The organism is Myxococcus sp. MxC21-1 (assembly GCF_032612255.1).
GTDB classification, from domain to species: Bacteria; Myxococcota; Myxococcia; order Myxococcales; family Myxococcaceae; genus Myxococcus; species Myxococcus virescens.
In genome coordinates this window covers 1940577-1997021 of the sequence record NZ_CP123278.1, presented here as the reverse complement: position 1 = coordinate 1997021, position 56445 = coordinate 1940577, and the positions used below count along the sequence as shown (strand labels likewise).

General features: G+C 67.9%; 53 protein-coding genes and 2 pseudogenes (1 of these 55 cut by a window edge). 23 read left to right on the top strand and 32 right to left on the bottom strand.

Features of this window, described 5'->3' with window-relative positions:
* The first annotated feature begins 590 nt into the window (after positions 1 to 590).
* From QEG98_RS09435 to QEG98_RS09420, 4 genes are all read left to right on the top strand, one after another.
* Positions 591 to 1097 (top strand): hypothetical protein, encoded by a 507-nt coding sequence (locus tag QEG98_RS09435; protein ID WP_316566484.1) that lies wholly within the window; start codon positions 591 to 593, stop codon positions 1095 to 1097.
* The gene (locus QEG98_RS09430; RefSeq protein WP_316566483.1) at positions 1094 to 1441 is read left to right on the top strand and encodes a GNAT family N-acetyltransferase; all 348 of its coding nucleotides are present in this window, start codon (positions 1094 to 1096) and stop codon (positions 1439 to 1441) included. The genes QEG98_RS09435 and QEG98_RS09430 overlap by 4 nt, the downstream gene beginning before the upstream one ends.
* A gap of 283 nt (positions 1442 to 1724) precedes the next feature.
* Positions 1725 to 2141 (top strand): DUF1801 domain-containing protein, encoded by a 417-nt coding sequence (locus tag QEG98_RS09425; RefSeq protein WP_316566482.1) that lies wholly within the window; start codon positions 1725 to 1727, stop codon positions 2139 to 2141.
* A gap of 102 nt (positions 2142 to 2243) precedes the next feature.
* Positions 2244 to 2831, top strand: coding sequence for a DUF1801 domain-containing protein (locus tag QEG98_RS09420; protein ID WP_316567855.1), 588 nt, complete (start codon positions 2244 to 2246; stop codon positions 2829 to 2831).
* 59 nt (positions 2832 to 2890) lie between these two features.
* Here the strand turns inward: QEG98_RS09420 and QEG98_RS09415 are convergent, their stop codons facing one another.
* A complete protein-coding gene (locus QEG98_RS09415) occupies positions 2891 to 3796 on the bottom strand; it encodes a LysR family transcriptional regulator (RefSeq protein ID WP_316566481.1) in 906 nt (301 codons plus the stop codon).
* Between the two features lie 76 nt (positions 3797 to 3872).
* Between QEG98_RS09415 and QEG98_RS09410 the strand changes: the two genes are divergently transcribed.
* Positions 3873 to 6116, top strand: coding sequence for a S9 family peptidase (locus QEG98_RS09410; RefSeq protein WP_316566480.1), 2244 nt, complete (start codon positions 3873 to 3875; stop codon positions 6114 to 6116).
* A 7-nt stretch (positions 6117 to 6123) separates the two neighbouring features.
* On the opposite strand, the gene QEG98_RS09405 is transcribed toward QEG98_RS09410, so the two are convergent.
* Entirely contained in the window at positions 6124 to 6921 is a 798-nt protein-coding gene (locus QEG98_RS09405; RefSeq protein ID WP_316566479.1) for an alpha/beta hydrolase, read from the bottom strand.
* A 112-nt stretch (positions 6922 to 7033) separates the two neighbouring features.
* On the opposite strand from QEG98_RS09405, the gene QEG98_RS09400 reads away from it, so the two are divergent.
* Together QEG98_RS09400 and QEG98_RS09395 are read left to right on the top strand one after the other, a co-directional pair.
* Complete coding sequence (locus QEG98_RS09400) at positions 7034 to 7708, top strand: response regulator transcription factor (RefSeq protein WP_316566478.1); 675 nt, start codon at positions 7034 to 7036, stop codon at positions 7706 to 7708.
* A 28-nt stretch (positions 7709 to 7736) separates the two neighbouring features.
* Complete coding sequence (locus tag QEG98_RS09395; RefSeq protein ID WP_316566477.1) at positions 7737 to 8903, top strand: HAMP domain-containing sensor histidine kinase; 1167 nt, start codon at positions 7737 to 7739, stop codon at positions 8901 to 8903.
* A 96-nt stretch (positions 8904 to 8999) separates the two neighbouring features.
* On the opposite strand, the gene QEG98_RS09390 is transcribed toward QEG98_RS09395, so the two are convergent.
* A complete protein-coding gene (locus QEG98_RS09390) occupies positions 9000 to 10022 on the bottom strand; it encodes a deoxyhypusine synthase family protein (RefSeq protein WP_316566476.1) in 1023 nt (340 codons plus the stop codon).
* Positions 10023 to 10445: 423 nt separating this feature from the next.
* Positions 10446 to 10715: a TetR/AcrR family transcriptional regulator gene (locus QEG98_RS41775; RefSeq protein ID WP_410477990.1), complete on the bottom strand. Its 270-nt coding sequence runs from the start codon at positions 10713 to 10715 to the stop codon at positions 10446 to 10448.
* Positions 10716 to 10887: 172 nt separating this feature from the next.
* Here QEG98_RS41775 and QEG98_RS09380 point away from each other — a divergent pair, with 172 nt between their 5' ends.
* The 5 genes from QEG98_RS09380 to QEG98_RS09360 all read left to right on the top strand — a co-directional run bounded on the left by QEG98_RS09380 (position 10888) and on the right by QEG98_RS09360 (position 18988).
* The gene (locus QEG98_RS09380; protein WP_316566475.1) at positions 10888 to 12783 is read left to right on the top strand and encodes an FAD-binding oxidoreductase; all 1896 of its coding nucleotides are present in this window, start codon (positions 10888 to 10890) and stop codon (positions 12781 to 12783) included.
* Positions 12783 to 15389 (top strand): SDR family oxidoreductase, encoded by a 2607-nt coding sequence (locus QEG98_RS09375; protein WP_316566474.1) that lies wholly within the window; start codon positions 12783 to 12785, stop codon positions 15387 to 15389. Before QEG98_RS09380 ends, QEG98_RS09375 begins: the two co-directional genes overlap by 1 nt.
* Entirely contained in the window at positions 15386 to 16351 is a 966-nt protein-coding gene (locus QEG98_RS09370; RefSeq protein ID WP_316566473.1) for an NAD-dependent epimerase/dehydratase family protein, read from the top strand. Before QEG98_RS09375 ends, QEG98_RS09370 begins: the two co-directional genes overlap by 4 nt.
* Before the next feature lie 113 nt (positions 16352 to 16464).
* Positions 16465 to 18006: a gliding motility protein gene (locus tag QEG98_RS09365; RefSeq protein WP_316566472.1), complete on the top strand. Its 1542-nt coding sequence runs from the start codon at positions 16465 to 16467 to the stop codon at positions 18004 to 18006.
* Between the two features lie 220 nt (positions 18007 to 18226).
* Positions 18227 to 18988 carry a hypothetical protein gene (locus QEG98_RS09360; RefSeq protein ID WP_316566471.1) on the top strand — a complete coding sequence of 254 codons (762 nt, stop codon included), beginning with the start codon at positions 18227 to 18229 and terminating at the stop codon, positions 18986 to 18988.
* Positions 18989 to 19176: 188 nt separating this feature from the next.
* On the opposite strand, the gene QEG98_RS09355 is transcribed toward QEG98_RS09360, so the two are convergent.
* Positions 19177 to 20550: a carotenoid oxygenase family protein gene (locus tag QEG98_RS09355; protein WP_316566470.1), complete on the bottom strand. Its 1374-nt coding sequence runs from the start codon at positions 20548 to 20550 to the stop codon at positions 19177 to 19179.
* 99 nt (positions 20551 to 20649) lie between these two features.
* Between QEG98_RS09355 and QEG98_RS09350 the strand changes: the two genes are divergently transcribed.
* Positions 20650 to 21303 carry a TetR/AcrR family transcriptional regulator gene (locus QEG98_RS09350; protein WP_316566469.1) on the top strand — a complete coding sequence of 218 codons (654 nt, stop codon included), beginning with the start codon at positions 20650 to 20652 and terminating at the stop codon, positions 21301 to 21303.
* A 149-nt stretch (positions 21304 to 21452) separates the two neighbouring features.
* Here the strand turns inward: QEG98_RS09350 and QEG98_RS09345 are convergent, their stop codons facing one another.
* Entirely contained in the window at positions 21453 to 21938 is a 486-nt protein-coding gene (locus tag QEG98_RS09345; protein ID WP_316566468.1) for a PQQ-binding-like beta-propeller repeat protein, read from the bottom strand.
* Positions 21939 to 22365: 427 nt separating this feature from the next.
* Between QEG98_RS09345 and QEG98_RS09340 the strand changes: the two genes are divergently transcribed.
* A complete protein-coding gene (locus tag QEG98_RS09340; protein ID WP_316566467.1) occupies positions 22366 to 24444 on the top strand; it encodes a sodium-translocating pyrophosphatase in 2079 nt (692 codons plus the stop codon).
* 394 nt (positions 24445 to 24838) lie between these two features.
* Positions 24839 to 25045, top strand: coding sequence for a hypothetical protein (locus QEG98_RS09335; protein ID WP_090494560.1), 207 nt, complete (start codon positions 24839 to 24841; stop codon positions 25043 to 25045).
* A 151-nt stretch (positions 25046 to 25196) separates the two neighbouring features.
* Here the strand turns inward: QEG98_RS09335 and QEG98_RS09330 are convergent, their stop codons facing one another.
* From QEG98_RS09330 to QEG98_RS09320, 3 genes are read right to left on the bottom strand one after another with little or no spacing between them, the layout of a single operon-like run.
* A complete protein-coding gene (locus QEG98_RS09330) occupies positions 25197 to 28811 on the bottom strand; it encodes an Ig-like domain-containing protein (protein ID WP_316566466.1) in 3615 nt (1204 codons plus the stop codon).
* 14 nt (positions 28812 to 28825) lie between these two features.
* Positions 28826 to 29167, bottom strand: coding sequence for a helix-turn-helix domain-containing protein (locus tag QEG98_RS09325; protein WP_316566465.1), 342 nt, complete (start codon positions 29165 to 29167; stop codon positions 28826 to 28828).
* A 38-nt stretch (positions 29168 to 29205) separates the two neighbouring features.
* A complete protein-coding gene (locus QEG98_RS09320; RefSeq protein ID WP_316566464.1) occupies positions 29206 to 29856 on the bottom strand; it encodes a DJ-1/PfpI family protein in 651 nt (216 codons plus the stop codon).
* A 74-nt stretch (positions 29857 to 29930) separates the two neighbouring features.
* Between QEG98_RS09320 and QEG98_RS09315 the strand changes: the two genes are divergently transcribed.
* Complete coding sequence (locus tag QEG98_RS09315) at positions 29931 to 30776, top strand: dienelactone hydrolase family protein (RefSeq protein ID WP_316566463.1); 846 nt, start codon at positions 29931 to 29933, stop codon at positions 30774 to 30776.
* 237 nt (positions 30777 to 31013) lie between these two features.
* Here the strand turns inward: QEG98_RS09315 and QEG98_RS09310 are convergent, their stop codons facing one another.
* The 8 genes and pseudogenes from QEG98_RS09310 to QEG98_RS09275 all read right to left on the bottom strand — a co-directional run bounded on the left by QEG98_RS09310 (position 31014) and on the right by QEG98_RS09275 (position 38084).
* Positions 31014 to 31718: a hypothetical protein gene (locus QEG98_RS09310; protein WP_316566462.1), complete on the bottom strand. Its 705-nt coding sequence runs from the start codon at positions 31716 to 31718 to the stop codon at positions 31014 to 31016.
* A 113-nt stretch (positions 31719 to 31831) separates the two neighbouring features.
* Positions 31832 to 33328: a DHA2 family efflux MFS transporter permease subunit gene (locus QEG98_RS09305; protein ID WP_316566461.1), complete on the bottom strand. Its 1497-nt coding sequence runs from the start codon at positions 33326 to 33328 to the stop codon at positions 31832 to 31834.
* Positions 33329 to 33456: 128 nt separating this feature from the next.
* Positions 33457 to 33795 carry a hypothetical protein gene (locus QEG98_RS09300; RefSeq protein WP_316566460.1) on the bottom strand — a complete coding sequence of 113 codons (339 nt, stop codon included), beginning with the start codon at positions 33793 to 33795 and terminating at the stop codon, positions 33457 to 33459.
* Between the two features lie 83 nt (positions 33796 to 33878).
* Entirely contained in the window at positions 33879 to 34790 is a 912-nt protein-coding gene (locus tag QEG98_RS09295; RefSeq protein ID WP_316566459.1) for a type II CAAX endopeptidase family protein, read from the bottom strand.
* A 66-nt stretch (positions 34791 to 34856) separates the two neighbouring features.
* Complete coding sequence (locus QEG98_RS09290) at positions 34857 to 35420, bottom strand: RNA polymerase sigma factor (protein ID WP_316566458.1); 564 nt, start codon at positions 35418 to 35420, stop codon at positions 34857 to 34859.
* Positions 35417 to 35926: a hypothetical protein gene (locus QEG98_RS09285; RefSeq protein ID WP_316566457.1), complete on the bottom strand. Its 510-nt coding sequence runs from the start codon at positions 35924 to 35926 to the stop codon at positions 35417 to 35419. Before QEG98_RS09285 ends, QEG98_RS09290 begins: the two co-directional genes overlap by 4 nt.
* Positions 35927 to 36038: 112 nt before the next feature.
* A pseudogene (locus QEG98_RS09280) lies at positions 36039 to 37445 on the bottom strand (IS3 family transposase).
* A 270-nt stretch (positions 37446 to 37715) separates the two neighbouring features.
* Positions 37716 to 38084, bottom strand: coding sequence for a type II toxin-antitoxin system PemK/MazF family toxin (locus QEG98_RS09275; protein ID WP_316566456.1), 369 nt, complete (start codon positions 38082 to 38084; stop codon positions 37716 to 37718).
* 236 nt (positions 38085 to 38320) lie between these two features.
* Here QEG98_RS09275 and QEG98_RS09270 point away from each other — a divergent pair, with 236 nt between their 5' ends.
* A complete protein-coding gene (locus QEG98_RS09270) occupies positions 38321 to 40786 on the top strand; it encodes a WD40 repeat domain-containing protein (protein ID WP_316566455.1) in 2466 nt (821 codons plus the stop codon).
* A gap of 69 nt (positions 40787 to 40855) precedes the next feature.
* Here the strand turns inward: QEG98_RS09270 and QEG98_RS09265 are convergent, their stop codons facing one another.
* Complete coding sequence (locus tag QEG98_RS09265; protein ID WP_316566454.1) at positions 40856 to 41164, bottom strand: hypothetical protein; 309 nt, start codon at positions 41162 to 41164, stop codon at positions 40856 to 40858.
* Between the two features lie 50 nt (positions 41165 to 41214).
* Positions 41215 to 41529, bottom strand: a complete 315-nt coding sequence (locus QEG98_RS09260) for a hypothetical protein (RefSeq protein ID WP_316566453.1) — start codon at positions 41527 to 41529, stop codon at positions 41215 to 41217.
* 335 nt (positions 41530 to 41864) lie between these two features.
* Here QEG98_RS09260 and QEG98_RS09255 point away from each other — a divergent pair.
* Positions 41865 to 42044 (top strand): annotated as a pseudogene (locus tag QEG98_RS09255) (hypothetical protein); the annotation flags it as partial.
* Here QEG98_RS09255 and QEG98_RS09250 read toward each other — a convergent pair.
* Positions 41978 to 42238 (bottom strand): hypothetical protein, encoded by a 261-nt coding sequence (locus QEG98_RS09250; protein WP_316566452.1) that lies wholly within the window; start codon positions 42236 to 42238, stop codon positions 41978 to 41980. The pseudogene QEG98_RS09255 and the gene QEG98_RS09250 overlap by 67 nt on opposite strands.
* A 20-nt stretch (positions 42239 to 42258) precedes the next feature.
* On the opposite strand from QEG98_RS09250, the gene QEG98_RS09245 reads away from it, so the two are divergent.
* Complete coding sequence (locus QEG98_RS09245) at positions 42259 to 43008, top strand: TetR/AcrR family transcriptional regulator (protein WP_316566451.1); 750 nt, start codon at positions 42259 to 42261, stop codon at positions 43006 to 43008.
* A complete protein-coding gene (locus tag QEG98_RS09240; RefSeq protein ID WP_316566450.1) occupies positions 43005 to 44027 on the top strand; it encodes an acyl-CoA desaturase in 1023 nt (340 codons plus the stop codon). The genes QEG98_RS09245 and QEG98_RS09240 overlap by 4 nt, the downstream gene beginning before the upstream one ends.
* Here QEG98_RS09240 and QEG98_RS09235 read toward each other — a convergent pair.
* Positions 43939 to 44328 (bottom strand): DUF1801 domain-containing protein, encoded by a 390-nt coding sequence (locus tag QEG98_RS09235; protein WP_316566449.1) that lies wholly within the window; start codon positions 44326 to 44328, stop codon positions 43939 to 43941. The two genes, QEG98_RS09240 and QEG98_RS09235, sit on opposite strands and share 89 nt — an antisense overlap.
* A gap of 165 nt (positions 44329 to 44493) precedes the next feature.
* On the opposite strand from QEG98_RS09235, the gene QEG98_RS09230 reads away from it, so the two are divergent.
* Entirely contained in the window at positions 44494 to 45522 is a 1029-nt protein-coding gene (locus tag QEG98_RS09230) for a hypothetical protein (RefSeq protein WP_316566448.1), read from the top strand.
* A 78-nt stretch (positions 45523 to 45600) separates the two neighbouring features.
* On the opposite strand, the gene QEG98_RS09225 is transcribed toward QEG98_RS09230, so the two are convergent.
* Together QEG98_RS09225 and QEG98_RS09220 are read right to left on the bottom strand one after the other, a co-directional pair.
* The gene (locus QEG98_RS09225; RefSeq protein WP_316566447.1) at positions 45601 to 46734 is read right to left on the bottom strand and encodes a trypsin-like serine protease; all 1134 of its coding nucleotides are present in this window, start codon (positions 46732 to 46734) and stop codon (positions 45601 to 45603) included.
* Between the two features lie 307 nt (positions 46735 to 47041).
* On the bottom strand, positions 47042 to 48613 hold the full coding sequence (locus tag QEG98_RS09220; protein ID WP_316566446.1) for a carboxylesterase/lipase family protein: 1572 nt from the start codon (positions 48611 to 48613) through the stop codon (positions 47042 to 47044).
* Between the two features lie 350 nt (positions 48614 to 48963).
* Here QEG98_RS09220 and QEG98_RS09215 point away from each other — a divergent pair, with 350 nt between their 5' ends.
* The gene (locus QEG98_RS09215) at positions 48964 to 49689 is read left to right on the top strand and encodes a DUF2652 domain-containing protein (protein WP_090484120.1); all 726 of its coding nucleotides are present in this window, start codon (positions 48964 to 48966) and stop codon (positions 49687 to 49689) included.
* A gap of 49 nt (positions 49690 to 49738) precedes the next feature.
* On the opposite strand, the gene QEG98_RS09210 is transcribed toward QEG98_RS09215, so the two are convergent.
* On the bottom strand, positions 49739 to 50272 hold the full coding sequence (locus QEG98_RS09210) for a DinB family protein (RefSeq protein ID WP_316566445.1): 534 nt from the start codon (positions 50270 to 50272) through the stop codon (positions 49739 to 49741).
* 77 nt (positions 50273 to 50349) lie between these two features.
* On the opposite strand from QEG98_RS09210, the gene QEG98_RS09205 reads away from it, so the two are divergent.
* Positions 50350 to 50883: an O-acetyl-ADP-ribose deacetylase gene (locus tag QEG98_RS09205; RefSeq protein WP_316566444.1), complete on the top strand. Its 534-nt coding sequence runs from the start codon at positions 50350 to 50352 to the stop codon at positions 50881 to 50883.
* Here the strand turns inward: QEG98_RS09205 and QEG98_RS09200 are convergent.
* From QEG98_RS09200 to QEG98_RS09165, 8 genes are all read right to left on the bottom strand, one after another.
* A complete protein-coding gene (locus QEG98_RS09200; RefSeq protein ID WP_316566443.1) occupies positions 50853 to 51557 on the bottom strand; it encodes a lysoplasmalogenase in 705 nt (234 codons plus the stop codon). The two genes, QEG98_RS09205 and QEG98_RS09200, sit on opposite strands and share 31 nt — an antisense overlap.
* A gap of 36 nt (positions 51558 to 51593) precedes the next feature.
* A complete protein-coding gene (locus QEG98_RS09195; protein ID WP_316566442.1) occupies positions 51594 to 52058 on the bottom strand; it encodes a hypothetical protein in 465 nt (154 codons plus the stop codon).
* 95 nt (positions 52059 to 52153) lie between these two features.
* Complete coding sequence (locus QEG98_RS09190; RefSeq protein WP_316566441.1) at positions 52154 to 53110, bottom strand: alpha/beta hydrolase; 957 nt, start codon at positions 53108 to 53110, stop codon at positions 52154 to 52156.
* 156 nt (positions 53111 to 53266) lie between these two features.
* The gene (locus QEG98_RS09185) at positions 53267 to 53398 is read right to left on the bottom strand and encodes a hypothetical protein (protein WP_316566440.1); all 132 of its coding nucleotides are present in this window, start codon (positions 53396 to 53398) and stop codon (positions 53267 to 53269) included.
* Positions 53395 to 53811, bottom strand: coding sequence for a hypothetical protein (locus QEG98_RS09180; protein WP_316566439.1), 417 nt, complete (start codon positions 53809 to 53811; stop codon positions 53395 to 53397). Before QEG98_RS09180 ends, QEG98_RS09185 begins: the two co-directional genes overlap by 4 nt.
* A gap of 53 nt (positions 53812 to 53864) precedes the next feature.
* The gene (locus QEG98_RS09175; RefSeq protein ID WP_316566438.1) at positions 53865 to 54824 is read right to left on the bottom strand and encodes a hypothetical protein; all 960 of its coding nucleotides are present in this window, start codon (positions 54822 to 54824) and stop codon (positions 53865 to 53867) included.
* Positions 54825 to 55151: 327 nt separating this feature from the next.
* Entirely contained in the window at positions 55152 to 55694 is a 543-nt protein-coding gene (locus QEG98_RS09170) for a hypothetical protein (protein WP_316566437.1), read from the bottom strand.
* Positions 55670 to 56445, bottom strand: the 3' portion of a protein-coding gene (locus tag QEG98_RS09165; RefSeq protein WP_316566436.1) for an ArnT family glycosyltransferase. 778 nt of this gene lie beyond the right edge of the window; 776 of the gene's 1554 nt are visible here — the last part of the coding sequence; its start codon lies beyond the right edge, outside the window — the gene reads right to left on this strand; it ends in the stop codon at positions 55670 to 55672. Before QEG98_RS09165 ends, QEG98_RS09170 begins: the two co-directional genes overlap by 25 nt.

Genomic DNA, 56445 nt, shown 5'->3' with positions numbered 1-56445 from the left:
GCGATTACCGCGACAGACTCCTAGCGCATCGTGAAGATCGTGCCGCCACATGACTCGGCCGCTGACGCGGTCGATTGCGGCGACATAGCCCTGCACAGTCGTGATCAGCAAGGGGTCGTTCATCGCGGTGTTGTAACGCGGCAAGCGATTCGACGTCCATGCGTCCGCCACGAAGTGAAGGAATGGATTCGGCGTCATGTGCGCTCGCGAGGTGGGCTACCAGACCCGCCAGGAATGTCATCGGCGCGCAGGCTCTAAACACACAGAAAGCGATCCAGTGCTCGGGGGTGGGGCTCAGTCGATTCGGACCAGCACGCCATCCCCGTGCTCCGCGGCGGTGGGGTGAATGCCGGGCACTACGACCTGCGTCTCCATCCCCAGGAGCGGAACCTCTCCCTACCGCCCTTCTCCGAACGGAAGCACGGGCTCGACGTACGGTGGCGCGACGTGCGGTCGCCGTCACAGGTGCGCCAAGGGCAATGCGCACCATTGGATCAACCCATCCACGAGTGCGAATCACGCCCTGTCTGGTGTATTGAGTAGAGATGTTCTGCCTCCGCCCCTATCGCGATGTGGCCGACCTCAACACCATGGCTCGCCTCGTGGCACAGGCCTGGGCGGAGCGAGGTCCCCACGTGGAGTGCGCGGTGGGAGACCTGACCTGGCGCCTGCTGCGCAATGCACAGGTACGGCCGCGGGAGGACATCACCCTGTGGGAACACGCGCCGGGCCAACTCGCTGGCTTTGCGTGGGCCTACGGCAACGGCGATGTGGACCTGCTCGTCCACCCGCTCGTGCACGCTGACGCCTTCGCGGAGGATGTGCTTCCCTGGGTTCGCGCACGCCACGAGCACACCCCGCAGCCGGCCACCGTGTGGGCGCTGGAGAGCAACGGTCCGCTGCTCGCGGCGCTTCAGCGGCGCGGCTGGCGGCGCACCACGGGCGGGTGCTACCTGCACCTCGCACTGCCGCTACACGCGCTGCCGTCTCCGCCGCCTTCGCTGCCCGCGGGCTACCGGGTGCGCGCGGTGCGGGGCCCCGAGGAGGCAGCCGCGCGAGCCTCGTACACCGGCGCGGCTTCGGCTCCGAGCGGGTGACAACGGAGGTGTACGCGCGGCTCATGGAGGCACCGGGCTACCAGCCTGCGTTGGACCTCGTCGCCGAGGCGCCCGACGGAAGCCTCGCGGCCTGCGCGCTGGGCTGGCTCGACGAGGCGAACGCGGTGGGCGAATTCGAACCGGTGGCGTGCGCCCCAGAGCACAGGCGACGCGGGCTGGTGCGCGCGCTCCTACACGAAGGGCTCCGGCGCATGCACATGCTGGGCGCCAGGCGGGCCATCGTGTACGCCTTCGCGGACAACCCGGCCTCCCCCGCCCTCTATCAGTCCGTCGGCTTCACCGTGGTGGACCGCAACCTCGGCCACACCCTGGCGTCCCCATGAACGCCCGTCTCACTCGCACTTGCGGCGAGGGCCGGGCCAGCAATGAGGACGAATGACGCCTGTTCACGACCGGCGAGCCTTCGGGAACAGCGGGCTGTACCCGTTCGTGCTGCCGTCCACCGCCAAGGGGCGCGACGCGCCAACTGAAACTGGCGGTCAGCCGCGACTGCACCAGGAGTGCGGAGGCCGACACCGGATGCCCCCTTGTTTCCTACACCCCACCAGGGTGCTATCGGACGCAGGAAACGTGGGCGACACGGCCTCTCCACGGGAAGGCAGGTAGATGAAGAATCAAACCAAGACAGCTGGCGAGTCGGCATCGGAACTCATCAACGAAAGGATTGCCGAACTGGGTGACTGGCGAGGCGATACGCTCGCGCGGGTGCGTGCCCTCATCAAGGAGGCCGTCCCGGAGGTCGTGGAGGAGTGGAAGTGGCGGGGAACGCCGGTCTGGTCCCACGACGGGGGCATCTGTACGGGTGAGGCGTACAAGAAGGCCGTGAAGCTGACCTTCTTCAAGGGCGCTTCGTTGGAAGATCCCGCCGGACTCTTCAACTCGAGCCTCGACGGGAACGTCAGGCGCGCCATCGACATTCACGAAGGTGAGGCGCTGGACGCGAAGGCGTTCAAGGCGCTCATCCGCGCGGCCGCCGCGCTCAATACGGCTAGCGGAAAGAAGCCCACGAAGCGCTCGAAGTGAAGGTTGACCTCCGCGGCGCGGGTCGCTCAACTCCTCTTCGAGAAGACGTTGAGACGCCCCGCCCTCGGCGGTCCCAATCACCGCCCATCTGGAGTGAACGCCATGGCCGTCAAGTCGTCCAAGGTCGCGAAGAAGGCCACCGCCAGGCCGAGCACGGCGAAGGCTGCCACACCGAGCAAGGCAGCCGCCAAGTCAGCGGCCCCCAAGCCCAAGAAGGCCACGGCGAAGAAATCGGCGGCAACGCCCAAGGCCACCGCGGCCAGACGCAAGCGCCCCGCTGCGGCCACCAAGCCGGTCCTCCTCTCTGGCGGCAATCCGCAGATTGCGAAGGGCTACGGCGACGCCCCCATCCGGGCCTACATCGAGGCCATGCCGGGCTGGAAACGCGACGTCGGGCACCGCCTCGACGCGCTCATCGAGCGCACCATCCCGGGCGTGAGCAAGGCGGTCAAATGGAACTCGCCGATGTACGGCGTCGAGGGCCAGGGATGGCTCCTCGGCATCCACTGCTTCACGAAGTACATCAAGGTGGCCTTCTTCCGCGGCACCTCGCTGCGCCCCATCCCACCCGGTGCTTCCAAGAGCCAGGACACGCGCTACCTCGATATCCGCGAGGACGAGCCGCTCGACGAGGCCCAGTTCGCCGCCTGGGTGAAACAGGCCAGCCAATTGCCTGGCGAACGGATGTAGGGCGTGCCCTCCGCGCATGACGTGCGCCTCGTGCCACGGCCTCGTGGCGCGAGTGCCGCTCAGTCAGAAGCACTCCTACCAGAGCGGGAGACGGCTTCATGCGCGAGGACGCGGAAGTGCTGCGCCGCGGGCGCGGGCCGCGCGCCAGGAAAGGCCACCACCAGCTCCGCGTATCCGGGAGCGCCGCTCAGGGGGCGGAACACCACCCCTTTGGGACACAGCGCCTGGGAGGACGCGGGAGCGATGGTCAGCCCCAGGCCCGCTTCCACCATGCCAACGACGGACGGCCACGAGCTGGCTTCCTGGAGGATGTTCGGAGAGAAACCCGCGCCCAGGCACATGCTCGTCACCAGGTCGTGCAGGCCCGGCGCGGAGTGACGCGGAAAGAGCACGAAAGGCTCGTTCGCCAATGAGGACAGCGCGACGACCTGTTGACGGGCTCGCGGGTGTCGAGCTGGCAGGGCGAGCACGAAGCGCTCCCGGAGCAGCCGCTCGACGGTGAGTCCTTCGTGACGGAAGGGCGCCCGGATGATGGCGATGTCCAGCTCCCCCGAGGCGAGCGCGGCGCCGACATCCAGCGTCTCGCTGTCGTCCAACTCCAGCTTCACCTTCGGAAACCGCGTGCGGAAGCGCAGCACGATGTCCGGCAGCACGCCGAAGGCAGACGACGCGGCGAAGCCGACACGCAACGTGCCCGTCTCTCCACTCGCTGCCTGCTGCACCGAATGGATGACATCCGCGCGCCGGACCAGCAACGCGCGCGCATCCTCCAGCAAGCGGCTCCCGGCGGCGGTGAGGGCCACCCGGCGGCTCGTGCGCGTGAGCAGCTCGACTCCCAGCTCGGACTCCAGCCGGCGAATCTGCTGGCTGAAAGGCGGCTGGGCCATGCCGATGCGCGCGGCGGCGCGTCCGAAGTGCAGCTCCTCCGCCACGGCGACGAAGAGCTGGAGCTGACGGAATTCCATATCGAGACGATATCCATCTCAATGCGCATCAAAAGATATATTGGTCGTGAAGGATGCGGCTTCCTACCATCGGCGCATGCGATTCCCCTTCGTTCCCCTCGGCCTGATGCTCACAGCGCTGACGGGAGCCCCCGTCCTGGCACTGGATGACGCTCCCCTCCCCCTCGCCCCCTCCGGAGCCACGCCGGATGCGCAGACCCAGGCGAAGCTGGACCTGGCGGACCGGTTCGTCCGCCGGGCGGAACTCCTGCGGGACAGCCTGGTCCCCCCCAGGTGGCTGCGTGAGGGCGACCGGTTGGTCTTCTGGTCCCGTGAGGGCAAGGACGGCGGGACGTGGGTGCTGGCGCACGCGAAGACGGGGGAGCTGAAGCCACTCCTGTCCGGTGAGCAACTGAGGCAGCAGCTCTCGACGCTGCTGGGCAAGCCCATCACCGCGCCCCGCTTCTTCGACGTCGCGCTCGCGCCCGATGAGCAGGGCATCGTGTTCCGCCTGGAGGGGAAGACCTTTGGCCTGGGCCTGTCAGGTGGCCACGTCACCTTGCTGTCGCCGGAGGACCGGGCCGCGCTGACGCTGTCGCCTCAGCACTTCCTCGCGCCGAAAGGCGGCGCGCTCGCCGTGCAACGCCAGGGCGGCTTCGCGGTGCTGAACGCGGAAGGAGCCACCGTGGTCGAGCGCACGGGAGAAGCGAACCTCGACTGGCGGATTCCGGAGCGTCCCTGGTCACCGGATGGCCGCTTCCTGGTGGTGTGGCGGGATGACCTCCGCGGCGTTCACCAGGTGCCCGTCGTGGACTACTCCTCCGCGCTGGAGAAGGTGACGACGGTGCCCTACACGAAGTCCGGGACGCCACTGCCGCGCGCGGAGCTCCATGTCGTGGAAGTGGCGACGGGCCGCGTGACGCGCATTCCGCCCGTCGAGGGCGAGACGTATGACTGGTTCGCCGGCTGGAATCCCGAGGGCACCGAGGCGCTGTGTCTCCACCTCTCGCGTGACGCCAAGCGGCTGGACCTGACCGTCGTGGAACCCGCGTCGGGCCAGCGTCGGCACGTGCTGCGCGAGGAGCGCCCGGAGACCTTCGTCACCGGCCTGGACTTCGCGGTGGGCGGCTGGGCGAAACAGGTGACTGCGCTGCCAGGAGGACGCGGCTACCTCTGGATGTCCGAGCGTGATGGCTGGCGTCACGTGTATGCGTATGACCGCTCGGGGAAGCGCGTGCGGCAGCTCACGCGAGGCGCCTTTCCCGTGCACGAAGTGGTGGGAGTCGCCCCCACGGGAGATGCCCTCTACGTGCTGGCCTCCGCCGACAGCGGCGCGCCATACGAGCACCTCTTCTACCGGGGAAGCCTGAAGGGAGGCGCGTTGAAGCGGCTGTCCCAGTGCTCGGGGATGCACCGCATCACGCCGTCCCCCTCGGGCCAGTACTACGTGGACACATGGTCCTCGCGGACACAGCCCCGGCTGAGGGAGCTGGTGTCCATGGAGAGTGGCAAGCGCGTGCGACTCACCACGTCGGACGCGAGTGAGTTCGAGTCGCTCGGCGACACGCGGCCGGAGGCGCTGCTCGTCAAGGCGGCCGACGGCGTCACGCCCCTGCACGGCGTGCTCTACAAGCCACGCGACTTCGACGCCTCGAAGCGCTACCCCGTGCTCGCCGCCATCTACGCGGGTCCGTTCACCACCGTTGTCCCCTGGACCTTCCTGGGGACTTCGGATTCGCTGACCGCCAGCGGCCTGGCGCAGCTGGGCTTCATCGTGGTGTTGCTGGACCCCCGGGGTGGCCCCGGACGGAGCAAGTCCTTCCAGGACGCGAACTACAGCCGCGTGGGCCAGACGGAGATTCCCGACTACGTCGCGGGGCTGAAGCAGGCCGCGTCCACGCGCCCATGGATGGACCTGGAGCGGGTCGGCATCCACGGCGGTTCGTGGGGCGGCTATTTCACGCTGCGCGGCATGCTGACGGCGCCGGACTTCTTCAAGGCGGGCTACGCCGGAGCCCCCGGAGCGCTGGAGGAAGAGGCCATCATCAACGAGCCCTATCTCAACCTCCCAAGCGTCAATCCCCAGGGGTACGCGGCGGGCGACAACCTCGCTATTGCAGACAGGCTGAAGGGCCACCTGAAGCTGATGCACGGCACGAGCGACGTGAATGCCACGCTCTCCGTGACGATGCGGATGGCGGACGCGCTCATCCGCGCGGGCAAGCGCTTCGAATTGCTCATCATGCCCGGCCAGCCGCACTCCCCTCGGGGTGCCGCCAGCCGCTACTACCGGGACGATGTGGGGCTGTTCTTCCTCCGGACCCTGGGCGGTCCACGGTAAGGGCGCCTCATGGGCCCTTGCGGGCAGGCGCTCGGCGGTCCGCATGGAGCCAGCGGCGCACCTCCTCCAGATACTCCCGTGGGAGGACATGCCCGCTGTCGAAGGTCTTGTGTGTCTTGCGACGAGACGGAGCGGCATCGAACAGGGCGCGGCTGTCCGCGACAGGCGCGAAGTCATCCTTGTTCGCCGTCAGCAGCAGCCATACCTGGTGAACGCTCGCCATGTGGCGCGAGGGGGCAACCTCCTCCATCGACGGGTCGATGTGGGGTGGAACCATCGTGACCAGGTGGGTGATGCGGGGCTCACGCGCCGCCAGCAGGATTCCCACCTGGGCTCCCATGCTGTACCCGGCGACGAGCACCCGAGGCGGCTGGCCTTTCGCGAGCACGGTGGTCAGCAGCGCGTGGGCATCGCGGACGGTGTCGGCAATCATCGCCACGTACCCTGAGGGGTCCCCTTGATGGGCCCGCTTGGCGAGCGCTCCCGGCCTGGCCTCGGGCGTCGCCCGCTCTCCGTGCCGGCGTGCATCGAGGAGATAGACGCGGTAGCCGGACCGCAGCAGTTCGTCCTTCAGCACACCGCCGTGGGTTGGCCCCTCATTCGACAACCAGTCCTCCTTGCGGCGCGTCAGGCCGTGCAGGAGGACGGCGATGGGAGGATTCGCGGCGGCGACCTCCGGCTCCAGCACCCGCGTGGGGATGCGTTCTCCATCCGCGCCGCGAACGTCCAGCGACGTTTCCAGGGCGGCGGCACGGGCCACAGAAGCGGATAGAAGCAGCAGGCACAGCGACAGCAAGCGGGTCATCGCGGTTCTCCCAGAGGTCAGAAGCCCGGTCACCTTGCCGCCCTCCGCGTCAGCCACGCGTCAACACCCGGTTGACCTCCGGTTGACGTGGCGGCTGATAACCTGCCCACCCATGCGAGTGCTCGTCGTCGAAGACAACCTGGACCTCCAGGCCAACGTCGAGAGGTTTCTGGGGAAGGACTTCCAGCTCGACTTCGCCGCCACCGGGCCCCAGGGGCTCACGCTCTCGCTGAGCCAGGAATACGACGTCATCGTCCTGGACCTGATGCTGCCGGGAATGAGTGGCATCGAGCTGTGTCAACGCTACCGGCAGCTCGCGCCCCGGCTGGTGCCCATCCTCATGCTGACCGCTCGGGACACACTCGATGACAAGGAAGAAGGCTTCCGCGCGGGCGCGGATGACTACCTCGTCAAGCCGTTCTCCTTGAGGGAGCTGCGGCTGCGGCTCGAAGCCCTGGCGCGGCGCCCCGTGCCTCCGAGCGGACGACGGCTGACGGTGGGGCCACTGACGCTGGAGCCAGACACGGGCCAGGCACGGCGAGGCGTGCGCACCGTCCACCTCAATAAGACCGAGACACTCCTCCTGAGGCTGCTGATGGAGGCCGCGCCCGAGCCCGTCTCGACGGCCACGCTGGCCCACCACCTCTGGGGGGACGATGCGCCGGAATCCAGTGCCTTGCGCACCCACGTCTATGCCCTGCGCGGAGCACTCGCCGAGCTGGGGATGAGCGACTGCATCACCACGCTCCGCAACAAGGGATACCGCCTGGATGCGCGCGAGGACTAGGTCGGTCCGAGGTCTCCTCCTGGGCGCCATGGGCATGTCCGCGGCGCTCGCGCTCGTCCTGATGGGGACGTTCTTCACGCTCTTCAGCTACGACCTCGAAGACGCCATCTTCGCTCGGTTCGTCGCCACCGCGGCGGACGGACGCAGGGAGGACACGGGGGCCATCCCACTGGGAATGACGGCCTATGTCGGCCACGAAAGACTTCCGTCCTGGCTCGGAGACGCGCTCCCCCTGGACACACCTCGCGGCGAATACGAAGTCTTCGCCCAGGGCCGTGGGCACTTCCATGTCGCGGTGCGACCGGATGCGTCGGCTGGCACGACGCGCTACATGGTCTTGGACACGACGGCGCTGACGAGCACCACCCGCCACCTGCGCCAGACGTCCGGACTGCTGCTGGCAAGTGCGCTGCTGGCCCTGCTGGGCGCCGCCGGGCTCTCCCTTGTCGTCGCACGGAGGCTCAGCCGTCCGCTGGAACAGCTCGTCGCACGCGTCCAGTCGGATACTCCGGCGCGGGAAGAGGACGTCGGGGTCACCGAGGTGCGGGCCCTGGCCGAAGCCCTGCGTGTCCGGGATGCCCGAATCCAGGAACTGCTGGAGCGGGAGCGCGCCTTCAACCGGGACGCGAGCCATGAACTGCGTACGCCCCTCGCCGTGGCGCAGGGCGCGGTGGAGATACTGGAGTTGGACCCACCCGCGGACACGGAGACCTTCGGCCGTCTGCGGCAGGCCGTTCACCACATGGGCCTGCTGACGGAGGGCATCCTCTGGCTGGCCCGGTCAGGCCACTCCGACGAATCGTGCGGACTGGTGAGCATCACCCGCGAAATGGTCGCGCTGTACGGCAACCACCGCCCTCACGGCGACGTGGCGCTCGTCATCGAGGCGAAAGAGGAGGTCCTCGCGCCGCTTCCTGGGTCCGTGGCGCGAGTGATGCTGGGCAACCTCATCAAGAACGCGCTCGCCTATACGCACCAGGGGAGCATCGTCATCCACATCGAGCCAGAGGGCTGGAGCATCTCCGACACAGGCGTGGGCTTCGGCCGGGTCGCGCCCGGGCACACGGGCTTCGGTATCGGCCTGTCGCTCGTGGAGCGGCTGGCGCGCCGGTTCAACTGCGACGTGGCCTTCAGCGCCGTGGAGCCACACGGGACGAGGGTGCGGCTCACCTGGCCATCCGCGGAGTCCGGCTGACTGGGGGACCGCGACGCACGGCATCCCGTGCGTCGTGGCAGCGTCACGCCATTCCCACGAGCGGAGCGGCGCGAGCCGCCCCGCCTGCTGCGACGGCTAGCCCTGGTGCTTCGCGATGAGCGCGTTCGCCGCTTCCGGGTTGCTCTTGCACTCGAGCAGGGCGCTGAGAATCAGCGGCGCGACAATGGTGGCATCCGACTCGATGACGAACATCGGCGTCGTCTCGGTCAGCTTGTCCCAGGTGATCTTCTCATTGGGCGTCGCGCCCGAGTACGAGCCGTAGGACGTCGTCGAGTCGCTGATCTGGCAGAAGTAGGCCCACGGCTTCACCGGCTTCTGCAGGTCGTACTTGATCGACGGAACGACGCAGATGGGGAAGTCACCGGCGATGCCGCCGCCAATCTGGAAGAAGCCGACACCCCGGCCCTCGGACATTTCCTCGTAGCGGTCGTAGAAGTCGGCCATGTACTCAATGCCAGACTTGACGATGCTCGCGTTGCACTCGCCCGTCTTCACGTAGGACGCGAAGATGTTGCCGAACGTCGAGTCCTCATAGCCAGGGACGACGATGGGCAGACGGTGCCGCGCCGCCTCGAGCAGCCAGCAGGCCTCCGGGTCACCCTCATATGCGGAGGGGTCGAGCGCCTGGATGAACGCGTAGAAGTACTCGTGCCAGAAGCGGCGCTCGCCCTTCTCGGTCGCGCCCTTCCACATCGGGACGGCAATCTTCTCCACCGCGCGGAACGCCTCGTCCTCGGGGATGCTCGTATCGGTGACCCGGCGCATCCGCTGCTCGAGGATTCGCGTGTCGTCCTGCTTGGTGAAGTAGCGGTACTCGGGGAAGTCCTTGTACCCCGTGTGCGCGACGAGCCGGAAGAGCGACTCCTCGATGTTGGCACCCGTCACCGACAGACCGTGAATCAGCCCCGCCCGGATGGCCGGTGCGAGCGTGATGCCGAGCTGCGCCGACGACATCGCGCCCGCGACGCTCCAGAACATCCGGCCACCGTTCGACACATGCTCCCAGTAGGACAGGAGCGCATCGCGCGTCGCGCGCGCGTTGAAGTTCTTGTAGTTCGTGAGGATGAACTTGAGAACGGGAAGTTCGGACGAGGACATGTGAGCCTCCAGCAACAACGTGGTGAATGCTCGAGAGGCACACGCCTGACGGAGCCACTCGAGGACACCCTACGGTCGCAACGAGATGTCGCGGCCGCCATCGGAGCGTCAAGTGGCTCCGGGCTAGCTAGCACAGGAGGACCGCGACCCGCCACCGCGTTCCACGCCTCCCCGGCTGCTCCCCAACAGAGCCGCCCACCTCAGATGCGCTGAACCACCCGCAGCGCGAAGCGCACGAAACGTGCGTCCAGTGGCTCATTGAGCATGAGGCGCTGCCACACCAGGCCGGAGAGCACGTTGACCACGAGCTCCCGGTCGGCGGGCCGGCGGTCGGCGAGGCATGCCCGGAGCTCGTCCCCCGCGGGCGCACCAGTTGGGCGATGAGCCGCCGGTGGAGGTCCTCGTCGAATTGCGCCTCCGCCATCAGCGCTCGCAGCACGGGCGCCGCCTCCGCGGCCCCCGGCAGAACTCCACCAGCGTCGAGGACAGGGAAGGCTTGCGCCGGCTCATGCGGGGCGCCTGACTCACCCACTCGGAGAACGCGTCGAGCACCAGCGCGCCCTTGCCCGGCCACCAACGGTAGATGGTCTGCTTCCCGGCCCCCGCGCGCTCCGCCACGTCAGCGGTCGTCACCGCCGCATAGCCCTTCTCCAGCACCAGCTCCTGCGCCGCCTTGAGAATGGCCAGGCGCACTCTTTCGTCCCTGGGTCGTCCCGTCCGCATGACTCGCCTTTACGAGACTTCGGGTCTCGGAAACAAGCCACTTACGAGACTGGCGGTTCCGAAATCGCGTAACGCAGTGCGCACCTGCGTAACCCGCGCGCGTTGACGGGGAAGAGGGCCCTGTGTACGACTGCGAGTGACCATGGCTAAACAATCAGGTTTGCTGCGCCGTCTTGGGAATGTGGCGCTGAATGAGGTGAGCGAGCGCTTCGGCAGCCCGTCACCCACGCCTTCCTCCGGAGACACGCGCTTCACGCCGCCGACGCCTGCCGCGTCGAAGGACGAAGAATCACTCGAAGGCTGGGGCTTCGCCGACACGCGTTTCGTGGTGAAGCCCGACGGGAGCACCGTCCTCACGGGCACCCGCTACAACATCAGCAATGTCGCGCTGCCAGACTTGATGCCGTGGTTCGCCGGCAAGCTGGCCTCGCCGCTGGGGTACGACAATCGCAACGAGCCGCACTACCCGCCCGAGATTCCCGCGGCGAAGAAGAACGACAAGCTCGTAGCAGCGCTGCGCGAGTTCCTGAAGGAAGAGCAGCTCACCGACGACCCCAAGCAGCGCCTGCGCCGTGGCCATGGCCACACCGGCGGTGAAATCTGGGCCATCCGCTACGGGAAGCTGGACCGGGTGCCCGACCTCGTCGTCTTCCCGCGCGGCCACGATGAGGTGGTGCGACTGGTGGAGGTCGCCACCCAGCACGGCGCCTGTGTCATCCCCTTCGGCGGCGGCACCAATGTGACGGAGGCGCTGCGCATCCCGCTCTCCGAGGAGCGCCTGGTCATCGCCGTCGACATGCGGCAGATGAACCGGATTCTGTGGGTAGACCCCGTCAACCGCATGGCCTGCATCGAGGCGGGCGCCACGGGCCGTCACCTGATGGAGGAGCTCGCGAAGTTCGGCTTCACCATGGGCCATGAGCCGGACAGCCTCGAGTTCTCCACGCTCGGCGGGTGGATTGCCACGAACGCCAGCGGCATGAAGAAGAACCGCTACGGCAACATCGAGGACCTGGTGCTCGACATGCAGGTCGTCACGCCCCAGGGCATCGTGGAGCGCCCGCGCCAGGCCCCCCGTGAGAGCGTGGGCGTCAACCCGCGCCAGTACATGTTCGGCAGCGAGGGCAACTTCGGCATCGTCACCACGGCGGTGGTGAAGCTGTTCCCCCTCCCTGAGGTGCAGCGCTACGGCTCGGTCATCTTCCCCGACCTCGAAACGGGCCTCTCGTTCCTCTACGCGCTCCAGCAGTCGGGCGCGGTGCCGGCCAGCGTGCGGGTGATGGACAACACCCAGTTCCACTTCGGCCAGGCGCTCAAGCCGGCCAAGCACGGGCTGGCCGCGAAGGTGAAGAGCGAGGTCGAGAAGGCCGTGGTGACGAAGCTCAAGGGCTTCGACCCGTACAAGCTCGCCGTGGCCACCCTCGTCTTCGAGGGCTCGCGCGAGGAGGTCGCCTTCCAGGAGAAGACGGTGTACCGCATCGCCTCCGAGCACGGCGGCATGAAGGGCGGTGGCGCCAACGGTGAGCGCGGCTACCAGCTGACCTTCGGCATCGCGTACATCCGGGACCTCACCTTCGAGCACTGGGCCATCGCCGAGAGCTTCGAGACGAGCGTGCCGTGGAGCCGTGCCATGGACCTCTACGAGCGCGTGCAGCGCCGCGTGGAGAAGGAGCACGCCGCGCTGGGCCTTCCGGGCAAGGTCTTCTTCACCGGCCGCTTCACGCAAGTCTACCAGACGGGCGTGGTCATCTATTTCTACCTGGGCTTCTACGCGCGCGGCGTCAGCGACCCGGTGGGCGCCTACGCGGCGCTCGAGCATGCGGCGCGTGAGGAGATCCTGGCCGCTGGTGGCTCGCTGTCGCATCACCACGGCGTCGGGAAGATTCGCCGCGACTTCCTGCCCGAGGTGTACTCGGAGGCCGCGCTGGCCCTCAACCGCAAGGTCAAGGCCGCCATCGACCCCGACAACGTCTTCGGCGCGTCGAACTGCGGAATCAACGGCCCGGTGGCCCTGACCCCGGATGAGGAGGCGCACTGATGTCCCGCCACGTATTTCTCACCGGCGTTACGGGTTTCGTTGGCAAGGTGGTGCTGGAGGCGCTGCTCGCGCAGGGCGTCGAGCGCGTCACGGTGCTGGTGCGCGAATCGAAGGACCGCCAGGGCCGCGTGCATTCGGCGGCGGAGCGCTTCGCGAAGGTGGCGCAGGCCGAGTGCTTCTCGCGCCTCCAGCCCGGCTGGACGGAGCGCGTCGCGGTGGTGAGCGGCGACCTCGAGCAGCCCGCTTGCGGCCTGTCTCCCGCTGACGCCGACGCCGTGCGCCAGCACGTCACGCACGTCGTGCACTGCGCCGCCAGCGTGGAGTTCGACCTGCCGCTGGCGCAGGCGACCTCGGCCAACATCCGGAGCGCGCTGTCGGTGCTGGAGCTCGCGCGCACGTGCCCCAAGGTGGTGGGCATGGTCGACGTGTCGACGGCCTACGTCAGCGTGTGGCGGCCCGGCCCCATCGAAGAGAAGCTGGCGCACCTGCCGAAGCCCGCCGCGGAGCTCTACGAGGCCTTCCAGGTGGCGCAGGGCGACGGCCGCGAGTGGCTGGAGCTCACCGGCCACCCCAACACGTACACCCTCACCAAGAGCGTCGCCGAGCACCTCATCTGCGAGCGCCGCGGCCACGTGCCCGTCGTCATCGTGCGCCCCAGCATCGTCTCCGCGGCCCACCGCACGCCCTTCCCGGCCTGGCTCGACAGCCCGGCGGCGCTCGCGGGCTGCCTGCTGTACAGCGGCCTGGGCGTGGTGCGCGCCTTCAACGCCGACCCGTCGGTGCGCCTGGACGTGGTGCCGGTGGACGTGGTCGCCAGTGAAGTCGTGCGTTCGGTGTTCGGCCCCATGCCGAAGCCCGGCCAGGCCGTTCCCATCGTTCACGCCACCATGGGTGTGCAGCGCGCGCTGCGCATCGACATGGCCGCGGCGTCGACCATCGAGTGGTTCAAGCACCGCCCCGGCGTGGTGAAGGCGCCCGACATGTTCGTCGGCCGCAAGGACCACGGCTTCGACGCGGTCGACTTGATGCGCCGGGAACTGCCGGTGCAATTGCAGAAGGCGGCGCTCGCGCTCTTTGGCCAGGCCAAGGCGCACCGCCGGCTGGTGCGCGCCGACGAGAAGGTGCAGTACCTCAACGAGGGCTTCGCGTACTTCACGCACCACACCTTCGACTTCGTGCGCAGCGAGCCGCTGGAGGTCCCCGGCTTCGACCCCTTCGAGTACGTGCGCGTGGTGAACGAGGGCATGTACCGCCACCTGCTGTCGCGCGATGAGAGCCAGGTGTCCTTCGCCGGGCCGAAGCACGACGACGCGCGCGGCGACCGGGCGTGGGTCCAGGAGCGCGGCGTGGGCAACACCACGCACAAGGTGTTTGGCTATGCGCTGCGCAAGACGTTCCGCCACTGCACCAGCGACGTGACGTTCGACCGGCCGTCGTTCGAGCGCGCGATGGCGCAGGTGCCTCCCGGCACGCTGGTGGTGCTGGCGCCCACCCACCGCAGCTACTTCGACTTCCTGCTGACCAGCTACCTGTGCTTCCAGCACCCGGAGCTGGGCATCTCGATGCCACACATCGCCGCCGCGGAGGAGTTCGGCCGCATCCCCGTGGTGGGCCCGATTCTCAAGGACTCGCAGGCCTTCTTCATCAAGCGCGGCGTGGGCCGCGAGGTGCCGGAGCTGGGCGAGGAGCTACGCCGGCTCACCGAGAAGAACGCTTCGCTCATGTTCTTCGTCGAGGGTCAGCGCAGCCGCGCGCGGCTGATGCTGCCGCCCAAGCGCGGGATGTTGCGCGCGCTGCAGAACACGAAGCGCCAGTTCGTCGTGTTGCCCGTCGCCATCTCCTACGACCGGCTTCCTGAGGAGGCGTCCCTGTCGGAGGAGCTGTCCGGCAAGCCGCGCCCGAAGATGACGCTCACCGGCGTGCTGTCGTGGCTCGCGAAGCTGACGCGGGGCCAGGTGCAGTTGGGCCGTGTGCATCTGTCGTGTGGCGCGCCGCTGGCGCTCAACCCGGACACCGACGTCCGCGCGCTGAGCCATGCGCTCATGGCGGAGCTGCAACGCCACACCACGGTGAGCAGCTTCCATCTGCGCACGTTCCTCGCCGAGAACCCGATTCCGGGCGTGGATGAAGCGTGGCTGCGCGAGGCCATCGAGCGCCGCGGAGGCCGCGTGCTCGACAGCGACCTGCCCGTCCCCAGCCCCCTGTCTCCCACGCTGGCACACTCGCTCCGGAACCAGTGGCAGCACTGGTTCGCCGGTGATGTGCTGGCCCGGCAGCCCGGCAACCCCGCGCTGGAAGACCACCTGTCGCGCTACCGTTGGTGCGCCACGCCGCTGGCCGAGCTGAGCGACGCGCGCGTCGACGCCGTGGTGAAGGCGCTCTTCGAGCCTGTCGTGCGTGACTACCAGGAGGCGACGAAGGTGCGCGCGCCCGACGAGTTGAAGGCCGTGGCGGTGACGCACCGGCCGCACCTCGATGGCGTGGTGCAGGCGCTGGTCTCGCGCGACATCGTGAAGCCCGCGGGTGACAACTTCGAGTGGGGGCCGAACGCGGCGGAGCTCTCGCGGTTCCATGAGGCATGCGCCTGGCGCGGGGTGCAGCCGTGAAGACACTCGTGACGGGAGCCAGCGGGTTCCTCGGACGCAACCTGCTGGAGACGCTGGGCGACGACGCCGTGGCGCTGGTTCGCTCGCCGCTGCCGAGCCCGGTGGCCCAGGTGTCGGGCACGCCGCTCGACCCTGACGCGTGGCTGTCCCAGGCCCAGGGCGTGAAGGTGCTGATTCACTCCGCGGGAATGGTCCACCACAGCCGGCAGCACGCCGACGAGATGGTGCGCTTCAACATCGACAGCTCGCTGGCCATGGTGCGCGCCGCGAAGGCGCTCGACGCCCGGCTGGTGCTGGTGTCGACGTCAGGCACGGTGGGCTGCTTCTCCCATCCGACCATCGAGGCGGACGAGCACTCCCTCTACGCCGAGGCGCTCGTGGGCCGGTGGCCCTACTACCTGTCGAAGATTCACGCCGAGCAACAGTCGCGGAAGCTGGCGAAGCAGCTCGGCGTGAAGATGACGGTGGTGCGGCCTCCGGTGCTCCTCGGCCCCGGGGACACCTTGGGCCGCTCGACGACCAACGTGGCCCGCGTGCTGAACGGGCGCCTCCCCTTCATCCCCACGGGAGGCATCGCCTTCACCGACGTGCGGGACGTGGCGCATGCGCTCGCGGTACTGACGAAGAAGGCGGACTGGCGGGACACGTACCACCTGCCCGGCACCGCCCTGCCCCTGCGCACCTTCTTCGAGCGCGTGGGCGAGGTCGCCGGCATCCGGGTGAACCGTCCCGGCGTGCCGACGCTCGTCGTCGACGGGCTCGCGAAGCTCGGCTCCCACGTGCCGCTCAAGAAGCTCCCGGACCCCGTGGTGCTCGAGATGTCGACGTGCCACTGGGGGTTCAAGACGCTGTGGAGCCACGAGGAGCTCGACTACCGGCCGCGGAGCCACCGGCAGACCCTGAGCGACACGGTGGCGTGGCTGCGCGAGGCGCAGGCGCGGCAGACGCCCCTGGCGGGCTGAAGTCTGGAGGGGCAGCGCTCCGTCGCCGCCCCTCCCCCTCAAACAACGCGGGAGCGATGCGGCACATGGCCTAGACTGGGTCCGAACCACCCCTCTTACGGACCCGGTCGACCATGAAGCCCACGCCAGGAGACATCTTCGTCGTCCACACCCCTCGGCTTGACGCCTACACGGCGGTCCAGGTGACCGCCCTGAAGGTCGAGGGGAAGGACGAGCTGGCCTGTGTGCTGGCGCTGGACTGGGTGGGCCCCTCCCTGCCCGACGCCGCCACCGTGGCGGCCATGGCCCCCGCCAACATCAACTTCTTCTTCTGGAAGGACCACCGCGTCCACGTCTGGGCGTCCGCCGACGTTCCTCGCGGATTCACCCGGGTGGGCCACCGGCCGCCCCTCGTCGTCGAGGACGTCAACAGCTACAGCGGCTGGCCATCCGGCAGCGACCTCTACAATCAGCGCCGCTGGGAGGCCATCCCCCAGGCGCAGCGCGACCTCTTCAAGCAGATGGACGCCGCACCCGACAACCGGGTGCTGTTCACGGTCGGCGACATGGAGGTACTCCGCTCGACGCAACGGCTGGATACGGAGCAGCTCGCCGCCGCGTCTGACCTGTCGGTGTTCGAGGCGCTGCCGATTCTGACGTCTGTCAATGCGGACGCCCCCATCCCCGGCCTGTTCGACTTCATCCGGCGCCGTCCCTTTGTCTATGAATCAGAGGTGCTCAAGCATGGTGAGCGCCGGGTCGACCTGCGGGGAGCCCAACTGACCCAGCTCACGCTCGACATCACGGGCGTCCACGAGCTCTATCTGAACGACGGACTGGAGCACCTGTCCCTGCTCGGCCAACCCGACCCGGCGCTGAAGATTCACGGTGAGGCGGATGGGCGCTGGCTGACCTTGGGCCTCGAAGCTCCGGACAAGCCCTGGTCTGGCCTGGACACACTGGACAGCCTGCATGTGGCGGCCGCGCGCGACGTGGATGCCTCGCGCATCGTGCGGCGCTTCCCAAACCTGACGGAGCTGCGCATCTGGGGCGCCCCGGGCTTCCTCAGGAACACCGCCGAACTGGCGAAGCTCCCGGCCCTGGCCATGCTGACATTGAGCGACCTGTTCGGGATGTCACCCGACGAGTTCCCCGGCCCGGAGCAGCTCCCCCACCTGGGAATGCTCTGGCTGACGAGCATTCCCGCGGGCGTCGCCGCCCAGGTGAAGAAAGCCTACAAGGCCGCCGCGCGCGAGGGCCTGGACCTGTCGGTGCGACAGCCGCGCAAGGCCGACTGGCTGGCGGAGAACCTGGACAACCCCTTTCGCGTCTGGGACGGGGCCGACAACATCACCCCGGCCCAGGCGAAGAAGGCCGCGGCGCTGTACCGCCAGGCACGGTCGGCCGCGCTCAAGGCCGTCTCCGAAGGGGACCGCTCCCCCGCTGCCCTCGTGTCCGCGCTCACCCCCATCGTCACGACCTACACCGATGGCTTCAACAAGCTGGATGCCCGCAACACCTTCATCTTCACCGAGGAGCGTGAGCAGATTTATCTCGCGCTGATGGGCATCTTCGACGCGGTGGATGAAAAGCTCCAGTCCACGGAAGGGACCCCCGCCGAGCCGCTCAATCGAGAGGCCCTGGTGTCGGTGATGGACTCGATTCGAGACTTCTAGGGTGATTCACCGAATGCCCGCATCGCGCAATCCGGCTGTTTTGCGTAACAAATTTGTATCAATCCACAGGAGACAGCCGGACGCAGTCATTGAATTTTTTCACATGCCCAGAGGCATGTAACGTCCGTTCGCGTGCTCCAACAGGACATCTGTCCATTCCGTATCGGAACACTTATTACCGTTTAAAACGGGCAAATCTGGCGTGCTATCTTCCGCCGCCATGCGCACTTCCCTCAGCTTCGCGTCCCTCCTCGTCGCTTCTTCCCTCACCGCTGGCTGTCTCGGTCCCGAGACGGACACTGATACGGATGCGGTTCAGTCCATCGAGCAGCAGGCCACGGACCCCCTGTTCCGCGTCCACAACATCGTCGAGGCGGTGCTCCCGGCCGCCAACTACGACGGTGTCGCTGGCGACGAGTGCATCGCGCTCGTGAACCCCGAGCACCGCCTCCGCAAGATCATCATCGTCGAGACGGCCGGTGCCAACGGCGCTTGCGCGCTCAATGCCTACAGCGCTGGCGGCGCCCTCAGCTTCACCTGGGGCGACACCACCGTCTACCAGGGCCCGGCCGGTATCGCCTCCATCCGCGCGGCGCTCTCCGACACGGATGGCGCCGTGCACCGCCTCACCGGCACGCTCACCTCCGAGGCCACCACCCTGGCCCACCTGCAGTCCTTCCTCACGCAGACCTACGCCCAGCAGGCCAGCCAGCTCGCCACGTTCACCGCGGAGCGCGTCCACTCCCGCTACGACTTCGAGGGCCAGGAGCAGGTCTACGCCGAGGCCGCCTACCAGGCCGTCCGGGTCACCCAGCCCTGTGAGAACCCCGGCTACCCGACCCTCGAGGCCCGCATCCACAACGGCTTCGTCTATGGCTACACGGCCAGCAACACGGGCAGCTGCCACAGCGGCTGGTTCACCCGGCGCTACGTCTACAACCGCAACTGGCAGCTCGTCGACAGCTACGAGTACTCCGAGTAGTCCGCCACGCCGCGGCTTGATGCGGCAGGCAGTCGCCGTTGCTCATTGATGGCCATGGATTGGCCTCTCGCGCGAAGCTGTCCAGCGGGAGGCCATCCATGAGCGCTTCGTCCAGCAGAGCGGCCGGGCACAGCGCTCCCTCGGGCTGAAGCAGGTTCTGACCTCGCGCCACCAGGCAGCGAAGGACATCACATCGCGGCGAAACTGCCGTGAAACGTCACGGGGATGGCCTGGTCGAAGTGAACGGTCGCCAGCGGACCGTCTTCGAGATGCTCGCCGTCGAGCACCGCGACGTAGGAGTGGTCGGTCGTCGAGTCGAACACGAGGTCGAGCACGAAGGTGGCGTCCTGCGACGCCTCGCGCGGCACGAGCACGGGCTCACTCGGCACATGTCCGGCCGGGAGTTCCCACTCGGTGCTCCTGCCCCGGTCGAGGTCGATGCGCGTCACCCCCAGGATGTTCCGGTCCATGACGTTCCGCTCGGTTTGCGCGAACACCGTACCGTGCCGCGCGCCATGCAGTCGCGGATGCACCTGAGGAAAGTCGCAGGGAACGTCGAAGAGCTTCGTCTCACGCGCCGTGCCGGACTTCAGGTCGAGCTTCACTCGCGTCAGCAACGGGAGGGGCCCGGTCGATTCCATTTCTCCAATCTCCCCGAGCGAGAACTCGGGGTAGCGGCAGAAGTCGACACATGGACCGTCCGCGTCCTCGAAGGCGTTCGAGAAATGCCAGAGCCAGAAGGGGGCGAGCTCGAACGTCCGGGGTGAATGGATGGCATCGAGCGGGACGACGATGAGCCGCGCCCCCAGCTCAGGCCTCCACCGAAAGAGCTGGGTGACATCTCCAAGGCCGACCATGGCGCGCAGGAGATTCAACTGCACGGGCCCCACGAACAGGATGAGGTGCCGCTCCGTCGCCATGAAGTCATGCACCATGCTCTGCCAGGGCGCCTCCACGGTGCCGAGCTTCGACGGTTCCCCGTCGTCCGGCAGCGCGTACAGGTCGATGTTCATCTTCCGGCCATACCGGACCCCGAAGTTGAACGTCGTCCGCAGCGAAGCGACACGATGAGGGTGTGCGGAGAAGGCCCCCGTCACCACGCCCAGTCCCGTGGCGTCGAGCGTCTCCAACGTCGCGGGGTCCATCTCCTGGAGCAGGCCGTTCTCCATCAGTGCGAAGAGCCGGTCCTTCCACAGGAAGGTCGAGGTGTTGCCCGTGGTCTTCGCCATGTCCTTGCTCGCCGACCGCATCCGATCGAGCCACGACGCGGATGACGTGTAGAGAAACCGCCCCGCGCGCTCCTCCGCACGGTAGCCGGCGCTCTCCACGATGCGGCTCGCGCCCTGCGCGCCACCGCCGTCGAAGCGCACCGCCGTCACGGCGCCATCCGCCTCGAACGCATGCGCGATTCGCGTGCCAAATCGCTCGAAGAGGCCCGGTCCGGCGCGGAACAACGTCCCCCGGAGGTACTCGGGGAGCCGGCCTTCGACCCGCAGCGGCTCGAAGCCATGGGGACGGGAGAGGGACCGCAACAATGGACTCACGGAATTCGCGCTGCGCATCCGCTGCTCCTGGAGCGATGAAATCTATGCCGAGGCACAAAGTAAGTGACTCTTACTTACTTTGCAACAAAGGCCCGTCCATCTACCCTGGCTCCACGCATGGCCACGAAGACGCGAGCACGCCCGTACCACCACGGGGACCTCAAGCACGCCCTGCTGGAAGCCAGCATCGAGCTCATCCGCGAGGAAGGCGTCGACGCGCTCACCGTGGCGGAGGTCGGACGCCGCGTGGGAGTGTCCTCCGCCGCGCCCTACAAGCACTTCGCGGACCGACTGGCCCTGCTGCGTGCGCTCGCGACGGAGGGAAACCGACGGCTCAACGCGACCCTCATCACCGCGACGGAAGGGACAACGGACCCGCAGGAGGCCTTCCGGCGCTCAGGGGTCGCCTACGTCCGGTGGGCCGCGGAGAACCCGGCCCTGTACCGCATCGCGACGGACCCGGCGTACATCGACTACGCGGGCCCGCATCCGGACGAGGAAGTCCCCGAGCCGCTCAAGGGCTCGATGGACACGTTCTGGCCGGAGCTGTCGAAACTCGTCCGGTCCGGGAGCGAGCTCCCCACCTCACATCCATTGATGGAGCAACTACGAGGTCGCGCGCTCGCGCAGGGGTTGGCGAACATGTTCGTCAGCGGCGTGTTCGACTCACTCGGAATCGCCACAGCCGACGCGGAGCGGCTTGCCCGCGCCATCACCGGTGAGGACGTCCCGGCCACGACACGCAAGGGCAAGACTTCGCGGACGCGTTGAGCCGCAGGCACCAGGATTGAAGAGGACCTCCTCCTCCGCGAAGACCACGGCGCCGTGAACGATGCCCTGTACCGCAGGATTGTCGAGACACCAGGTGGGTCGTCATCAGGCCGCTTGCTTCTTCATCAGTTCCCGCCTGGCCCGCCGGCTCAGGTCACCACGCGTGCCCGCGCGCCATGGATCCCCATCTGCAGTTGGAGCGAGTAGCTGCCCCCATCCCCATGTTCGCTGGTTCGCGTCCATTGGGGCCGGCCGGAATCCGCCGCGAACGCGACGAGGACGTCTTGGTACGCGACGATGACCTGCCCGTCTTCCACCAGCACCGACGCGGACGTGAAGTTCGGCGCATGAGCCGGCGCCACGCGCTGCGTCCAGAGCGGGCGCCCACTCTCGTAGTCGAGCACGTGGACATCGAGGAAGACGCGCTTCTTCAAGACGCCATCGGAGCCGCCCGCGAACACGAACACTCGCCCATCCCGCACCTCCACGTGCGTGGGACGCGGGCGCATCCCTGGGACCGATTTGCCAGGAACGGGGAACGTCCATGCGGTACTGCCGTTCATGCGGTCATAGGCCGCGACCAGGCCATTGAAAGCCGTGACGAGGAGCGGACTGGACGGGTGCGGTGCGTTCATGCAGCGCTCCGTTACCACAGAAGCCCAGAGCACCCGCCTCCGCCCCCGGCCTGAGCGCACGGGGCCCACGGTGCCCCCGGGAGAAGGCCGCGCCATGGGCGTCGCCCCCTTGGACACGGGGCCTTGGATACGTACTGGCCCGTATCTTTCGTAGAATCGCGAGTGAGTCCGGGCACTTGGGGCCCTGGTGATGCAGCCACCCACCCTGCCTGTCATCCGGACTCGGGCCCCGCCTGAGCGCCGGCCCAGCGCTGGAGGCCGTAACGCACCCGCCCAGAACGTTGGTAGGACTCCCAACCTGCTGGGGCGCGCCTAGGAAACTCCCAGATTGCGCTGAAATCAACTATACGCGCTCCGTACAAATTTCGCGGCACACGAGCGACCCGGTCGGCGAGGTCAGGCTCCCGGGACGTCTCTGGAGGATTGGATGGAGTTGTCGAGTCTCGAGTCGAGTTTCTGGGCAATCGCACCGGGCGTGGTCGGCGCCGTGGGGCTGCTCTTCGCTGCGGTCTTCTACTTCCGCGTCAAGGCGCTCCCGGAGGGTGACGCGACGATGAACCGCATCGCGGGCTACATCCGCGAAGGCGCGATGGCGTTCCTCGTCCGCGAGTACAAGGTGCTCGCCGCGTACTGCGCGGTCATCGCGGTGCTCATCGGCCTGGCACTGGGACCGATCGCCAGCGGGAGCTTCGTGCTCGGCGCGTTCCTCTCACTGTTCGCCGGCTACATCGGCATGAAGGCCGCGACGTTCGCGAACGTGCGCACCGCGCAGGCCGCGCGCACCGGCTCCAAGCCGAACGCGCTGCTGGTCGCGCTCGACGGTGGCGCGGTCATGGGCCTCGCCGTCGCCGGCCTGGGCCTCATCGGCATGGGCGGCGTCTACTACGCCTTCCGGGGGCATCCGCAGCTGTCCCCCGTCCTCCACTCCTTCGCCGTGGGCGCCAGCTCCATCGCGCTCTTCGCCCGCGTGGGCGGCGGCATCTACACCAAGGCCGCTGACGTCGGCTCCGACATCGCCGGCAAGGTCATTGAGAACATCCCCGAGGACGACCCGCGCAACCCGGGCGTCATCGCCGACAACGTGGGCGACAACGTGGGTGACGTGGCCGGCATGGGCGCCGACATCTACGAGTCCATGGTGGCCGCGATTGTCGCCGCCATGGCCATCGCGCTGACCGCCAGCGCGGCGGACCTCTCCCGCCTCGTGGTGGACCCCTCCGCGACCGGGAGCGCGAAGGTGGCGGGCGTGGTGATTCCCCTGGTGCTGTCCGCCGTGGGCCTGGTGGTCAGCCTGCTGAGCATCTTCATCGCGCGCGCGCTCAAGCACATGAACCCCGCGCAGGTGCTGCGCAGCGCCCTCATCCTGCCCCCGGTCATCCTGGTGGGTCTGTCCTTCGTGATGATGCAGGTGTTCGGCCTGTCCCAGGCCATCACGGTGGCGCTGGCCGCGGGCGCCTTCGGCGGCGCCGTCATCGGCCTCGTCACGGACTACTACACGTCGTCCACGCCGGTGCAGCGCATCGCGGAGGCCTCCGTCACGGGCGCGGGCACCAACCTCATCCGCGGCCTCGCCGTCGGCATGGAGAGCGTGGGCATCCCGATGGCCACCATCGCCCTGGTGGCCTACATCGCCGACCAGGCGCTTGGCCTGTACGGCATCGCGCTGGCGGCCGTGGGCATGCTGGGCGGCACCGCCGTGGTGATGACCGTGGATGCCTACGGCCCCATCTCCGACAACGCCGGCGGCATCTCCGAGATGTCCGGCCTGGGCCCCGAGGTCCGCGCCATCACCGATGAGCTGGACGCGGTCGGCAACACCACGGCGGCCATCGGCAAGGGCTTCGCCATCGGCTCGGCGACGCTCACCGTCATCGCGCTCTTCTCCGCCTTCAACCTCGAGGTCAACCACACGCGCGTCGCCGCGGGTCTGCCGGAGATGAGCCTGCAACTGACCAACCCGAACGTCATCGTCGGCCTGCTGCTGGGCTCCATCCTCCCGTTCCTGGTGGGCGCCTCCACGATGCTCGCCGTGGGCCGCGCGGCCGGTGCCATCGTCGAGGAGATTGGCCGTCAGTTCCGCGAGATTCCGGGGCTGATGGAGCTCAAGGCGGACCCGGACCCCAAGAAGATCGTCGACATCGCCACCAAGAGCGCCCTGCGCGAGATGATCTTCCCGGGCATCGTCGCCGTCGTCGCCCCGCCCCTGGTGGGCTACCTGCTGGGCCCGGGTGCGCTGGCGGGTCTGCTGGCCGGCTCGCTCGTCGTCGGCGCCACGATGGCCCTCTACATGGCCAACGCGGGCGGCGCGTGGGACAACGCCAAGAAGTTCATCGAGAAGGGCAAGCTGCCGGGCCACGCGAAGGGCTCGGCGGTCCACAAGGCCGCCGTCGTCGGTGACATGGTCGGTGACCCGTTCAAGGACACGTCCGGTCCTGGCGTGGCCATCCTCATCAAGGTCATGAGCGTCGTGTCCCTGCTCGTGGCCTCGCTCATCGCGCTGCGGTAGTCGCACCGGTGCAGCGCCTCGGATACCGAGGCGCCGCGCCACACCCGGCAGCTCGCACCGCGCGGCCCCATCAGCCGCGCGGTGCTCCGGAGCGCCGGAGGGAAGCCAGGGCAAGCCTGGCCACCTGCTGTCCCCACCCCGCCGGCACCGCGCCTCCAGGCAGCGGCCCGGACCTCGGGGGAGCGAACCGAACACCCCCACCCCTGCCTGCCCGGGAGTGCCCTGGGCAGCGGGCGGGCGCGCACTACACTCATGGTGTACCGCGACCACCTGCGCGACAGGCCTCAGGTGCGGCGGCACCGGCCTCAGCGGCCTGACGTGCGCGCGTTCGCACCCGTGTCCTCCGGGGAGAGGGAGGCGTGTCTCCGTTGTTCCGGTGTCAGAGAGGTGACCCATGGTCCTGGAGCTCTCCCAGCAGCAGATCCACCTCCTCCACGTGTGCCTGTCTGAAAGCATCGCGGAGTTACATGACGAGGTCCTTCACACCGACGAGCGCGACCTGCGCGAAGCACTGAAGCGCAGGCTCGACCAGTTGCAGGGCATCCAGCAGCAGGTGGAAGCCTTGATGCAAGGAGCCCAAGAAGGGGCGTCTCCTGGCTGAATACAGCTTCCACGCTGCTCGAGAATGCAGCCGGCCTGGAGCGAGAGGCTGCGGTGCTCCAGGCCGATGTCGCGGGCGGCGCGGCAGTCCCCCGGCTGACCTCGAGCACCGCGAACGCGGACGTCGTCGCTCGCGGGCCAGGCTCAGCCGGTCACGGTCCCCACACCGGCCCGCTTGGGGTGACCGTCATCGCTTGCACCCCCGCGCGCAGTGGCGCCGGAGTGACCGTGCCGCTGGCGGCGTAGCCGAAGCTGCCGCCCGTGCTCTCAATCCCCTTCTCGAAGCGGACCACCGCGCTTCCGCGGGTTGGGTGACTCAACGTCACGCTGTACGCGGTCGCCGTCTCGTCGAGCGTGAGCTGCAGCGCCGCGCTGTCAGCCACATCCTTGGCCTGCACGACGTGAAGGAAGTGACTCACCACCTCCCCGCGGGTCTCAATCTCTCCACGGAACTGGCCCACCGGGTACGGGTAGGTGCCATCGCCGCGCACCGGGCCGCGCTCGTCGACGATTCGCCGGACTGGATTGGCTGGAACCAGGGTGCTGACCCGCAGCTGCTGCCCGCCACTGTTCGCGGACCAGGTGTTGCCCATGAGCACCGGTGACTCCGGGAAATGAACCAAGAAGGTCTTGGCAACCGTGGCGTCATCCCGTGCGCTTTCGAGCCGGTCGAACACAATCAGGGTGTCGAGCGGACGCACGAGCAAGGTCTCACGCACCACCCGGCCCGCGTGGGGGTTGCCGACCTCGGCCTCTCGGTGGGCCCACTCGGCGTTCAAGTCATACACGCCGGTGAGGTCGACCGCGGCGTAGCTCGCCACGGACGACGACTCCAGGCGCAGCATTTGCGGCGCGTGGTGGTAGTAGCCGACCGTGCCCCGCCCCTCGAACAAGAGCGTGTTGTGCCCCACGGGCGACGCGCAGTCGACCGCCGCGCCACCGGCGTATCCGACGATGGAGTTGGCGTAGCCCACCGTCTCGCGGGTCAGGAACTCGCCCGCGCGCCACACCTGGAAGTTGCCGGAGTCGCGGTGCTCATGGCCCGCGTTGGCCGTCACACCGAACTGCAGGTTGACCAGGGTCGCGTCGGGCGCCCACGCCGTCTTGGCGTACACCATGCCCAGTCCGGGTGCGTGGTAGTCGAGCGGCAGCTCCGCGAGGTCACGAGACGGCACCGCCGCCAGCGTGTCGCTATAGACGTACCGGATGAGTCGGTCGTCAATCGGATGGCCGGTGAGCTCCAGGAAGCGCTTGGCATAACCCGCGATGGGCTGGTCCGACCACTCCTCGATGAGCGGGGCGAAGTAGCTGCCCAGCGACGTCTGCGCGGTGTTGCTGGGATTCCACCGGTTCAGCCAGCGCTCGTCGTCATTGAATGGGAAGGTCTCGAACAGCTGGAACTGACCCCTCCGGGTGGGCCCCGGCGTGGTCGAGTAGATGGACCAGAAGACCGACGCCATGAAGTAGTCGGTCTGGTTCCACATGTCGTGGCCATACAGGCCCAGCGTGGTGAACGGCACCGTCATGTAGCCGAACGTCCGGCGGCCGTAGGTCGAGCCCTCGTGCGGCGCGCCGCCTGCCGCCGGCCCATCCAGATAGGGCCGCAGCGAGAAGGCCCAGCGTGACTTCATCGCGTACTGCAGGAGCTCGTTGGCGAACGGCTGGTTTTCATGCCAGCTGGCAATGGCCCACAGGAGCGCGTTGCGGAAATACCCCGTGTAGTAGTTGTTGCCCTCCATGCCGATGCCGCCCCACGGATTGGCGTTGAGCGACTCGATGGCGAAGTTCCAGCGGTTGATCAGAAGCGTGCGCTCCGCCGGAAGCAGGTGGGCGAAACACCAATCGTAGGTGAGGATGGCCGCCTCGCCGTACCAGCGGGCCGGATCGCTCGACACCGTGTTCTCGGAGATGGGAATCTCGGTGCGCACCGCCCAGTCAATCGCGGCGCGGCACGACGCCGGGGTGCCGGTGAGCAGCGAGTGCATTGCCGCATCGATGGCCTGCTCGGGCAATTGCACGTTCGCGACGGGCGTGTACGGGTGCTGCGCGAAGTACGCCTGGGCCCGGGCCAGCCGGTCCGCCGTGAACCACACCCGCGGATGCGCCACCGGGATATCGAGCACCACGGGCGGCCCGTTGGCGATGGTCAACATGACGGGCGCCGAGGTGGTCTGGTTGCCGGCGCGGTCCCGCGCCACCGCCGTCATCGGGAAGGTGCCGTCCCCCAGCAGCGTGGTGGAGACGTTGATCCAATAGGGATAGCTGAGGTCTTCGGGCCCGAAGTCCTGTCCGTTCACCTGCAACTGCACGCCCGCAACCCTCACATTGTCATGGGCGTCGACCCTGACTTGGAGGGTACCGCCCACCGTCACGCCGCTCTCGGGCGCGACGATTTGGACCTGGGGCGGCGTGACGTCAGGAGGCGGCGCGCTCACGTTGATGGATACCGGCGTGGAGACGGTGACATTGCCAGCCGCATCGCGGGCCACCGCGGTCAGCTGCCTGAGCCCATAGGGCTGTAGCGCCTCGGTGTCGAGCGTCACCGACCAGGGGGCGGCCACGTCCGGCGCGCCGACCTGAACGCCGTCGAGCTCGACGTGGACCCGGGTGACGCCCACGTTGTCGCTCGCGCTCATCCGCACCGTGAAGGGACCGCTGACCGTCTCTCCCGCGACGGGCGCGGTCACCTGCACCTCGGGAGGCGTGGTGTCGACAACCACGTTGGCGATGGTGACGAGGATCGGCGCCGAGGTGGTGAGGTTGCCAGCGGCGTCGCGCGCGTGCGCGGTCAACACATGGTTTCCATTGCGGAACAGGCGGGTGTCGAGCTGCGTCGAGTCGAGGTTGCGGCCGTCGATGCGCAGCTGCACGCCGACGACGCCGACATCGTCGCTCGCGTCCACGGTGATGCCGACCACGCCCTGCACCGTCGCGCCCGCCGCGGGCGCCGTGATTGCAACGGACGGAGGCGTGGTATCGCTGCGCGGCGCAGGCGCGGTGTACTCAATGGTGAGGAGCGGCCGACGCTCCGGCTGGGTGGCCAGGCTGGTGAAGACCTTGGCCACCTTCCCAACCTTCGAGTTCGCCAACATCACGCCCTGGTTGGTCGACGGGTCGTCGACCCACGACTGCACCACCGCCACGTCGAGTGGCACGTCGTGCACGCTCACCGTGCCCGGAAACGTGGAGACCTCGAACGACGAACCGGCGACCAGGTCCGTCCCCTGCCCGACCGCCCCCAGCCGGTCCCACTCCAGCCCATCGTCGCGGAACTGCCATCCCAGTCCGTTGGCCCCCAGGTTCCAGGGCGCCTGCACGTACGCGCCTCGAATCGAGAAGTCGCTGGTGTAGGTCTCCACCGCGAAACGCAGCGTCGCGCTCTGAACCACCGCCCCAGCCGGCACGCCCGTCTGCGGGAAGCGCAACAAGGCCTCGACCTCATAGTCCTCGGTCTGGAACACCCCGAGCAGCGCCTGATTGCGATGCGCCGCGCCGTTCTGCGTCATGCCTTGGCTGGTGATGGCCACCGCCTCTGACACAGTCACCGGCGAGGTCACAGCCCGCAGCGCGGTCCCCGTGCCAGCTTCCGACGCATCATCCTTCGTGCATCCCGTGAGCAAGAGCGCGCCAAGCACTGCTGCCCATACCCCAGCCATACTGCTTATTCTTGAGTTCATTGGCTGGCAGCTATTACCGCACCAGTAACGGGAAGTCCAAAGGGGCGTCTGCGTTTGCGCTGCCAGCCCCGCTGCACGGGGGCAGGACATCTCTGCGAAAGCCCTCAGGGCGCCGGTGATTCGCGCGCTTTCAGCGGTGAGCGCCGGGCGCGTGAGTTGCCGTGCCTTCCTCGTGGCGTCTCTCCGACGTACCGCCGGAACACGCGGCGGAACGCAGCGGTGTCGGCATACCCCACCCGGGCAGCGACATCTTCGACCGACGCATGGGTCGTCTCGAGCAGGTGGGAGGCGTGAGCCACGCGCACCCGCTGCACGAACTCGAGCGGCGTCATGCCCAGCCCGGCCTGCACCCGCCGCGCGAGCGTGCGCGAGGAGGTGGCAGCGGCACGGGCGAGTTCATCGAGCGTCAGCTGCCGGCCCAGATTCGCGGCGACGAATTGCTCCACGGCACGAAGCGCCGGGTCCGAGACTCGGAGGTGCTCCATCACCATGTACCGGCCTGTGAGACACGCTCGTCGAGCACGAGGTAGCGGGCCACCAGGTGCGCGAGTGATGGGCTCGCGACCCGCGCGACGATGGCCAGCACCAGGTCCGCATGCGCGAAGGCCGAGCCCGCGGTGAGGACGCCGTCGCTCTCGACAACCATCCGGTCCGGCTGGAGGGCGACCTCGGGGAAGCGACGCACGAATGAGGGGACGAGCCACCAGGTCGTCGTCGCGCTCCGCCCCGCGAGGAGGCCGGACGCCGCGAGGACGAAGGTCGCGGAGCACGAGGCCGCGACCCTGGCGCCCTTCGCCGCCGCGCGCGCGAGCAACGTGATGCCGCGCGCCGCATCGGCACGCGAGAGCAACCGCTCGATGGCGCGCTCGCTCGCCGCGGAGAGCCCAGGTACCAGCAACACGTCTCCAGCCTTCACACCTCGGAGGCTCAGCGCGCCGTCCACGGAGACGGTGCGTCCCGTGCTCGAGCGGACCGGCTGACCGTCGAGCGACACCACCCGCTGACGCAAGACCTGGGCACCCCGGGGAACCGTGGCGAGCCCTGCCTCGACGAGTCGTGCGGCCGTGTCGACCACATCGAGCCCCACGCCCAGCGAGCCCTCTGCCACGCCATCGAACACCACATGCGTAATCACGGTGGCAAGAATAGCCCGTTCATTGTCAATCTCGCCACTGGTCGCGGAGGCTGGACTTCCCGCATCGTCCAGGCATGCGTCCCTCCACACCTGACTCCACGGCCGACGACCCTCTCGATGACTTCGCCCGGCGGCCCCTCACCCTCAACGACGCCATGCGAACGGTCTACGTCGCCGGCCACGGCCCCGCCGTCATCGTCATGGCCGAGATGCCAGGCATCAGCCCGCACGTCGCCCGCTTCGCACGTTGGGTCCGCGACGCGGGCTTCACTGTCTACATGCCTTCGCTCTTCGGCAGGGACGGTGCCTACCCTCGCACGGAGGAGGGGCGCGCCATCATGCAACGCGCCTGCGTGAGCGCGGAGTTCCGAGCGTTCGCGGCGAATGAGTCGAGCCCCGTGACGCAGTGGCTGCGTGCCCTGGCACGCCTCGCCCATGAGGAGTGTGGCGGTCCGGGGGTCGGCGCGATTGGGATGTGCTTCACGGGGAACTTCGCGCTCTCGATGATGCTCGAACCCGCGATGCTCGCTCCCGTCATGTGTCAGCCGTCGCTGCCCCTGAGCGACGCCGGCGCGATTCAACTGGCGCCTGACGAGCTTGCCGCCGTGAAGGAGCGCCTCGAACGTGACGACCTGACGGTGCTCGCCTATCGGTTTGAGGGAGACCGATTCTGCACGGCGCAGCGATTCCAGGCCTATACGGCCGCGCTCGGAAAGCACTTCGTTCCCCGAGTGCTGCCTACGTCCGCCGCGAACCCAACGCCGCCCCCCTTCTTCGCGGAAGTCGTCGGGTGTGCCCACAGCGTCGTGACTGCCCATCTCATCGACGCGGAGGGAGAGCCCACTCTCGCGGCGCGAGACGAAATCCTCGCCTTCTTCGCTCAGCGGCTGGGACGCGAGGGAGCACAAAGCACGGCGTGATGCGCCACTCGCCCCCGAGAACAGCCAGAGTGAATGGCCGCGAGCTCGGCCCGGGCGACTTCACTCGGCTCCGCGTCCACAGCCCACCTGAGTGCCTGCACCTGGCACTCAGGCGCGGGCTTGGAGCAGATAGGCATGCTAAAGCAGTGAGTGGCCCAGGTGGCTCCAGAGCGAGCCCTGGGGAGCGGCACCATTCCTCACGAAGACCGCGACAAGAGGTATCTGCATCACGCCAACTCAGGGGAGAGCAGCGCCGGCGCCCGGCCGCGCCGCAAGAAGCGCCGTGGCCAGTTCCGCAAGGGCCCGCGATTGCGTCGCAGAGAGTCGCACCGCGGGCCGCGCGCGCTGCACCATTGAGAGCGCGGACGACGCATCCAACGCATCACCTCGGGCAATGAGGAGCGCGGCCGCAATCATGCCGGTGCGTCCGTGCCCTTGCGCACAGTGGATGTAGAGCGCACCAGAGCCGACAGCCAACTCACGCAGGACAGGGGTCACTCTCGCTACGGGCAGAATCGAAGCATCAAGGATGGGCAGGGAGACATACCGGCCCGCGCGACGAATTCCTTCCGGTTCGACGAACTCAGACGTCAGATCGAGCACGGTCACGATGCCGTCCGGAAGCTCTCCCGCCAGCAATCGTCTTCCAATGAAAACGCCTGGCACCACTTCGTCGAACGCACGCTCTCGCGACAGCCATCGCACCAGATGCCAGGCGCCCCATGTCAGCAAGAGATAAGGCAGGAGCAGGATGACTGCCCAGGGCTGCATCCGCCCGTCCACGCGCTTGCCGAAAGCGTGTTCGCCCAGTCCAGCGTAGGCGAGTGCCACCAAGATGAAGCTCACCCCAGGCCACAACAGAAGCCACGCGACGCCGCCCAGTCGCAGGGCCAGGAAGGCAATCAGCACGGCAGCCATGGCGAAAACGAAGGCGTACTTCATGCGCGGCACAGCGTAGCCGGAACCGTGGGCGGCGACACGCCCATCCCGGAAGGGCGAATCACACGCGACATCTCGGGACTGGTGGCCCAGGTGCGAGAAGGCCGCCGCGCCCGCTAGCGAGCGCCCCGGGATGCTTCCAGTCCGCTCACGTGCTTGCGGACCATCAGGCTCAAGGGCACGGCCACCAGGGCGATGACAGTCGCCACCAGGTACACGTGGTTGATGCCCGTCACGAATGAGAGCAGCTCGATGTCACGACGCTCCGTCATCCCCTCCCGCGCGAGCACCTGCGCCTCCCGGGCCGCGAAGGCGGAGAGGAGCGACGTGAAGATGGCAATCGAGAAAGCCCCGAACACGTTTCGCAGCCAGTTGCTGATGGACGAGGCGTGGCCACTCAGCTCCCGGGAGAGCTGCTCCATGCCCGCGTTGCTGGCCGGCATGATGGAGAGCGAGATGCCCACGTTCCGGACCAGCATCCACATCAGCACGTAGGTGTGGGAGACGTCCGGCGTCAGGCGGCTCAAGGCGTACGTGCCGCCCGCAATCAACAGGACGCCCGCCGTCATGAGCGTGCTCGGCCCGAGCGTGCCGTACATGCGCCCGACCAGAGGCATCAGGAGCGCCATGGCCAGGGAGGCCGGGAGAAGAATCAACCCCGTCTTCAGCGGCGTCACACCCTGGATTTCCTGAAGAAACAACGGGATGAGGAACGCGCCCGAATAGAGGCTGATGGTGATGATGCTCGAGATGAGCAACGTCACCACGTAGCGGCCGTTGGCCAGCACCCGCAGGTCCAGCAGCGGCGCATGCGTCCTCAGCTGGCGGACGACGAAGTAGACGAGTGACACCGTCCCCAGCACCGCCAGCGACACGGTCTTCGCATCCGTCCATCCCCAGGCCCGCCCCTGACTCAAGGCGATCAGCAGCGCCAGCGTTCCGGTGATGACGGTGAGCAGCCCGGGGAAGTCGAACGCCTTCGGGACCTCCAGGCGGTAGTAGGGAACGGTCCGCACCGCCATCGCCACGGCGGCGAGGCCCAGCGGCACGTTCATGAAGAACAACCACCGCCAGTTGCCCAGCGTCATCAGCCAGCCCGCCAGCGTGGGCCCGAAGGCGGGAGCGAGCATCGAGGACAGCGTCCAGAGGCTCGCGGCCAGCGCCTGCCGTTCACGCGGCAGCAGCTGGTAGATGAGCGTCATCGTCACCGGCATGATGGCGCCACAGAACGCGCCCTGGACGAACCGGAAGGCCACCAACGCGCGCGTATCCCAGGACACCCCACACAGCACGGAGGCCACGAGGAAGCCCACCAGGCTGGCCACGTACACCCACTTGAAGCTGAAGCGTCCGCCCAGATAGCCGGTGAGCGGGGCGCTCGTTCCCATGGCGAGCATGAAGCCCGTCAGGGTCCACTGCACGGAGGACAGCTCCGCCCCGAAGTGCCGCTGGAGTTCAGGAATGGCGATGGTGATCGTGCTGGAGCTCAGCACCGACATGAACGACCCGACAAATAGGGTGAACATGAACGGCCAGAAGCGGGGGACTGTCGGCTCGGCGGCGGAGTGCATGGGCGACGGCAGGCGCTGGAGCGCGAAACCGAAGCCACGCATGAATCACGGCTGACGCCGAGGGTCCAGCCGGAAGGGCCCCACCGCCGCCGGCCCTCGGCTGCGCGCTGCTCAGGATGTCACCGTGGGCCACCCAGCCAGCACCCCATTCCGCGGGGCGCGGCGGGCTGCTACCTCGACCACCCCGGCCCCACCGACATCTCGTAGTCGAGGCGAACCACTTCATTGATGCCCACCGAGAAGTCCGTGCAACGCCCGAACGTCGTGCAGATTCGATAGTCCCCCAGGGCCAGCGCGGCTTCGTAGAAGCCATCCTCGTTCGATGTCACGGAGGCCACGTCCATGTCCTGGGGCAGGGACTTGACCAGCAAGGTCATCGACCGCGGCTCGCGCTCACACCCAGAAGAACACACGTCATTGACATAGGAGGTCATCCCATAGACCCCCTGCGATATCGTCACGGCCTCTTGAGGGTCGACATCACCGCAGGCCACGCTGCTCAAGGTCATGACGGCGAGCGACGCCAAGTATCCTCGGGAGTTCATTTTCATCAGAACAGCCTACGCCTCAGCCCCATGAAAAACCAGACAGGCTATTGCGCAGACACCCGCTCCGTGAATGGCCTGTCATCGCCACGGCGGAGCATCAGGACTGTCCCCACCGCCAGCAAGGCAATGAAAGCAACGTCACGCATGGAATTCGGCTGGACGTCGACGAAGAGGCTGGCGGGCCGGAACATGACCGTCGCTGGAGCCGTGACGAGAAAGGCACACAGGTTCATGCCCGCGTGGAGTCCCATGGCCGCCTCCAGCCGTCCTGTCCGGAGCGTCACCCAGGCCAGGAGGATGCCCACCGTGAGGTAGTAGGCCGCCGACCACCCCGGCGTTCCCGAAGCCTCGGGGTTGGGCAGATGCGCGGCCCAGAACAGCAGGCTGCTCACCGCCACGGCCACCCACGGCCGAGGCAGGAGCCGGTAGACGCCCTGCATGAGCCACCCACGGTAGAGCAGCTCTTCCGCCGCGGCTTGGATGGGCGTGAGGACCAGCACGAGCGCCAGGGCCACGAAGAAGCGCGACGCGTCGAAGTTCAGGGTGAAGGACTCGCGGTCCATCAGGACATTCACACCCGCTGCCACGCTGAGCACGCCAAACGCACCGGCCGCCGCCTTCAGGAAGGGACGGACGCGGAAGCCCCCCTCCTGCCCCAGAAGACTCGAGAAGGGCCTCTTGTGCACGGCGCGGACACCGAGCGCCAGCGCAGCGATGACCACCGCGAACGACAGCATGCCCACCGCGAACGCCGGAAACGGCACTCCCTCCACGACGCCCGCCACCGGGTCGAACCGGAAGTCCGCGTCCCCCGAGCGGCTCGCCACCCGAAACAGGAACGCCGAATACGGCACGTTGAAGAGCACGACGGCCAGCCCGAGCAGGACTGCTGTCAGCACATACCGCCATGGCTGATTCCGCCCGCGCGACGCCTGCTCCAGATAGACATTGGACATGACCGTCTCCTCTCCGCAGCCATGAGACCGCGGGGTTGAACGACAACGTGGATGGAGCGCCCCAGGCTATGGGGCGGTGGATTCGAGCGCCGCCGCCAGCCGCTTGCGAGCCAGGTGCAAGCGCGACCACGCGGTGCCCTCGGGAATCCCGAGGACGCTGGCAATCTGGGCGTGTGACAGGCCTTCCACGGCGAAGAGCGACAGCACGGTGCGGTGCTCCAGCGAGAGCGTCCTCATCGCCACCTCGAGTCTGCGCCTCCGCTCCCGCGTCTCGAAGGTCTCCTCGATACCCGCCCGAGGGTCCGCCATCTCGATGTCGACCGCGTCGCCACGGTGACGCTCGCGCCGCGTCTTCGCGGCCACCGCGGCCCGCACCGCGATGCGATACGCCCACGTCGACAGCTGGGCATCCCCCCGGAACTGCGGCAGGGCCCGTTGAATCGAGAGGAACGTCTCCTGGACGGCGTCCTGGGCGTCACTCGGGTCCCGGGTGATTCCATGGCAGAGCACGTACAGCTTCCCGCTGAGCGCCTCGTACAGGTGGCGCATGACTTCCTCTCGCGCGGCGGCGTCGCCCGACACCACGGCGGCCCGGAGGGCCTCTTCATCGAATGGCACGCGCGGCGTCACGGCGCGACCTCGAGTTCTGCGCGCTCGCGCAGCAGTCGCGGCCTGCGCGTCCGAGCGAGGTAGACCGTCATGCCCAGGTTCACTCCCGCGGCAAACAGCAGGGTGACGACTCCCGGGAGCCCCTTGTCGCGCATCAGAAACGCTGTCGCCGCCATCGCGACCGCCATCGCCGGGAAGAGCCACAGGAGGGTGGCCAGGTTCTTGAGCTCCGTGTCGATGCGTGCCCGCCGCTGCGCCATCCACGCGTCCACGCCGACACTGGCCGCTTCGATGGCCCGTCGTTGAAGGCCGCGCAGGGTCAAGGCGAGCCCGCCAGCGAAGAGCGCTCCGACCGCCGAGACAATGGCCCACAACAGCAGGGGCGCCTCCGGTGCGAACAGAGGGCCCAGGAACACGCCCTGCCCCACGAAGGACCCGAGCGCGGCCCACGGGCCGTACTTCAGCCAGAAGCGGTCCTTCGCGAGCGCCCGCGAGACTTCCGCGTAGCGCGGCGCCTGAATGCTCACGCCGCCAAGCGCCTGGTCCAGCTCCGCCGACAGTGCCAGGGCCCGCTGGCACTCCGGACACGTCGCGGCATGCGGAACCTGTCAACGCGAGTGAGACAGTGAGTTCGAGAGATTACTGCGTAGCTTTCAGTGAGGCGGAGAGCCGCGCGGGGTCGTTTATCCAGACGGAGGTAGGCGGTGCCTTCGGCATGGGAGCACCGCGAGGAAGCGCTCAGGGTGAGCGGCGTAGGCAGCGGCGAGCACCGCAGCGCGGGCCGCGAGGCGCTCGGCCGCCGGCCAAGGTGCACGTCGTAGGGTGTCAACAGGCCGAGGCCGCCGTGGTGGTGCTCGTTGTTGTACCAACCGAAGAAGTCACTGAAGTGGCCGCGAGCGTCCTGGATGCAGCCGAAGGCCTCGGGAAAGTCAGGCCGGTACTTCATCGTTTTGAAGTGGGCCTCGCTGAAGGGGTTGTCGTTGGAAACGTAAGGCCGCGAGTGCGTCTTCGTCACGCCCAGGTCGGCCATCAGCAAGGCCACCGGCTTGGACGTCATGGAGGAGCCTCGGTCGGCATGAATCGTCAACTGGCCGGGTACTACGCCCTGGCGCTCGCACGTCAGCGCCAGCAGCTTCTTCGCCAGGGTGGCCGACTCGCGGTGGGCCACCATCCACCCGACGACGTAGCGGCTGAAGACGTCCAGGACGACGTAGAGGTAGAAGTACGTCCACTTCGACGGGCCGTGCAGCTTCGTAATGTCCCAGCTCCAGAGTTCATTGGGCTTCGTCGCGTGCAATTGGGGCACCGGGTGGTTCGGGTGGCGCAGCTGGTTGCGGCGCTCACGCACCTGGTGATTCTCAGCGAGCACCCGGTACATGGTGCGCTCGGAGCACAGGTAGCGCCCCTCATCGAGCAACTGCGCGTAGACTTCCGCTGGCGCCGCATCCTGGAATCTCGGCTCATGCAGCGCCGCGAGCACCTCGGCCCGCTGCTCGGGGGCCAGCGCCCGCGGTGAGCGGCTTCGGCGCGCCGGCCCGTGCTTGGGCCGTGCTCGTCGGTAGTAGGTGGCACGCGGCAGTCCCAGTGCCGGCACACCGGCGCCACGCCCAGTTCGCTCACCGCTTCCAGGGCCACGCCCATCAAAGCTCCTCGTCGGGCTTCGGCAGCTCCACTCCCAGGATTTCCGATACTTTTTTGGAGGTCCAGCAGGGCCTCGGCGCGCTTGAGGCGCACCTGGGCACGGGCCAGTTGCTTCTCCAGTTCGGCGACGCGTCGGGCGCTCGCATCGGGAACCTTCGCCGGTGGGCCTCGCTTCTTCGGGCTGCGGGCTGACAGCTCTCCCGCTTCGCGCTGGCGTCGCCACGCGCTCAGCAGCGACGAGTACAGCCCTTCGCGGCGCAGCAGCGCCCCAACCTCACCGGGCTGCGTGCAACGGTCTGCCTCCGCCAGCACCCGCAGCTTGTACTCCGCCGTGAAGCCTCGTCGCCTCGCCTTCTCCTCCACCTCGGTCTCCCGGACCCGAGCCTCTTCCACCACTGCGCTCATCGTTCCTGCCTGGGTCGCCCTGCACACTAAACTGCTGGGTACGAACTGTCTCACTCACGTTGGCAGAGAGGGATGCTGCTCCGCTTCCTCTTTCTCCCGCACGTCGAGAGCACCGTGGCGGCTCATCTCGAGCGCGAGCTGATACCCATCGCAACTCTTCGAGGTCATCCCTCCTCCTTCCGCCAGCTCAGAGGCGCGAGGAAGAAATCCCTTCACGGCAGGCGCTTCTTTTTCGAGAAACGGCAGAACCCCTCGAAATCACGAGGGGCTTCACGGCCTCGTGAAGAACGACACCTGCTGGAAGCGCAGGCCGGCAAGAATCTGTTCCACCCGCGCGTCCGACAGCGCCCCGATTCGCGCTCCCAGACGCGCCTTGTCGACCGAGGACACCTGCGACACGACGACGACGCTCTGCTTGGGGAGGTTTCCCTCTCCCACTTCGAGCAGCACGTTCCCCGGCTCGCTGGCCCTGTGCAGGTTCGACGTCAGCGCACACACGACCACCGTCGTGATGCGTGAGTGATTGAAGACGTCGTCCTGGACCACCACGTGGGGGTGCGAATAGCCGGGGACCGGACCTCGTGAGTCGTCGGGCGCCACCCAGAACACATCACCACGGTTGATTCGCTCGGGGGACATGCCCTCGGGATCTCCTGTGCCTGCCTCCGGCCTGGCGGCCCGGCCTTCTTAGCGAGCGCGGAGCCTTCCTCCAAGGCATCCTCCATCAACTCCTCAAGGACCACGCCGACCGGGCCAGCCACGAGAAGCTGGGCTTCTGCGACGGGTGGGGCGCCGTCACGGAACAAAACTCGCGAGGCTTGCCGAACGCGGCGCCTGACACGGTGTAGGGTCGGCCCAAACGACCCGAGACGCGAATGCCCCACACCTCTCCGTCCCTCGAATCGCTGACCGAACTCTTCACCCTTGAGGGGCTCCTGGCGGAGCGAGGCCTGGATGCGCTCCTGGCCACCTTCGACGAGGTGCTCGCCGGGACGCCCCCGGATACACGCATCCTCAAGAGCGAAAGCCTGTCGGTCAGCCCCAGGACCTTGCAGGTGCTCCGGCGCGCGCTCGCGCTCGACGCGGCGTTTCTCCGGGCGCACCCCGAGACGCTCTTCCAATGCCTTTACAACCGCCTGCGCTGGTTCGATGCCCCAGACACGGCCGCGCACTTCGCGCCCACGGACGCGGGGCCCTGGAGCCACGCGGAAGCGCACCTGTGGAAGCTCGCGGAGCACTGGCGGGGGCAGTGGACCGCGCAGGAGGGCGCGTCCTGGGTCGAATCCCTGCGGCCCCTGCCCGAGGCGCTGGAAGGCGATGACCAGGTCCTGCGGCACGACGCCCAGGTGCTGTGCGCGGCCTTCAGTCCTTCGGGCGCCTGGCTCGCCACGGGCTCCTGGGAGGACGAGCGGAACGTCCGCATCTGGGACGTGGCCACCGGGACGCTCATCCGCCAACTAACGGGGCACGAGGGCGAGGTGCGCAGTATCGCTTGGAGCCCGGACGGGACGCGGCTGGCGTCCGGCTCACGCGACCACGACGCGCGCATCTGGGACGTCGAGACGGGCGCGCTACTCCACGCCATGACGCGCCAGGAGGGACAGGTGACGTCGGTGGCCTTCAGCCCGGACGGCCGCTGGCTCGCCGCGGCGAACCTCGGGTGGCGGGTGCGGCTGTTCGACGTGGCCTCGGGCCGGGAGGTGCGCACGCTCGAAGGGCACGAGCAATCCGTGTTGACGGTCGCCTTCCATCCCTCCGGCCGGTGGCTGGCTTCAGGCGCGTCGGACGACACGGTGCGCATCTGGGACCTGGAGACAGGCACGCAGACCGCTCGCATCCACAGCACCACCTCCGTCTCGTCCGTGGCCTTCAGCCCGGATGGCGATTGGCTCGTGCTGACCTCCATGGACGGCCTCATCCGAGTGGAGACGGCAGGCTGGACGCGCGTGCCCGGAGCGCTGGGCCAGGGTCCCTATTCCCAGGTCGCCTGGCTCGAAGGCGCACGGCTGGGCGCCCTTGCCTTCAACCGGGTGGAGCTGCTCGACGCGAGGAACGGAGAGGTGCTCCGGGTGCATCCCTACCCTTCCGACGGCCGTGAGCGCGGCGCCGCCTTCCTTCCGTCCGGCAAGCGTTTCGCGCTGACCGCGGCGAATGGGCGCACGCATGTCCGCGACCTGGATGCGGACCCCAGCCCCACCCTGCTGGCCGAACAGGACCGCGTCATGAACCTGTGGGGACATGCCGAAGGGGCATGGGGCATTACACGCCTGCACTCGGAGACGCGCGTCATCGATTCACAGGGGCAGGCCACGGCACTGCCTCCCGGCTCTCCGGCGTCCTACGCGCAGACCTGGCAGGTCAGTCCCGACGGCGCATGGCTGGCCCAACCCGAGCTGTCCTCACACGAGCGGCGCTACCGGCTGGGCATCCTGCTGCTCGACGCGCGGAGCCTCGCCCCCGTGCGCACCCTGCTGGCGCCCCCTGGCGAACAGGCCGCGAAGGCCCAGACGCTCCTCGTCAACAAACTTCCGATTGCCTTCTCTCCCGACGGGAAGCTGCTGGCGGCCGCCATCGAAGAGGGCGCGGTCCACCTCTGGCGCGTGGCGGACGGCACCTTGCTGCACAGGCTGCGCGGACCTGGAGGCCCCATCACCTGGGTGGACTTCACGCCGGATGGCACCTGTGTCGTGTCGGGACATGCGGCCAGCGAATGCGTGTACGTCCACGAGGTCCGGGGCGGCAAGGTCATCGTCAACACCGAAGCGGTGGTCGAGCCCACCCCCGCCTATGCGGCGGCGGCCAGCGCGCCCGTCATCGCCGTGGGCCGAGCGTCGGGGGAGCTCGTGCTCATCACGCTCCCCACCGGCGCCCAGCAGGTCCTGACGGTGAGCCAGGAGCCCGTCATCAGCCTGGGACTCTCCGCGGACGGCACGCGCGTGGCGGCCTGCAGCCTGGATGAGTGCGTGCGGATCTTCGATGTGCGAACAGGCGCGCGCCTGCATGAGCTTCCCCACCCGTCCCTGCCCTTCTCCGTCGCGATGAGCGGCGAGGTGCTCGTCACGCTGGCCGAAGACATGCACACACGCGTCTTCGACCTCGCCACGGGCGAACTGCGCACGGAGCTCGCTGGAAGCGTCACCACGGACGACGTCGTGTCCCGGCGCTACTGGGAGACGCTGGGCGAAGGCCCCGTCACCTTCCACTTGCAACAGGACACCACACCCCGGGCCCGCTTCCAGGATGCGATGGAAGAGATTCTCATCCTGAAGGACGGGCTCGTCCTGGGACGGGGCCGCACCGAGCGGGACTTCTTGTACGTCCTGAAGCTCCACATGCCCTGAGCATCCGGAACCCGCGGAAGCCTCTCTCCCCTCTCTGCTGGACTGGAGAGAGGCCCCGCGACCTACGCGCTAGCAGTCCTTCCAATCCGCCCCCGCGTAGCCCAGCCCCCGCTTCGCGCACTGGTACTTTCCGTGATTGCGGCAGTTGCCATACACGACATTGGGATAGGGACCTCTCCAGACGTTATCGGAGCACCGGATGAAGCAGCAGGCCCTGAGGGCGCTGACCGTTCCATCCTCGGCGCTGGGGTCCTCCTGTTCCAGGTACTGCTCTGGAATGGCGATGGACTCCTGCGGCTCCTGCGACTCCTCGGGCAGCGGACCACCACAGCCCATGGCCAACAGCGCCCCCATCCACAGCGGCAACATGCTCTTCATTTGATTTCTCATGGCTTCAGCCCTCACGTGTCCTTGCACACTGCCAATGGCTAGCAGTTCCGCCAGGCGTGCCCTTGATAGGTGAGCTTCTTCTGCGGGCAGTAGTACCTGCCGTACTTCGCGCACAGGTCGTACTTGATGGAGGGAAAGGGGCCGTACCAGGTCCCGCTGCATTTGACGTTGCAACAGATGGCGGCACTCTCGACTTCGCCCTCACTGAGATACTCAGCGGGAATCCCTGGCGGGGAGGATTCCTCCTCGACCGGTTCGCCCGGCGGCGTTTCCTCTCCGTCGGCGGGTCCGCATCCCACCAGCAGCACCACGCCGGCAATCCACGCAAACCAACGTCCATGGCCATTCTTCATGGAATCCTCCCAGGCTCAATCCAGACAAGAAGGCCGCGAGCCACCGGCCTCCTGTTCATTGGACCGAATCGAGGTTCCTGACGTTCCCGCGCCACCCCTGCGTCATTTCAAACCAGACAAGACAAACAGACTCCGTGCAGAAGCATCCAGTCCGCTGCGACTTCCCGACTGGAGCATGAAATGACATCAGCCCCTCTCAGAGCCTCAATCTCTGACGCGGCGGCATTCCGGATTCCCTCCACCCAAGAATGCGAGATGGCGCGGACGTGGGGCAAGGGACGCACCTTCACCCGCCCACAAGCCCCCTTCGAAGACGCGCGTCCCCAAGGACGTGAATGCTGCTCGACGAATTGCTCCAGCGTCGCCACCACGCCGGGCAGGGCGCTGCACTCCAGCTCCCTTGCCAGCTGGCCCGCAGCCAGGGGGTGTCCCACTGGCCGGCCTTTGCCTACAGCGCGTCGAAGACGGCACTGAATGCGCTGGCTGTCGGGTTCGCCCATGAGCTGCGCGACGACGGAATCGTCGTCCGTGTCGTCAACCCCGGCTTCGTGGCCACCGACCTCAATGGCCCCACCAGCGCGTTGACGACGGACGAGGGGGCGGAGTGCGTGATGCGAGCAACGCAGCTGCCATTGCCGGCGACAGGCAGCTTCACGATTCGCTTGCGCTCGCCCTTCGCCCCGGGCATCTTTTCGGTAAACGCGTTCACCGAAAAAAGGGGGGGAGGCCATGGCGACGCGGAACAAGGCCGGAGCGACTGGCGGGCCCAAGCGGGGACGCCCCCGGGGCCGGACGGAGCAGGGCCACGAGACGCGCCAGCGGCTGTATGCGACCGCGCTGGGGTTCATCTCCGCGCGGGGTTACGAGGCCACCCATCTGCGGGACATCGCCAAGGAGGCGGGGGTGAGCGTTGGCCTGCTGTACCGGTACTTTCCCAGCAAGCGCGCCATTGTCCTGGCGCTGTACGACGAGTTGTCCTCGGCGTATGCGGCGCGCGCCGAGGCGTTGCCCGCCGGTTCCTGGCGGGAGCGCTTCCTGTTCGCGCTCCGGGCCAGCCTTGGCGTGCTCGGGCCGCACCACGAGGTGCTCAAGGCGCTGATTCCCGTGCTCGTGGGCGGAGAAGAGGACGGCCTGTTCGCGCCGCAGACGGCGTTCTCCCGGCAGCGGGTCCAGGCGGTCTTTGAAGACGCCGTGGCAGGCGCCACGGACGTCCCGAGCAACGCCACGGTGGCCCATGCACTGGGCCGGCTGCTCTACGTCGCTCACCTGGCCGTGGTGCTGTGGTGGCTGCTCGACAAGAGCCCACGTCAGCGCGCCACCGAGGGCCTGGTGTCGATGCTGGCGGGCCTGCTGCCCCCTGCATCACTCCTGCTCCGGCTGCCCGGTGCCGGAAGCATGGTCCTGGGCGCGGACGCCCTCTGCCGGCAGGCGCTCTTCGGCGAACCGGCGCGTGCCCAGGCGGAAAAGGTGACGCGATGAATACCGCGACGCTGGGACATCCCGAGCTCTCCCTGCACGGGAAAGGCGCAGGCGAGCCGCGCGCGAGCACCGCATTCCTGGTGCCGCCCGAGGTGGGCCGCTTGCGCTTCGATGCGGCGCGGACGCTGTGGCTCTGGGGCATGCTCATCCCCGGCGTCACCGTGGGGCTCGCGGCGGCGACGCCCACCACGGTGGCGGTGTCGCTCCTGCTCACCTTCGCGACGCTCTGCCTGGGACACTCGGTGGGCCTGCATCGCGGCGTCATCCACCGCACCTACGAGGCGGGCCCTCTCACCCGCGGCGTGCTCGCGTACCTGTTCGTGCTGAGCGGGCTCGGCGGCCCCCTGTCGTGGGCACGCCTGCACGCGGTGCGCGACTACTGGCAGAACCGCCCCGACTGTCCGCGCTACTTCGCCTATGAGCACTCGATGGCCCGCGACTTCGGCTGGAACCTGCACCTGCGCTTCGAGGCCGCGGATGACCGGGCCCTGGCGCGGCTTCCTCCAGACGTATTGACGGACCCGTGGCTGCGCTTCCTGGAGCGCACGTGGCCGCTCCACGTGCTCGGGCTGGCGGGGGTGGTGCTCGCGGTGCTGGGCTCCGAGGCCGTGGCCCTCTGCGTTTGCGCCCGCACGGCCGCCGGCATTCTCGGACACTGGGCCGTGGGCTACGCGGCCCATGTCTGGGGAGAGCGGCGCTACGCCCTGCCGGGCGCGGCGGAGAGCGGTACGAACATCTGGGTGCTTGGCGTGCTGTCGTTCGGCGAGGGCTTCCACAACAACCACCACGCCTTCCCAAACTCCGCGCGCATGGGCCAGAGGGCGCACGAGCTGGACCTGGGGTGGTGGGCCATCCGAGGGCTTCGCCGGCTGGGGCTCGTGCGGGATGTACGGGTACACCCCATCCGACCAGGCCCCCACACCAGAGCGCTTACTGCGAGGTCGCTTCCATCCACTGGACCACGACCTGGCACAGCGCCTTCTTCTTCGCCTTCACCTCCGCCAGGTCGCGAAGCGTGACGATGGCGCGGTCCGGGGCGGCCCACTGAAGCAGGCCGCTGGTGTCCTCGAAGGAGAAGCCTTGCGTCGCCTTCACCTTCGCGCCCCGGTGGAAGATGAGCTGAACGCAGTCCTTGGGCTTCAGCTTGAATGTCACCCGGTCATCGTCCTTGAAGCAGAAGCTTGGCGCGTTCCATTTGATGCGCTCCGCGATGCCGGGATGGGCGGCCAGGATGGCGGTGCGCAGGCTTTCGACTTCGTCCTTCCGGGCATGTTCGAGCTCCTGCATGAATCGCTCGACTTCTTCGGACCGGTTCGACACGCGTGTCGCCTCTCTCCAGCACCATGACATTTCGAGCGGGCTGGTGGACGCGGCATAACCCGGCCCATGAGCGAAGTCAGCAGCCAGCAATCCCAGGATGCAGGGCGAGTCAGGGGTCTGGTGTATGGAGCCTCCTCCCCCGCCGTACCCCAGGAGGAATCCTCGATGCGTCGTCTTGTTCCAGCCCTTCTCTCCGCGAGCCTGATGGTCGGATGTGGTCCCACCGGCTCCGAATCCGAGCCGTCTTCTTCGTCCACGGAGCACCAGGACGCGCCGCTCACCACCACGGACGTGGACGTGGCCCCGGAGTGTCAGGGCCTGCTCACCTTCGTCAACACGGCGTCCCTGTCCACGCTCGACGCGTACCTCCCCAGTGACGTCGCCCAGAACCTCGTCGGCTACCGCGCGACGGCGCCCTTCTCCACGTTGGCGCAGGTGTCCGGTGTCCGGGGTGTCGGTCCGGTGCGCCTGACTCAAATCGAGGGTGGCGCCCGCGCGCTGGGCTACATCACCAGCACCTGCGCCGGCATCCTGGACGAGCTCGCGCTCTCCACCGATGACGCGGCGGCCTTGGTCAACCTGGTGAACACCATCGACAGCAGCGCGTTGTACGCCGTCCTGCCGTACGCGTGGAACGGCGCGACGAACCTCCTCAACCTGCGGCCCTTCACGTCGGCGGAGGCCATCTCCGAGGTGACTGGCATCGGCACGGTCAGCCTGCGCAACCTCCGCAACGCGGCCACGCAGGGCTACGCCCTGACGGCGCTCATCGCCGTGATCAACGCGCAGGAGGAGAGCCTGTGGACGTCCCGCCTGAGCCAGGACTTCGACATCCAGGACGTGATTGACGGCGCCCACGGCAACGGCGAGTTCGACAGCGCGCAGTGCTTCGGCATCGACCCCAGCCTCTTCCCCGCGGGCCAGGTCTGGACGGTCCGCCCCGAGCTGGCCACGGGCACCGAGGTCTACAACGAGATTGAGAGCACGGTCGGCTACGCGGACCGCAACGAGCCGCTGCCGGAGCCGCTCCACACCGACGGTCTGGCGGAGCTGCAGGCGCGCACCGCCGGGCGCACCTTCAAGGGCTGCTTCATCAGCTACGAGAAGGGCCCGTGGGGCGGCATCCAGGTCAAGTTCTACGTCGACACGGTGACCGGATACCGCATCCTGTCGGAGCAGCACTGGTCGGAGTGATTCCGCATTGAAGCACCCCAGGCCCGTCCATGGGGCCTGGGGGTTTCAACGGGACGTCACCCGCGAGCCTGCGCGTGATTACGGAATCGTGGCCGTCACGGACACGCCCGAGTAGGACGAATAGCCGCGCACGGACACGTACCAGGTGCCAGCCTGGGGGTTGGAGAAGTTGCAGGTCTCCTCGTTGCCGGACAGATAGGGCCGGCAGTTGTAGGCGCTGGTGGTGGGCTGCGAGCCGCTGCGCACATAGAGGTCCGCGTCACCCGAGCCCCCCGACTGCGTCACCTTGAGCGACGTCGTGCCGCTGGGGACCGTGATGGCGAAGTGCTTCCAGGTGCTGGACGAACCGGACAGGTTCGTCTGGGCAAGCAGCGTGGTGCCGGGCGGCGGGGTCGTCCCACTGAGCTTGGAGTCGATCCAACTCTCGAAGTACGACACGCGCGCATACATGCCCGGGTAGCGCGCGTCGGCGCAGCCGTAGCCCCAGCTCACGACGCCCGCGAGCTTGCGGGTGCCATTGTGAACGACGGTGAGCGGACCACCGCTGTCGCCCTGGCACGAGTCCTTGCCCGGCGCCTTGGCGCCAATCTGATCCGGGCCAATGTACTCATTGGGGTAGCTTTGCTGCGCCTCCGTGTTCGAAATCACGTTGACGTCCACCGTGCGCAGGGTGGCGGACCCCGAACCACCGGAGGAGGTCGCACCCCAGCCCGTCACGCGCGCGACCACGGCCGGGTCGGTGGCGCCGCTCGCGGCATCCGCCGCCGAGACGCGGGGAATGGCCGCGACGGTGGTGCCATTGAGGTCCAGCGACGTGGCCAGTCGGAGCAGGGCAACGTCGTTGCCGGAAGCGCCGTAATCTTCATGAATGATGGTCTGCGCCACGTTGCGCGTCTGGCCCGTGCTCGTGTTCGAGCTCGAGGTGGAGCCCGCCACGATGCTGCTGACGGCGTAGCCATCCACACAGTGCGCCGCGGTCAGAATCCAATCCTTGTTGAGGATGGAGCCACCGCACCAGTGGCCGCCGTACCGCAGGGACACCTGCCACGGATTCTCATTGATGGTCGTGGTGGTGCCACCGACGATGTCCTGCTCGATGGTCGCCGGCGCCACCGACTCCGCCTGCTCCTCGACCATCTCCGGACCGCAACCGACCAGCAACGACATCGCGCCAACCGTCGACCACCGCCGCATGACCTTCACTGACATCATGGAGACCTCGGGTATCTGGGGAAGACGCAAAGCAGCAAAGTGCGAATAGCCGCCTCACGCTTCAAAAACAGTAACACACGATCTTCCCCATCTACCAGCCCCGCCCTGGTTGAAGCGCCACCGCTTTCGGAGACGCTCACACTTTGCGACATGCCTGTTTCATTACATCTCCGCCACACTTTGGAATGGGACGGAGCGTTGATGACTTGTCATTGGAGCCGCGGGCCGAAGTGACGACGGCGACATGAAGCAGCCCGGCGGTGTGATGCGACACACCACCGGGTCTTTCACACCCCTGACTATCTGACTATGGGCGGCTTTCCGGCCGCGTGTTGCTGCTCGCGGTGGCTGCGGACGAGGTGGCGCGAGGCAGCTTCGGCGGAGGCGGCTTGGCAAGGCTGTCCAGGAAGGGCATGAGGTTTTCGGCGGCTTGCAGGATGTCGCGCTCGAAGTCCGTCACCCCCTGGGGTGAGACATCCAGCCTCAGCAGCCTGTCTTGCGTCTCCGTGTGCCCCTCCCAGCGCACCTGGGCCACGGGCCCGGGCGCGCCCGTGCGCGCGAACTGGACCAGTGAATCCACCAGGTGACGCATGAACGTCCGGTCCTCCTCCGTGAACAACTCTCCGGCGGGTGGCACGTCCGCGGCCGTCTCCAGGAAGTAGGGCACCTCGCCCCCATGAGGCACCCCCAGACGCTGCCGGGGGGCGAGCATCTTCGCGCGGTACTCGAAGTAGTAGCGCCACACCGCGGCGCCGCGCTCCGCGTGGCGGGTGGCCAGCAAGCGGGGCATGACCGTGAAGACGAAGTCGCGGCACATCCGCCGGCCAATCTCCCGGTCATCGTTTACGTCAGGGTAGAGCTGGCGGATGGACTCGGCGAAGGCGCCCAGGCGTTCAAGGATGGTGGCGGGGTCGATTCCGAACGAGGACACCACGCTGGAGTCGTCACTCGTGCTGCCAAGGATGAGCGGCAGGGAGAGTTGCTCTCCTCGCGCGAAGGTCTCGCGGATGGGCTCGGGAAGGACGGAGTCTCCGTAGATGGGACTGGGCGCGTTCGCGGTGTCCGCGGGGAGCATCCAGAACTTCTCCGGCGCCAGCTCGCGCAGTTCCTTCATGGTGGCCAGCAGCCGGTCCAGCCCATTCCTCCACGCGAAGGCCATGCCGGCCAGCCGCGCGTCCGCCAGGGGCTTCTCCTGGAGCACGTACGCGCTCATGGCCACGCCCCGGCGGAAGAGGTTCTTCTCCCGCACCTGCGGCGACGTGAAGAGCGACAGGACGCTCTTGGCGCCCGCCGACTGTCCCATCACGGTGACGTTGCCGGGGTCGCCGCCGAACCGCGCGATGTTGTCGCGCACCCATTCCAGCGCCAGCATCTGGTCCAGCAGGCCGAAGTTCGCTGGCCCACCCGGATTCTCCTTCTCCAGCGCCGGATGCATGAAGAAGCCCAGGTGCCCCAGGCGGTAGTTGAAGGTCACCAGCACCACGTCGCGCGACGCCAGATGAATCCCTTCATAGGGCGGCAGGCGGCCCGAGCCGATGACGAAGGCACCGCCGTGAATCCAGAACACCACCGGCAGCTTCGCGCCCGCATCCAGCTTGGGCGTCCACACATTGAGGAAGAGACAATCCTCGTGCATCTCACCGGGGTCGCCACCGCCGGCCTCGATGCAGGCCTGACGGGACTGGTGCGCGGAGAAGCCGAAGTTGAAGGCCTCGTGGACACCGGGCCATGGAGTGGCGCGCTCGGGCGCCTTCCAACGCAGCGCTCCCGTGGGAGGCTTCGCGTAGGGAATGCCCCTGAAGACAGAAATCTTCCCCTCGACCAGGCCCTGCACCTTGCCTTCCTTCGTGGATACCTCAGGCGTCTTGATGACATTCATCGACCGGCTCCCTTTGGTTGTGCGACTGCACGTGCGACAAGTAAAGACACACGCACCCAGACTCCTGCGGAGAAGCCCTCGTGCACCCATTCGGTCTAGATGAGCGAGCGTGAGATAGAATTGAATGGCAATTCCTGGCAACACACCCCTGCCAGAAACCCGCTTTGCTGAAAGCGTTCGCTGGGAACACGACACCCGCCCCGTCCTGGAGTCGGGCAGGGCGCGGGCTCGGGCCTTCCCTGCTCCCGGACCGCAAGCCGCGCCAGCGTCCGCGCGAGCCGCTCCGGGTGGACGGGCTTCAGCATCTTGTTCGCGTCAACTTCCGGACACTGTGTTAGGGTGGCCGCCGCATGGCGATCGAGAAGGCGCTTCTGCTCATCGCGGATATCGGCGGTTACACCCGCTTCATGAGTCACCACCGCTTCAGCCTTGCGCACGCGCAGGAGACGGTGGCGCAGCTGCTCGAGGCCGTCATTGACGCCTCGGGCCCGCTCAAGCTCGCCAAGCTCGAAGGAGACGCGGCGTTCTTCTACGCCGTGGGCGACGATTTTCCCGGCTTCGCCCGGAAGGTCGCGGACATCCGCCGCGCCTTCGTTTCACGGCGAGAGCAGTTCATCGCCGACCGCATGTGCAAGTGCGACGGCTGCATGCAGGTCAGCTCCCTGACGCTCAAGTTCGTGGCCCACGCCGGTGAGGTCGCCTTCCAGCGCGTGAAGCACCTCACCGAGCTGGCGGGCGTGGACGTCATCCTGGTGCACCGGATGCTGAAGAACGACGTCCCCGTCACGGAGTACGTCCTGATGACCGACGCCGTGCACCAGGGGCTCGCGCCGGAGCTCCGCCAGCTCACCCAGGGGCTGGAGCACGACTTCGAGGGCATGGGGCGCACGGCGACGCACTACCTGGACCTGAACGCGTTCGTTCTCGCGGCGCCCGAGCCCGTGCGCCCGAGCCTGCCGCGCAAGCTCTGGGCCAAGCTGAAGCTGGAGCTGAGCTCGATGAAGTACGTGCTGGGCCTCAAGCAACCCTGCGAGAACTTCCGCAACGTCGAGGTCGTGGACGCCCAGAAGCCGTAACGGGCGCCCGCGATTCAGGGGTGTGTGCCTCCGCGCCCCCTGCGGCACGTTACCCTGGCGGCCGGGGCGCAACGGCCAGGACGAAGCGCGCGTAGCCAATCTCCGCCGCGTTCTTCATCAACTCCAGGTTGACCCAGGCCACGATGTCCCCGAAGGGCTTGCCTTGCAGCGACCAACGCGTGCGCTCCGTGGAGCGGAGGTCCTCGTCGCTGAGTTGCTCGATGGCGGCGCGCCACTCCGTGTACCGCCGCGAAATCAAGTCGCGCACGGCGTCCGCGGTACCCGGCCACTCCACCTGCTCCCGCGTCAGGGTGGCATCCCCGAACGAGTGGTTGTGAACCATGGACCACCAGAACCCCAGGTGCCACGTGAGCCAGGCCACACTCGCCGGCCCCAGGTCGTAACCTTCATGCTCGGGCCACTCGACATGCCACTTTCCATCCGGGCCCTGCTGGACATGGAGGCCCACGGACGCGGGACGGCGCAGGCAGTCCTCCGTGGTCAATCCCTCCAGGTGATAGAGGGTGAGTGCCCAGGCGATGTCGAGTTGTCCCAGGAGCGTGTCTCGGAGTGGATTGGACATGGGCGCAGGATAGACCGACGTCCCGCGGACCCGACACGGGACGTGCGCCAGGAGTTGAACCAGGAAGAGGGGATGACATGAGCGATGAGCGATTGGTGCTGATGCGGGGAGACATCACCCAGGTCCAAGCGGATGCGATTGTGAACGCAGCCAACTCCACACTGTTGGGAGGCGGAGGCGTCGACGGGGCCATCCACCGAGCGGCGGGGCGCGGCCTCCTGGCCGAATGCCGGCCCCTGGGACGTTGCCCTCCAGGAGAAGCGCGCATCACCGGAGGCCATGCCCTCCCCGCCAAGCATGTCATCCACGCCGTGGGGCCCGTGTGGCAAGGAGGAAGCAGCGGCGAGGAGACCGTGCTCGCGCGCTGCTACCGGCGGGCCTTCTCCCTGATGGAACAGCACGGCCTTGGCACCATCGCCTTCCCGTCCATCTCCACGGGCGCCTATGGGTACCCCATCGAGCGGGCGGCGCGAATCGCCTTGCGCGAGATTCTGGCCGCGCTGCAACGCATGCCGACCCTCCAGCGCGTCACCGTGGTGCTATTCAGCGACAGGGACCTCGAGGTGTACCAACGCGCACGTCAGGCGCTAGAGCCCACCCCTTCGGCCTGAAGGGTTCGCGGCGCGTCAGACTGGCGGGGCTCGCGAGCGGAGACGGCGATGCACCACTGCGCGGCCCAGTAACACAGCATGATGGCGTAGCCGGAGCCCGGCAGCGGGCGCACGAAGAGCTTGAGCGCCAGCAGTCCGTCACTGACGGCGAACAGCAGCGCCCCCGCGAGCGCGAACCCCTGCGCGCGACGCGAAAGCCCCGGGCTCCCCAGCATGGCCCACGCACGCCATGTCATCGCACAGATGACGGCGACGTAGGCCGTCACCGGGAGCGCCATCTCGCCCAGGTGGGGCCAGAGAAAGGTGCTGGCCCCCACCGCCAGGAACACGAAGGGCAGCGCCCTGCCCCACCGCGGCTGGCGCGACACCGTGACGTACGCTGCGACGTAGCTCACGTGCGCCAGCAGGAAGGCCCCCAGGCCCGGGAGGAACAGCCCTGGCCCCACGTCCAGCAGCACGTCTCCCAGCAGCGACAGCGCCAGGCCGGCGAATATCCACCGCCCGTAGCGTCCGAGCGGCGGCCACTGCCACAGGAGCAAACAGAGCATGGGCAGCGCCTTCGCGGCCACCCGGACGTCCGCACGGGCCACGTCCAGCGCGAGGAGGTATCCCACCGCCCCCGCGACACCCACCGCCGCGACGAATTTCGTCGCACTGCCAGACGCGCTGCGCATGGGCGGCACCATATCCCGGCCGCCCGGCTGTGGCGCTCAGGGACGCGGCGACTCCAGAATCTCCACGTTGGCAATCCAGTTGCGCTTCCGGCGCGCGAGCCGCGTCGCGGCATCCTCGTCGTCGAAGCTGCCCGAGCTGCGGCGAATCCGCGCCGGGTCGATACCCTCGAACGCGTTGACGTTGACGACCGCGTAGAGCTGGCCGTCGATGCGGCTGGTCACCACGGGAACGACGCCGCACCGGCCACAGGTGTGGAACTCCGCGGTCCGCGTGCCGAAGACATATCGGGAGACCTGTGACGGCTCCTGGACCGAGATTTTGAGTGTCCCCCCTGGATGAGACGTCCAGACCGCCACGTGCCGGGTGCAGAACGAACAACCACAGGCCCGTGCGGGAATCTCGTCCGGGCTCGGCTCCCAGACGAGCGTGAAGGACAGATTCCCGCAGTGGCACTTCCCTGGAATCACCATGAGCGCGACCTCCGTTGTATCGACGCTCACCTATACTTCATCCCGCTCACGCCGCCACGGGTTGAGAGGGATTGCAGCACAGTCGCGCCGCCCTCCAAGCAGCACACCTTCGGAGGGCGCGCGGCTCAGGCCGGCAGCTTCTTCAGGAAGGCCAGCAGCGCGGCGCTCACCTCGGCGGCGCGCTCCTGCTGAACCCAATGCCCCGCGCCGGGAACGACGTGGATGTCGGCCAGGTTCGGCACCAGGGCCTTCATCGGGTCAACGGGCGAGAAGGCACGCACCGGGTCCTTCTCTCCGACGATGTAGAGGGCCGGCTGCGGGATGACCGCCGTCGCCAGCTCAGGCAGTTCGTGCCAGTCCCGGTCCATGTTGCGGTAGCGATTGAGCCCGCCCCGGAATCCACTGCCGGCGAGCTCCTTCGCGAAGTACGCGACGTCCGCCTCGGTGAGCCAGCCGGGCAAGGTCTCAGGTACGTCGAGCCTCGCGAGGAAGCCTTCCCCCTTCTTCTTCGCCAGCACGACGGGATTCGTCACATCGAAGCCGGGGGTGCCCGTGAGAATCGCCCGGACCGTTCTCGGGACGTCCGCCTCGAACTCGGCCTCGGCCACGCCGGGCTCCTGGAAATAGAGGATGTAGAACCACTTCTCAGCGAACATGCGCTGGAACAGTTGAATCGGCGGCATGGGCGCGCGGCCCAGATGGGGAACGCTCATTCCCACCACCGCGCGGAAGCGGTCGGGATGCAGGGCGGCACAGTTCCAGGCGATCGCCGAGCCCCAGTCGTGGCCGATGACGACGGCCGTCTTCTCCCCCAGCGCATCCAGCAGGCCCACCACATCACCCACCAGTTGCTTCATGCTGTACGCCTCGATGGCCTCCGGCTTGTCGCTCTGGCCGTAGCCACGGACGTCTGGAGCCACCACGTGGTACCCCGCCTCCGCCAACGCCGGAAGCTGATGGCGCCACGAGTACCAGGACTCCGGCCAACCGTGCAGGAGCACCACGAGCGGCCCCGAACCCGCCTCCGCGATGTGCAGGTTGATGCCATTCGTCTTCACGGTTCGATGCGTGATGTCAGCCATGGGTGTGCTCCAGAGGTGACCATGTCCTCCATGTGAAGGAGGACATGCAAGGCGACGGAGAGCCGACTGTCGCGTCTCATGCCACTTCATCTGTGGCGTGAGACGCGGCCAGTCAAGCGATTCGGCAGGTGGGGTGACTGGGTGGGGTGTCGTGACTCAGTAGTTGACCACGCCGTTCGGGAGCAGCAGGCGGTGGCTCCCCATGTCCATGATGGAGCGAGCCACGTCGAGCTGCACCACCGCGCGGCCACGCAGCGCCAGCTCGTGCACGGGCGCCTCGAAGGTCACCGGAGCGACGCTGGCGTCGACGAAGCCGGCGCCCTCCGCCCGGGCATAGCCGCCGAGCCCTCCAGTTGGAGCGTCACGCGGACGCGCTCCACGCCTTCCGGCACGTAGAAGTAGGCCACCAGGTGCGCGTGGTCGGCCTGGGCCACATCCACGCTGTCTTTCGCCAACTCCACCTTGAGCGGGGCCCCGTCCGCGGTGACGCGAACAGCACCGATGGGGAGCTCCAGCTTGTCGTAGCCTTCCGCCGCCGAGCCGCGGAGCCGCAGCTCGAAGCGCTGCCCGTCCTCCGTCTGGACCGGACCGGACGGAGCGGGTGGCTCGCCCTGGACGGAGTCGAGCCGCTCACTGCCCCCACCGCAGGCCGTCAGGGCGAGGGCCGCGCAAACACACGTGGACAACATGATTTTCTTCATGGCGTGTCTTTCCTTGAGATTTGAAGGGTGTCTTGGATTGAGTTGGGAACGGCTCAGGGCGAGCAGCTCTGGCCGGAGTTGGAGGTCGGGTCGACGGCGATCGCCTCCGCGGCCTGGGGCGTCGACGGACCGGGGATGAAGCCGGGCGGGAGCGGGAGCGAGTCGCAACCGTTGTTGAAGGCGTCCACGGGGTCGATGAGGCCCGAGATGACATCACACTGGGTGGTGTTCAGGGCGGCAACCGCATCCGTGAGGAGCGTCGTCGGGTCGGGCGTCGCGCCGAACAGGCGCTGGTTGCAGATGCCCACCAGCGTCTGGCGCGCGAGCAGGAAGCGGAGCCGGTCCAGCTGGCTGCGCATCCCTCCCGCCGGGTACATGGCCGGGTCGCCCCACAGGATGCCTTCCGCTTCGGGCAGCGTGGTGATGGTCCCGATGGCACCCAGGTTGATGGGCCCCTGCGCCAGGCACTGCGTGACCGTCAGGATGCGGTTCTTGTAGAAACCGAGCGTCCGCGTCGGGCCGGTGCACTCGACGGGAGGCGGCTCTTCCCGCTCGCACGTCAGGCGCGCCGAGCACATGGCCGAGCCCAGGTCGAACGTCACCCTGAACGTGTTGTCGATGTGGTTGTCCGCCACGCCATCCTGCGCGGCAATGGTCACGCACTCGTCGTAGCTGCCGATTTGCAGCGCGAAGTTCGACGTCAGCGAGCCACTGACAGGAATGCTCACCGGCGGCGGCGGAGAGAACGTGAAGCCCTCGCTCGACAGCACGTCATCGGTCGCCGTCAACAAGATGGACGGCAACGTCGGGTGGACGTTGGTGACCTTGAAGCTGTAGTTCGCGGTGTAGGGATAATCGTCCGCGACCACCACCGACTGACCATTGACCTTCTTTTCGCAAATCAGGTCGTGGGCATTCGCGACGCCGCTTCCGCCCACCACCACCGCACAAACCGCGGCAACCCACTGCTGCTTCTGCTTCATCCGCATGGTTCCGACCTCGTTCATGAGCACCAGGCTCGGACGCGGCGGATTTCACCGTTTGTGCCACGTCTGGGAAGACGCGGGGCGACAAGCCCCTGACACAAGGATTCCCCATGGGAGGTAGGTGTTACGCCCTTCCTCTCGCATGATGGAAAAACGCGTCCCACAGTGGGGAGCGCGACGGTGGACCTGAAGCAACATCAGGGCTCCGCGAGGAGGGTAATTGCCTCACCCGCGACCGTCCGCACGCCCTGCTGACCTGGGCGAACGCTTCCCATGTCCCGCGAGATGCCTCGGCAGTGAAGTTCCCTGCACCCGACAGGCATTGGCCCCACGGGGCTTTGCGACGCTTTTTCCTCAGGCACCCGGACGGGAGAACGTCACCCGCTGGCCATTGGCGCCCAGCTCCAGATGCGTCACGCCGGCGCTGGGAGGCCCCAGCACGGGCACGATGAACCAGCTGGCGCGCCGCAGCGTGGCGGGCTGTCGCAGCGCGGCGCCGGGCTCCAGCATGCGCTCCACGCTTCCGCCCGGTCCGTGGAAGACGACGCGCAGCGCGCGAGGCACGCCATGGGCGCGGACGTAGAAGGCATACCGGTCACGGCCCCCACCCGCGTGGCCCGCCGCGACGCCCAGCACCTCCATGTCCTTCTCACGGAAGGCCAACGGCATGACCCCATCAGGGAGTGGCGCGGGTTCGGACCGGGGTGCCTCCAGGTCATAGGCGCGCAGCGCGGCATCCGGAGGCACACCGGGGACGGGGGCATAGCGCTCCGCGAGCGGCGAGACGAGGTAGGGGTGATAGCCGTGCTTGCGAGCACTCACGACGTCGGGCGGCCGCCGGTACGTCATGCGGTTGCTCCAGAACATGAGGCTCAGGTACTCCATGGAGTTGGGCACGTCCGAGTCCTGCGCGAGGAAGAGGACACTGCGCGCCGGCGTCTGCTGGTCGAGCGCGCGCCCCACCTCGCGGGAGTAGGTGACGTACAGGTCGTCCAGATGCCTGGCCTGGTAGTCTGCCTTCGCCACTGGGAAGGTGACGGCCAGCAGCCACGCGAGCACGCCCGAGGCCAGGAGCCCCAGCCCCTGGGGCGCCCAGGACAGCTTCCGCGGCAGGCGCCAGCACACGAGCGCGGCGAGCAGCGCCGCCGCGGCGGCCACGACCAGTCCCTCGGCGAGCCCGGGCCGGGCGCGCGTCTGCACCAGCACCGTGGGGAGCACGGCGCGGACATCACCGAGCACCGGCAGGTGCTTGACGAACCACGGCGTGGCGACCGCCGCCAGGAGCGCCGCCGCGAGCGCGGGATGGCGTCTGGCATCCGCGCCCGTGATGGCCAACGCTGCCAGGACGGCGGGCACCGCCCCCAGGCAATGGCGGGGACCTTCACCACGCTCAGTGACAACACGAGCCAGGTGGCCCCCACCCACAACGCGAGCCCCACCACCTCCAGTTCCCGCCGGCGCACCGCGCGCACCAGCAGCCACACGAAGGCGAGCAGCGGCAACACCGCGGGCAGCGGCGCCAGGCTCTGGGTGTTGACCTCGTTCAGGAGGGCATCCACCGGCCGGTGCCAGGGCCCCACGTCCACCGTCGGGTCGGCGAAGAGGTGGGCGCGCGTCACCCGCGCCTCCAAGTCATGCAGCTCCGGCC

Excerpts from the sequence above, each read along its gene's own strand:
- QEG98_RS09270 (WP_316566455.1), top strand. The coding sequence starts at position 38,321 with ATGCCCCACACCTCTCCGTCCCTCGAATCGCTGACCGAACTCTTCACC.
- QEG98_RS09365 (WP_316566472.1), top strand. The coding sequence starts at position 16,465 with ATGAAGCCCACGCCAGGAGACATCTTCGTCGTCCACACCCCTCGGCTT.
- QEG98_RS09260 (WP_316566453.1), bottom strand. The coding sequence starts at position 41,529 with ATGAAGAATGGCCATGGACGTTGGTTTGCGTGGATTGCCGGCGTGGTG.
- QEG98_RS09300 (WP_316566460.1), bottom strand. The coding sequence starts at position 33,795 with ATGACCTTGAGCAGCGTGGCCTGCGGTGATGTCGACCCTCAAGAGGCC.
- QEG98_RS09340 (WP_316566467.1), top strand. The coding sequence starts at position 22,366 with ATGGAGTTGTCGAGTCTCGAGTCGAGTTTCTGGGCAATCGCACCGGGC.
- QEG98_RS09210 (WP_316566445.1), bottom strand. The coding sequence starts at position 50,272 with ATGTCCAATCCACTCCGAGACACGCTCCTGGGACAACTCGACATCGCC.
- QEG98_RS09315 (WP_316566463.1), top strand. The coding sequence starts at position 29,931 with ATGCGTCCCTCCACACCTGACTCCACGGCCGACGACCCTCTCGATGAC.
- QEG98_RS09380 (WP_316566475.1), top strand. The coding sequence starts at position 10,888 with ATGGCTAAACAATCAGGTTTGCTGCGCCGTCTTGGGAATGTGGCGCTG.
- QEG98_RS09410 (WP_316566480.1), top strand. The coding sequence starts at position 3,873 with ATGCGATTCCCCTTCGTTCCCCTCGGCCTGATGCTCACAGCGCTGACG.
- QEG98_RS09205 (WP_316566444.1), top strand. The coding sequence starts at position 50,350 with ATGAGCGATGAGCGATTGGTGCTGATGCGGGGAGACATCACCCAGGTC.
- QEG98_RS09415 (WP_316566481.1), bottom strand. The coding sequence starts at position 3,796 with ATGGAATTCCGTCAGCTCCAGCTCTTCGTCGCCGTGGCGGAGGAGCTG.
- QEG98_RS09435 (WP_316566484.1), top strand. The coding sequence starts at position 591 with ATGGCTCGCCTCGTGGCACAGGCCTGGGCGGAGCGAGGTCCCCACGTG.
- QEG98_RS09240 (WP_316566450.1), top strand. The coding sequence starts at position 43,005 with ATGAATACCGCGACGCTGGGACATCCCGAGCTCTCCCTGCACGGGAAA.
- QEG98_RS09295 (WP_316566459.1), bottom strand. The coding sequence starts at position 34,790 with ATGTCCAATGTCTATCTGGAGCAGGCGTCGCGCGGGCGGAATCAGCCA.
- QEG98_RS09310 (WP_316566462.1), bottom strand. The coding sequence starts at position 31,718 with ATGAAGTACGCCTTCGTTTTCGCCATGGCTGCCGTGCTGATTGCCTTC.
- QEG98_RS09375 (WP_316566474.1), top strand. The coding sequence starts at position 12,783 with ATGTCCCGCCACGTATTTCTCACCGGCGTTACGGGTTTCGTTGGCAAG.
- QEG98_RS09200 (WP_316566443.1), bottom strand. The coding sequence starts at position 51,557 with ATGCGCAGCGCGTCTGGCAGTGCGACGAAATTCGTCGCGGCGGTGGGT.
- QEG98_RS09265 (WP_316566454.1), bottom strand. The coding sequence starts at position 41,164 with ATGAAGAGCATGTTGCCGCTGTGGATGGGGGCGCTGTTGGCCATGGGC.
- QEG98_RS09355 (WP_316566470.1), bottom strand. The coding sequence starts at position 20,550 with ATGCGCAGCGCGAATTCCGTGAGTCCATTGTTGCGGTCCCTCTCCCGT.
- QEG98_RS09350 (WP_316566469.1), top strand. The coding sequence starts at position 20,650 with ATGGCCACGAAGACGCGAGCACGCCCGTACCACCACGGGGACCTCAAG.
- QEG98_RS09230 (WP_316566448.1), top strand. The coding sequence starts at position 44,494 with ATGCGTCGTCTTGTTCCAGCCCTTCTCTCCGCGAGCCTGATGGTCGGA.
- QEG98_RS09405 (WP_316566479.1), bottom strand. The coding sequence starts at position 6,921 with ATGACCCGCTTGCTGTCGCTGTGCCTGCTGCTTCTATCCGCTTCTGTG.
- QEG98_RS09395 (WP_316566477.1), top strand. The coding sequence starts at position 7,737 with ATGGGCATGTCCGCGGCGCTCGCGCTCGTCCTGATGGGGACGTTCTTC.
- QEG98_RS09190 (WP_316566441.1), bottom strand. The coding sequence starts at position 53,110 with ATGGCTGACATCACGCATCGAACCGTGAAGACGAATGGCATCAACCTG.
- QEG98_RS09345 (WP_316566468.1), bottom strand. The coding sequence starts at position 21,938 with ATGAACGCACCGCACCCGTCCAGTCCGCTCCTCGTCACGGCTTTCAAT.
- QEG98_RS09390 (WP_316566476.1), bottom strand. The coding sequence starts at position 10,022 with ATGTCCTCGTCCGAACTTCCCGTTCTCAAGTTCATCCTCACGAACTAC.
- QEG98_RS09245 (WP_316566451.1), top strand. The coding sequence starts at position 42,259 with ATGGCGACGCGGAACAAGGCCGGAGCGACTGGCGGGCCCAAGCGGGGA.
- QEG98_RS09360 (WP_316566471.1), top strand. The coding sequence starts at position 18,227 with ATGCGCACTTCCCTCAGCTTCGCGTCCCTCCTCGTCGCTTCTTCCCTC.
- QEG98_RS09425 (WP_316566482.1), top strand. The coding sequence starts at position 1,725 with ATGAAGAATCAAACCAAGACAGCTGGCGAGTCGGCATCGGAACTCATC.
- QEG98_RS09420 (WP_316567855.1), top strand. The coding sequence starts at position 2,244 with ATGGCCGTCAAGTCGTCCAAGGTCGCGAAGAAGGCCACCGCCAGGCCG.
- QEG98_RS09275 (WP_316566456.1), bottom strand. The coding sequence starts at position 38,084 with ATGTCCCCCGAGCGAATCAACCGTGGTGATGTGTTCTGGGTGGCGCCC.
- QEG98_RS09225 (WP_316566447.1), bottom strand. The coding sequence starts at position 46,734 with ATGATGTCAGTGAAGGTCATGCGGCGGTGGTCGACGGTTGGCGCGATG.
- QEG98_RS09180 (WP_316566439.1), bottom strand. The coding sequence starts at position 53,811 with ATGAAGAAAATCATGTTGTCCACGTGTGTTTGCGCGGCCCTCGCCCTG.
- QEG98_RS09220 (WP_316566446.1), bottom strand. The coding sequence starts at position 48,613 with ATGAATGTCATCAAGACGCCTGAGGTATCCACGAAGGAAGGCAAGGTG.
- QEG98_RS09335 (WP_090494560.1), top strand. The coding sequence starts at position 24,839 with ATGGTCCTGGAGCTCTCCCAGCAGCAGATCCACCTCCTCCACGTGTGC.
- QEG98_RS09215 (WP_090484120.1), top strand. The coding sequence starts at position 48,964 with ATGGCGATCGAGAAGGCGCTTCTGCTCATCGCGGATATCGGCGGTTAC.
- QEG98_RS09400 (WP_316566478.1), top strand. The coding sequence starts at position 7,034 with ATGCGAGTGCTCGTCGTCGAAGACAACCTGGACCTCCAGGCCAACGTC.
- QEG98_RS09305 (WP_316566461.1), bottom strand. The coding sequence starts at position 33,328 with ATGCGTGGCTTCGGTTTCGCGCTCCAGCGCCTGCCGTCGCCCATGCAC.
- QEG98_RS09330 (WP_316566466.1), bottom strand. The coding sequence starts at position 28,811 with ATGTCCTGCCCCCGTGCAGCGGGGCTGGCAGCGCAAACGCAGACGCCC.